Genomic DNA, 55,626 nt, shown 5'->3' with positions numbered 1-55,626 from the left:
TCGGCGCAGGTCAAGAGTGGACAAGTGTCGGCCTCGAGAACGCAAGGGTGATTCACATGCCCCCACCCGCCACGCATGATGGGTCTGCGGCCTTCGAGGTGACCCAGTAGAAGGCCGACCGGCGTGGTCGTGAGCCCTTCCGCACGCCGGTTCCCTCGGCACCTGACCCGAGGGGTGGGCCCAGCCGGGGACGGCATTCGGGGGGAGGCCGTCCCCGCAGCTGGGCCCAACACCTTTTTCCGGCCTTGTACCGCTTTTCCGGCCTTGCACCGCTTTCCGAGCGGCCTTCCCTGGCCTCGACCTTCGTCGGCCTCTGGGCTTTCCCAGCCTCTGGGGTTTCCCGGCCCTCTGAGCTTTCCCGGCGTTCCGGCTTCCCGCTCGCTCCTTGCCGGCGCTCCCCTGTGCCATGCGCTCCGCCTCGCGCGGGACGCCTCGACGCGACCAGCCCTCGCCAGGGCGCCCCCGAAGCAGCCCCGCCACTCCCCTGTCTCCCTGCGCGGCTCCCGCGAGAGGTCGCCAGGGAGGGCGGCCCTTCGGCCGGGAGGCCGCCCGCGGAAGGCCGTGCGGCCGCCCGCGCCGGCCCCGGCTCAGATGCGTCCACGCCCCCGGGGTACGCCTACGTCTTCTCCAGGTACTCGGCGCGTTCGTCGGCCAGCAGGCGGTCGATCTCCGCGCGCAGGGCCTCGTGCCGCGCCAGCTCCGGGTCGTCGGCCAGCAGCCGCGCCGCCTCCTCGCGGGCTGCCTCGATCACGTCCTCGTCGCGCAGGAGCTGGAGCAGCTTGAGCGACGAGCGCCGGCCCGACTGGGCGGCGCCGAGCACGTCGCCCTCCCGCCGCTGCTCCAGGTCGACCCGCGACAGCTCGAACCCGTCGAGCGTGGCGGCCACCGCGTCGAGCCGCGCCCGCGCGGGCGTGCCCTCCGGGAAGTCGGACACCAGCAGGCACAGCCCCGGCAGCCCGCCCCGGCCGACCCGCCCGCGGAGCTGGTGGAGCTGCGAGACCCCGAACCGGTCGGCGTCCATGATGATCATGACTGAGGAGTTGGGCACGTCGACGCCGACCTCGATCACCGTCGTCGCCACCAGCACGTCCAGCTCGCCCCGGCTGAACGCCCGCATGACCGCGTCCTTCTCCTCCGGCGGCAGCTTGCCGTGCAGCACGCTGAGCCGCAGGTCGTGGAACGGCCCCTCGGACAGCAGCTGCGCGACGTCGAGGACGGCCAGCGGCGGCCGGCGCTCCTCCCCCGCCGCCCCCTCGCCGGGCTCGTCCGCCTGGGCCTCCAGGTCGCCCTCGTCGCCCTCCAGGTCGCCGATGCGCGGGCAGACGATGTACGCCTGCCGGCCCAGGGCGACCTCCTCGCGGACCCGCTCCCACGTGCGCTCCAGGAAGTGGGGCTTCTCGGCGGCCGGCACCACGTGGGTGGTGATGGGGGCGCGCCCGGACGGGAGCTGCGACAGCGTGGAGACCTCCAGGTCGCCGAAGACCGTCATGGCGACCGTGCGGGGGATCGGGGTGGCGGTCATGACGAGCACGTGCGGGCGCCCGCCGCCCGCCTTCTCGCGCAGCGCGTCGCGCTGCTCCACGCCGAAGCGGTGCTGCTCGTCGACCACCACCAGCCCGAGGTCGGCGAACTGGACGTGCTCCTGGAGCAGGGCGTGGGTGCCCACGACGATGCCGGCCGTGCCCGAGGCCGCGTCGAGCAGCGCCGCGCGGCGGCCGGCGGCGCCCATGGAGCCGGTGAGCAGCGTGACCGCCGTGCCGCCGAACATGCCGCCCTGCGCGAGGTCGCCCAGCATCGCGCTGATCGAGCGGTGGTGCTGCTGGGCGAGCACCTCGGTGGGCGCGAGCAGCGCGGCCTGGCCGCCCGCGTCGACCACCTGGAGCATGGCCCGCAGGGCGACCACGGTCTTGCCCGCGCCGACCTCGCCCTGCAGCAGCCGGTGCATGGGGTGCTCGCGGGCCAGGTCGGCCGCGATCTCCTCGCCGACCGCGGCCTGCCCCTCGGTGAGCGCGAACGGCAGCCGCGCGTCGAAGTCGCGCAGGATGCCGTCGTCGCGGCGCGGGCGCGGCTTGGCGGGCCAGGCGGTCGCCGCCTGCCTGCGCTGGAGCAGCACGGCCTGGAGCACGAACGCCTCGTCGAACTTGAGCCGGTCGCGGGCCCGCTGCACGTCGCCGAAGTCCTTCGGCCGGTGCACCGCCTCCAGCGCCTCGGCCAGGTCGCGCAGGCCGTGGCGGGCGCGCAGCCCGTCGGGCAGCGGGTCGGCCAGCGGCCCCAGCGTGTCGAGCACGACGCCGACGGCGCGCCTGATCACCCACGGCGTCAGGTCCTTGCCCGCCGGGTAGATCGGCACCGGCGCCACCGAGAACTCCTCGGCGCTGGCCTCGTTCTCTTCGAACAGCTCGAACTCGGGGTGCGAGAGCTGCCAGCGCGGGTGGGTCCGCGAGCCGAACAGGCCGACCTTGCCGGCGAACATGCCGCGCCTGCCCGGCTTGAGCCGGGACTCGGCCACGTGGGAGCCCTTGCCGAAGAACGACAGGTAGATCTTGTTGCGGGCGGCGTCGACGACCTCGACCTCCAGCCAGGTGCCGCCGCGGTTGCGCATGGGCTTGCGCATGAGCCGACTCACCTCGCCGACCACGGTGACGTGCTCGTCGACCTCCAGCGCGTCGAGCGCCGTCAGCTCGCCGCGCTCGGCGTAGCGGCGGGGGTAGTGGCGCAGCAGGTCGCCGACCGTCTCCAGGCCGAGCACGCTGTGCAGCAGCTTGGCGGTCTTCGGGTCGAGCGCCTTGGTCAGGGGCTCGTCGAATCGGCTCACGGCACTATGTTCTACCGCCTGAGACCGACAGGAACGCATGCCGCGGCTCCTGGAGTCGCCGCCGGGTCACTCCACACCGATGAGGAGCGGGTAGCCGCCCTGCTCCCCCGCGTACACGACCAGGTCCACGTCGGGTCGGGTGGCGCGCAGGTGCCCGCCCACCTCGTCCGCCAGCCCCTCGGGCGCGTCCGCGCCCGTCACGAGCGTGACCATCTCGCCGCCGCCCGCCACCATCCGGTCCACGACCGCGACGGCCACCTCGCCCAGCTCCCGGCCGATCACCGCCACGTCGCCGTCGATCATCCCGAGCACGTCCCCCGGCCGGCACACGCCCACGCTCGTGACGCCCTCCCTGCGCGCGACCGCGAGGTGGCCGTGGCGGGTGTGCCCGGCCGCCCCGGTCATGGCCACGACGTCGTCGTCGAAGCGGCGCAGCGGGTCGTGGACGGCCAGCGCAGCCAGCCCCTGCACGGTCGCCCGGGTCGGCAGCACACTGACCACGACGCCGTCCTCCCGGGCGATCTCCGCGGCGGCCGTGGCGACCGCCTCGGCGCCCTCGTCGTTCGGCAGCACGGCGACCTCGCCGCCCGCCTGCCTGATCGCGGCCAGCATGGCGGGCAGCGACGGGCGCGTGCCCGGCTCCCGCCGTACCACCACCGCGCCGCACTCCTCGAACAGCGCCGCGATGCCGTCGCCCGCGGCGACGGCCACCACGCCCCGGCCCGCGTCGCCGCGGTGGGTCCGCTCGGCGAGATAGGTGATCTTGATCCGGTACGGCCGCCCCGCCCGCAGCGCCGCCTCCACCGCGGGACCCGCCTCGTCCACGTGGACGTGGACGTTCCACAGGCCGTCACCGCCGACGACCACCAGCGAGTCGCCCATCGCGTCGAGCTCCTCGCGCAGCTTGGCCACCGCGGCGTCGTCGGCGTCCAGCAGGTACATCACCTCGTACCCCGCGCCCACCTCGGTCATCGGCGAGACGCGCGACGTCGGCGCCGGAACCTCGTAACGCTCGCCGGAGGCGCCGGTCACCGCGGTCGCCAGCGACTCCAGGATGATCGCCAGACCGGCGCCGCCCGCGTCCACGACGCCGCTGCGGGCCAGCACGTCGAGCTGCTCGGGGGTGCGGCGGAGCGCGGCGCGGGCCTCGCGCGCGGCGCGCCGCGCGATCTCGGCCAGGTCGCCGTCCGTGTCCCGAACGGCCCCCGCCACCGCGCCGAGCACGCTCAGCACCGTGCCGTCCACGGGCCGCGCGACCGCCTCCCGGGCCAGCGAGGCGGCCCTGACCAGGCCGGCACGCAGGTCGGAGCCGTCCTTGAGCACCTCGGCCAGGCCGCGCAGGGCCTGGCTGACGATGACGCCGGAGTTGCCGCGCGCGCCGACGAGCGCCCCGTACGCGAGCGTCTGCCAGACCACCGCGCGGTCCACGTCGTCGGGCAGCGCCTCGACGGCCTCGGCCGCGGCCAGCATGGTGAGGTGGAGGTTCGTGCCGGTGTCGCCGTCGGCGACGGGGAAGACGTTGAGCGCGTCGATCTCCGCCCTCGACCTGCCCAGCGCGTCCGCGGCCAGACGGGCCCATCGGCGTACACGGGGCGGGTCGAGAACCTCCATACGCGACGCTCCGCCCTCTCGAGTGCGCTACGGTTAAAGAAGGAGGATATCGCCGCATCCGCCCCAGTCCAGTGGCTCGAGTCGCACCTGGTGGCGTGGATCGGATATCCTCGTCTGGCTGGCCGGTTGTCCCGGCATGCCCTCCGCCCGACATGCATCAGCGGACAGGGCTACATCGACTGTTTTAAGGAGCGATACCGTGGCTTCCGTCTGCGATGTTTGCCGCAAGGGGCCGATCTTCGGCAACAACGTGTCCCACTCGCACCGCCGTACCCGTCGTCGTTGGAACCCCAACATCCAGACGGTCCGCGCGGTCGTGGGCGGCACGCCGAAGAAGCTGAACGTGTGCACCTCGTGCATCAAGGCGGGCAAGGTCACCCGCTAGCTTCGACCTCCGCGACAAGCCCGCCGCTCCCGGCCGAGCGGCGGGCTTTCGTCATGCCCGGACCCGCCCATCGGTCCCGGGCAGCACGCATGTCGGCCCCGAGACCCCACCTCACGGCGCACGCGACATTCGCGAGGGCTCGCCGCCTCATGTGCGCCCGTCGCTGATACGCGACTCCGCATGCGGGTGGCCAGTGAGGCCGGGTGGCACAGGCGCGGAAGGCCGGGGGCGGGAGGCGGACGTCATGGGTGGGCCTGAGCGCGTGCCGGACCCGGATGTCATGCCCGCAAGCCGATGAGGCCGGTTGTCAGCGCCACTGCCAGGCGTGGTCGACGGGGCCGATGCCGTCGCCCAGGGGGAAGCCGCGCCGGATCGCGCCCGTGACGTACTCCTTCGCCTTGCCCACCGCGCCCGGCACGTCCTCGCCCGTCGCCAGGTGGGAGGCGATCGCCGAGGCGAGCGTGCAGCCGGTGCCGTGGGTGTGGCGGTTGTCGAGCCGCTCGGCGGTGAAGCGGTACTCGCGCGTGCCGTCGGTCAGCAGGTCCACCGGCTCGCCGGGCAGGTGGCCGCCCTTGATGAGCGCCCAGGCGGGTCCCAGCTCCAGGATCGCGTCGGCGGCCCGCCGCATCCCGCCTTCGTCCTCGACCTTGACCGAGGTGAGCTGCTCGACCTCCCACAGGTTGGGGGTGACGACGGTGGCGACGGGCAGCAGCCGCGTGCGCATCGTCTCGACGGCCTCGGGCGCGAGCAGCGAGTCGCCGTGCTTGGAGACGCCCACGGGATCGACCACGACCGGCGCCTCGTACGCGCCGAGCGTCACAGCCACGGTCTCGACCAGCTCGGGCGAGGCGAGCATGCCCGTCTTGACCGCCTGCGCGCCGATGTCGCCCAGCACGGAGTCGAGCTGGGCGCGTACGGCCTCGGCGGGCAGCTCCCAGTAGCCCTGGACGCCCAGGGAGTTCTGCGCCGTCACGGCGGCGATCACGCTCATGCCGTGGACGCCCAGGGCCAGCATGGTCTTGAGGTCGGCCTGGATGCCCGCCCCGCCACCGGAGTCGGATCCGGCGACGGTCAGCACGCGCGGAGGGGTCGTAGCGGTCATGACCCCATCCAACCATTTCGCTCATTCCACGCGGACGCCCTCCGCCTGGGCGGGCGCTGTGACGGGCGCCCGCCCCGGAGGCGTCAGTTGACGGCGCAGTCGCCGCCCACGAGGCCGCAGTTCTCCGGCTCGGCGGCGCGGCCCGTGGCGGTGAAGGTGATCTCGGTCGAGCCGCCCCCCGCCAGCGTCTCCGGCAGGTCGATGATCAGCAGATCGCCGTCCTGCGTCCACTCGGCGCCCGTCATGTTCAGCACGCGGCCCTTCACCGGCACCGACACGGTGAGGGACTTGAGCGCCTGCGGCGAGGAGTTGACCACGTCGAGGTGGGCCGTGTAGCCGGTGATCCGCTGGCTGACCACGTCGAAGCCGACGCTCACCGAGCCGCCGCTGGGCCCCGCCGTGTCGGTCGCGGTGGGGACGGGGTTGCTGGTCGCGTTGTCGGCGGGGTCGGTGACCGTGATCGTGCTGGGCTCCTCGGACGGAGTCTCCAGCCCGGTCTCCTCGAAGGTGGTCGGCAGCGGCTCCTGCGTGGGCTTGACCGGCTTCTTGCTCTTGGTCGGCTTCGGATCGGGCGAGGCGGACCGGCGCGGGGTGCGGGCGCCCGTCGTGGTCTGCGGGCCCGGCGTGCCGGCGGGCTGCGTCTTCGCGCCCGTGGGCTCGTCGGTCGGCGCCGACTCCTCGGTCTCGTCCTCCGCCGGCTCCTCGGTCTCGTCCCCGGCGGGCTGGGAGCCCTGCGGTCCCGGCTGGTTCGTCGCCTGTACGGCGGCACAGCCGTCGGCGGGGCAGCCGGACGGCTGCGACGAGCCGCTCATCAGCTTCACGCCCGCCACGGTGCCACCGAGCACGACGGCGACGGCGGCCACCGAGAGCAGCGCGAGACGGCCCCGGTTCCTGGCCGGCGGGTCGGCGTACGGGTCTGCGTCCCCGGACGGAGGCTTGCGGCGCCCGCGGCGGCGCGGCTCCGCGTCGTCCTCACGCCCGCCGTCCCGGTCGCCGCCGGGCTCGTCACCCGACCAGCCGGAGCCGAGGAAGCCGTTGTCGGCCCCCTCCGACCACGCGGGAGCCTGGACGTCCACCATGGTCGGGTTGCCGAACACCTTGACGTCGCCCGGCTCGGGCGGCCCCGCGGGGGGCTGGACGCGGGTCTGCTCGGAGGCGGCCTGGTCGTGGCCGAACACCTGCGTGGCGTCACCGCCGCGCCCCTGCGGCCCCTCACCGAACCCGTGGGTCTCGGCCGGTCCGAACGCCTGCGGCCTCTCGCCGAACACGTGGGTCTCGGCGGAGCCGAAGGGCCCCGAGGGCTCGTCGTCGCCGAAGCCCCGCGGGCCGGACGGCCCGTCGCCGCCGTACGCGTGGGGTCCCGAAGGGTCGTCGCTCACGAAGCCCGGCGTCGAGGAGGGCCTGCCGTCCTCGAACGCGCGGCGGATGGGCGCTCCCCTCCCGCTGAAGACGGGCGTGCCGGACGGCCGCTCGTCCCCGCCGAAGGCCCGCGGCCCCGAGGGCCCGTCCGTCCCGGACGCCGGCGGCCCCGAGGGCCCGTCAGCGCCGAACGCGTGCGGCCCGGCAGGCCGGTCACCGCCCGGGGGACGCGGACCGGAGGGCCCGAAGGCGTGCGGTCCCGAAGGCGCGTCGCCGCCGAGGTCCTGCGGCATGCCGAAGGTCTGCGTGCTCTCACCGACCTCGCCGGCCCGTCCGGGCTCGTCCCAGTGCGGGGGGCGCGCGAAGGCGCCCGTCGTCTCGAACGGCGGGTCGGCGGCCGGCCCTGAGCCGGCGCCGGCCCGCGAGGGCGGCGGCTGGAAGGCGCCGGTGGTCTCGAACGGGTCCTTCTCCGGACCGCGGACGGCGGCACCGGGGTCCCGCTTCGGCATCGGGGCCCACTGCCCCGTCACTCCCGCCTGGTCCGGCAGCTCCGGCCAGCCGGGCGGCTCGGCCTGCTGGTCATCGGTGTCCCAGAAGGAGCTCTTGGCGGTCGGATCCGGCGCGGCGGCCCACTGCGCGGCGCGGTCGGTGAGTCCGAATCCCTCGTCGTGAGAGTCGTCGGACGTGCCGTTCCCCCGTTCGCTCGCGTCGTCGGATCCACCTGTGTGGCGGCCCATGGCAGCCCTTTCTTGCCGGTGACGATGGCCGCCAATCTTCATAACACCTTCGCTACGACTTTGTCCCAGCAATCCCGTGAGTCACATGTCATGGTGGGAAATTTTCACGCAAATCGGGACATCTCATCACTGAAAGTGATCCCAGCCGCCGCGTATCACGTCACGGCCCCGTACGGTCACGCCTTCGCCCTCCACGACGGCCCCCACGACCTGCCAGGCGTCCCCCAGCGGCACGTCAGCGGGGAACACGGCCGCGAGCGCGTGGTCCTCACCCCCCGTGAGCACCCAGTCGACAGGATCGGCCCCGAGCTCCTTGGCGGCGGCGGCCACCGGATCGCCCACCACGAGGGCGCCCGGGTCCACCTCGATCCGCACGCCACCGGCCCGCGCGAGGTGTCCCAGGTCCTGCAGGAGCCCGTCGCTGACGTCGAGCATCGCGGTGGCGCCCAGCCGCGCCGCCTCCGGACCGCACGCGTACGGCGGGCACGGCCGGCGGTGCGCCTCCACCGCCTCGAACAGCGCCCCCGCGGCACGCGGGACGTCACGACCGGCCTCCAGGAGGGCCAGGCCCGCCGCGGCGTGGCCGAGCCGCCCCGCCACGGCCACCACCTGGCCGGGACGCGCCCCCGACCGGGTCACCGGAGGATGTCCGCCCAGGTCGCCGAGCGCGGTCACCCCGAGCACCACCAGGTCGCTGCGTGCCATGTCGCCGCCGGCCACGCTCGCCCCCACGACCGCGCACTCGTCGCGGAACCCGTCGGTCAGCGCGTCGAGCCAGTCGACCGGCAGATCCGCCGGAATGCCCAGCCCGACCACCAGGGACGTCGGAACGGCGCCCATGGCGGCCACGTCGGCGAGGTTCTGCGCCGCGGCCTTCCGGCCGACGTCGTAGCCGCTGGACCAATCGCGGCGAAAGTGCCTACCCTCAAGCAAGAGGTCCGTTGACACCACGACGCGCCCGTCCGGCGCACTCACCATGGCGGCATCGTCGCCCGGTCCGAGCAGAACACTGGCTCCTTGCGGCAGACGTCCGGAAATACGACTTACCGCTCCGAATTCGCCGAGATCTCCGACTCTGATGACACACCTCCTGACCCACACAGGGTACGGTGGCCCTTCGGCGTGATCCAATCGCCCGGGAGGACGTAATGGTGCAGGCCTACATCCTTATTCAGACCGAAGTCGGCAAGGCGGCGAGCGTGGCCGCGGAGATCTCCGGCATCCCCGGAGTCACGCAGGCCGAGGACGTGACGGGACCGTACGACGTGATCGTGCGGGCGGAGGCCCGTAACGTCGACGAACTGGGCAAACTCGTCGTGGCCCAGATCCAGGGCGTCGAGGGGATCACCCGGACCCTGACCTGCCCGATCGTGCACATCTGAGGTAGATCTTTCCGGGAGAACTCGCCGTCCATGCGTGTCGCCGCCGTATCGCTGCTGCTGCTCGCGCTCGCCGCGTGCGGCGCCGTCCAGGTCGAGCCGCCCGCCCCGCAGGGCGAGGCGGCCGCGGCCTGTCAGCGGCTGTCCGGGCTGCTGCCCCGCACGCTGGACGGCGCCGGACGCGGCACGTCCGTGCCCGAGTCGCCGTACGTGGCCGTCTGGGGCGACGGGGAGATCGCGCTGCGGTGCGGCGTGCCGCGGCCGGCCCGGATGGCGCCGACCGACCAGCTCCAGGAGATCGACGGGGTCGGCTGGTTCGCCGACCCCGACAAGCCCACGCTCTTCACCGCCGTCGCGGCCCCGCTGTACGTGGAGGCGACGATCGCCGGGACGCACGTGGCGCCCCAGGTGCTCGCCGACCTCTCGGGCCCGATCAGCCAGGTCACGCCGAAGTAGTCCTGATCCGCGCCGGTTCAGCGCAACCCGGCCGGCCGGTTCAGGGCGAGCTGCACGAGCCGGTCCACCAGCTCCGGATAGCTCGTCCCCGAGGCGGCCCAGAGCTGCGGCGCCACCGACAGCGACGTGAAGCCGGGCATCGTGTTGATCTCGTTGAAGACGATCTCGCCCTCGGGCGTGTAGAAGAAGTCCACCCGCGCGAGGCCCTCGCACTCGAGCGCCTCGAACGCCCGCACGGCCATCGCCCGCAGTTCCTCCGCCACCTCGCCCGGCAGGTCGGCGGGCACGGTCAGCGACATCTGGTCGGGGTAGTACTTGGCCTCGAAGTCGAAGAACTCCTGGCCGCCCTCGACCTTCACCTCGCCGGGCAGCGACGCCCGCGGCGGCTCGTCGCCGAGCGACTCGAGCACCGCGCACTCGACCTCGCGTCCCGTCACCGCCGCCTCGACCAGCACCTTCGGGTCGTGCCGCCGGGCCTCCTCGACCGCCTCGGCGAGGCTCGCCCGGTCGTGCGCCTTGGAGATGCCCTGGGAGGAGCCGGCCCGGGCCGGTTTGACGAACACCGGCCAGCCGAGCTGCTCCTCGGCCTCCTTCAGCACCCGCTCGCGGTCGAGTCGCCAGTCGCGGTCGCGCACCACCAGGTAGCGCCCGATCGGCAGCCCGGCCGCCGCCATGACGGTCTTCATGTACGCCTTGTCCATGCCGACGGCGCTGGCCAGCACCCCCGAGCCGACGTAGCGCACGCCGGCCATCTCCAGCAGGCCCTGGATGGTGCCGTCCTCGGCGAACGGCCCGTGCATCACCGGGAAAACCACGTCCACCGAGCCCAGCTCGACCGGGATGCTGCCCGGGTCGTAGGCCACGAGCGAGCCCTGCCCGGGCGGCAGCGCCAGCGCGGCTCCGGAGGTGTCGACGCTGGGCAGCTCGCCCTCCTCGATGGCGAACCGCTGGCCGGCCGCGGCGAGCACCCACCTGCCGTCCTGGGCGATCCCGATGGGGACCACCTCGTACTTGTCCTTGTCGATCGCCTCCAGCACGCTGCCCGCCCCCATGAGGGAGACGGCGTGCTCGGAATTGCGACCCCCGAAAACGACGGCGACGCGTGGCTTGCTCATGACGTCCGAATCTACCGGCGTGTCCGCACTACAGCGAGTCAAGCTCGCCGGTGATGTCCGCAATGGTCAGACCCCATACCGCTCAGGCTTGGGCGAACGGGACATCAACAGCATGCCGGCCTCACTGGGCGACATGCCGTCGTGGACGACGCCCACCACGACTTCGGTGATCGGCATCTCGACGTCGTGCTTCCTGGCCAGCTCCAGTACCGACTCGCACGACTTGACGCCCTCGGCGGTCTGTTTGGTGGCCGCGATGACCTCCTCCAGCGTCATGCCGCGGCCCAGCCGTTCGCCGAAGGTGCGGTTGCGTGACAGCGGCGAGGTGCAGGTCGCCACGAGGTCACCCATGCCGGCCAGCCCGGCGAACGTGTGCGGGTCGGCCCCGAGCGCGGCCCCCAGGCGCGAGATCTCCGCCAGCCCCCTGGTCATCAGCATGGCGCCCACGTTGTCGCCCATGCCCATACCCGCGGCGACGCCCACGGCCAGGGCGATGACGTTCTTGACCGCGCCGCCCAGCTCCACGCCCACCACGTCGTGGTTGGTGTACGGGCGGAACCAGGGCGGCAGGTGGCAGGCGTCCTGCAGCCGCGCGGCCACGCTCTCGTCGGAGCAGGCCACGACGGTCGCCGCCGGCTGGCGCTGGGCGATCTCCTTGGCCAGGTTGGGACCGGACACGACCGCGACCCGCTCCTCGGCCGCGCCCGCCACCTCGCAGATGACCTCACTCATCCGCTTGGTGGTCCCGAGCTCGATGCCCTTCATCAGGCTGACCAGGATCGCGTCCGGCGGGATGTGCTCGCGCCAGGCCGCCAGGTTGGTCCGCAGCGACTGCGACGGCACGGCGAGCACCACGAAGTCGGCCCCGTCCAGCGCCTCGGCCGGGTCGGTCGTCGCCCGCAGCGAGGTGGGCAGCGCCACGCCGGGCAGGTAGTCGAGGTTGGTGTGGGTGCGGTCGATCGCCTCGACCAGCTCCGGCCGGCGCCCCCACAGCGTCGTCTGGTTGCCGACCTCGGCCAGGATCATCGCGAACGTGGTGCCCCACGAACCGGTGCCGAACACCGCCGCCTTCGTCATCGTCGTCACCGTCCGGCCGGATCGTAGGGACTCTCGGGTGCCTTCTCACCGCGCAGCTCGGCGAGCTGCACGGTGATCGCCGCCATGATGTCGGCGGTCGCCTGGCGCAGCACCGGCCCCTGCGGCGGCTGACCGGCGTACCTGGACAGGTCGACCGGCGGTCCCACGGACACCCGGAACGTCTTGCGCGGGAACAGCCTGGGCTTCTTCTCCCCGTACGGCAGCAGCTCATGCGCGCCCCAGTGGGCCACCGGGATCACGAGGGCGCCGCTTTCCAGGGCGAGCCGGGCGGCTCCGGTCTTGCCGACCATCGGCCACAGGTCGGGGTCACGCGTGCAGGTGCCCTCCGGGTAGAAGAGGATCGCGCCGCCGTCGCGCAGCCGCTGCGCCGACACCTGCAGCGAGCGGGCCGCCTCGCTGCTGGCCCGCTCGACGGGGATGGCGCACAGCGAGCGCACGGCGTGGCCCAGCAGCGGCACCCGGAACAGCGCCGCCTTGGCCAGGATGACCGGCCAGCGCCCGTTGTCGTACAGGAAGTGGGACAGCAGCACGGGGTCGGTCCACGACAGGTGGTTGGCGGCGATGATCACCCCGCCCTGACGGGGGATCCGCTCCCCGTGGCGCCAGTCACGGTTGACCAGGAGCCACGACAGTGGCTTCACGATCACCACGGCCAGGGACTCCCAGAAACGCGACGGCCGCGTGAGGCGCCTCATGCTCTCCTCCAACCCGAACGTGGTGTGCGCCCCAAGTCTCCCGGTTGGCCGCGCGGGATGTCGAGGCGCGATGCTTAACCCTATGAGCAACCGCTGGTCACTGGTCATCCCGGTGAAGACACTGGTCGCCGCGAAGACCCGGATGGCCGCCGCGGCCGGTCCGCACCGCACACGGCTGGCCGTCGCCGTGGCCTGCGACACGGTGTCGGCGGCGCTGGAGTGCCCGGCCGTGGCGCGGGTCGTCGTCGTGACCGCCGACCCCGCCGCCGCGGGGCCGCTCGCCGCGCTCGGCGCGGACGTGGTGCACGACCCCGACCGCGGGCTCAACACCGCGCTGCGCACGGGCGCCGCCCACGCCGTACGACTGGCCCCCGGCGACCCCGTGGGGGCCCTGCAGGCCGACCTGCCCGCGTTGCGGCCCGCCGAGCTGGCCGCGGTGCTGGCCGCGGCGTCGGAGTTCGACCAGGCGTTCGTGCCCGACGCGCTCGACGTGGGCACCACCTTCTACGGGGTGCGCCCGGGGCTGCCGTTCACGCCCCGCTTCGGCGGGGAGTCGCGGGCCAAGCACCTGGCGGGCGGGGCCAAGGAGCTGTGCCTCGACGGCGTCGACTCGGTCCGCCGCGACGTCGACACCCCTGACGACCTGCGCGCCGCCGTCACGCTGGGTCTCGGCCGGCACACCGCGGCCGTGGTGGCGGAGCTGTGGCCGTCCTGATGCGGGGCGCGGTGACGACCGCCAGGTGGGAGAGGCCGAGCGCGGCGATGCCCACGGCGAACACCGCGTAGCCGCCCACCCGCTCTCCCAGCGCCCCGCCGAGCAGCCCGCCCAGCGGGAATGCGCCCCACATGAGGAAGCGCATGGCGGCGTTGACCCGGCCCAGGAGATGGCCGGGGGTGACGCGCTGCCGGTGGCTGAGCTGGGTGACGCCGAACACCGAGCTCGCCGCGCCGAACAGCGCGCCCGCCACCGGCAGGAACGCCAGGCGCCAGCCGGGGCCGGTGGCCAGCGCGGGCAGGTAGAGCACCGTGGCCAGCACCGCGGAGCCGTACAGGGTGGCGCCCGTGCCGAAGCGGGCGGTCAGCCGCGGCACGAGCGCCGCGCCGGCCAGCGCGCCGCAGGCGGAGCCCGACAGCAGCAGGCCGTACGCGCCGGGGCCGACGTCCAGCTCCTTGATCAGGTAGAGCGGGAAGCCGATTGCGCAGATGCTGTTGGCGGCCATGACCAGTGCCCCGCCGACGGCGACGCGGCGCAGCACGGGCTCCCGGACGACGAAGGCCAGGCCCTCGGCCATCTCCCGCCGCAGCCGCCGCTCACGCCGTGCCGGCCGCTCCCCGGCCCGCACGCCTTCCCCGGCCCGTACGCGCTCCTCGGCCCGTACGCGGGACAGGAGCAGCGCGGAGGCGAGATAGCTGACGGAGTCGGCGAGCAGGGCGACGGGCGCGGTGAGCAGGTTGACGAGCCAGCCGCCGACGCCCGGACCGGCGAGGAGGGAGACGTTACGGGTGACCTCCAGGGCGCCGTTGCCGCGTTCGAGCCGGTCCTCGGGCACGATGGCGGGCAGCAGGCTCATGTGGGCCACGTCGAAGAACACCGTGCCGAACCCCAGGAGCAGGGCCACAGCGTAGAGCTGCGGCAGGGTCAGCACGCCCGCCCAGGCCGCGAGCGGCACCGTGACGAGCGCCAGGCCGCGTACCAGGTCGGACCAGACGAGGACGGGCAGCCGGCGGACCCGGTCCACCCAGACGCCGGCGGGGAGCCCCACGAGCAGGAAGGCGGCCATCTGGGCGGCGGCGAGCAGGCCCAGCTCCAGCGCTCCGGCGTCCAGCGTGAGGACGGCGGCCAGGGGCAGCGCGACGGTGGTGACCTGCGTGCCCATCTGGGTCACGCCGTTCGCCCAGACGAAGCGCCGGAAGTCGGGGTTCGAGCGCACAAGTAGCGATGGTCCGCTGTTCCGCTCCCCGATGGCAAACGGATTAGGCTGGTGGGCGTGCAGGCCACGGTGCGCACCTTCGACGAGATCACCCGCTCCGGCACGGTCTTCCTGGACGACGGGACCGTGCTGCCCTTCGGCACGCACGCCTTCGACGCGGGCCCGCTGCGGCTGCTGCGCTCGGGGCAGCGGGTTCGGCTGGCAATGACGGACGGGGAGATCAGCTACGTGACGCTGTCCACGTTCCCCCTGCCGGAGTGATCCCCCGAGAACGCGGAACGCCCGGCCCCCGAGACGGGGACCGGGCGGTCGCGACGTCGTTACTTCTTCTTAGCGGCCTTCTTGCCGCCGGCGTTCACCAGCTCCTTGAAGTCCGATCCAGGCCGGAACTTCGGCCCCCAGCTCTCCTGGACCTTGATCTCGGCGCCGGTCGACGGGTTCCTGGCCGAGCGGGCCGGCTTGTGGACCATCTCGAAGGCACCGAAGCCGGTGATCGAGACCTTGTCGCCGCTGGCCACGGCCTTCTGGACGACGTCGATGATGGCGTTGACCGCTTCGGTCGCCGTCTTCCGGTCGCCGACGCGCTCTACGATGGCGTCAACGAGCTCTCGCTTGTTCATGTAAGTTGTGCTCCCCCCGTTACGGCTCGGGGTTCCAGCTAACGAAGTTCGACGTAGAAACCCCTTACTCTCCCGAAACTAGGCCGGATTGCGGGCGAACTCAATCACCCGGCGTGCTTTCGGGTGCGCGTGGCGTGTCGAGATCGCCGTCCAGAGAGGCCAGGAGAAGATCCAGACGGGCCGCTGCCCGTACCGGATCGTGCTTGGCGAGATCGCAGATCGTCACGTATCGCCGCGCCAGCCGCTCTTTCTCGTCGTCGGGAAGGCCGGTGAGCACGGCGCTGACGCGGCGGTGCGCCTCGCGCAGCCGCCGCGCCAGCTCGTCGTCGTCTAGACGGTCGTCGGCAGCCATGGCTGCCGCTCATTCTCGTACGCCGCCACGTCCTCGGCGTGCCGCAGGGTCAGGCCGATGTCGTCGAGCCCCTCCATGAGCCGCCAGCGGGTGTAGTCGTCGATCTCGAAGCCGACGGCCTCGCCGGCCCACCGGACCTCGCGGCCCTCCAGGTCGACCGTCACCTGGAGCGACGGGTCGGCCTCGACGGCGGCCTGGAGCGCCTCCACCTTCTCGCCCGGCAGGACGACCGGCAGCAGGCCCATCTTGGTGGAGTTGTTGCGGAAGATGTCGCCGAACCGGGCGGCGATCACGGCGCGGAAGCCGTACTGCTGCAGCGCCCAGACGGCGTGCTCGCGCGAGGAGCCGGTGCCGAAGTCGGGTCCGGAGACGAGGATCGAGGCGCCCTGGTAGGCCGGGTCGTTGAGGACGAAGCCGGGGTCCTCGCGCCACGCGGCGAACAGGCCGTTCTCGAAGCCGGTGCGGCTGACCTGCTTGAGCCAGACGGCCGGGATGATCTGGTCGGTGTCGACGTTGCTGCGGCGCAGCGGCACCGCCGTACCGGTGTGGGTGGTGAACGCGTCCATGGTCGGGATCTCCTAGAGGTCGGCATCTGGGAAGCGCGTCGGTCAGGCGGCCTGGCCGCCTGACCGTGACCGCGCTAGAGGTCCGCGGGAGCGGTGAGGCGGCCGCTGACGGCGGTCGCGGCGGCGACCTGCGGCGACACCAGATGGGTGCGGCCACCCTTGCCCTGCCGGCCCTCGAAGTTGCGGTTGGAGGTGGAGGCGCTGCGCTCGCCCGGCTTGAGCGTGTCGGGGTTCATGCCGAGGCACATGGAGCAGCCGGCCTCGCGCCACTCGGCGCCGGCGGCCTTGAACACCTCGTGCAGCCCCTCCTGCTCGGCCTGCAGCTTGACCAGCATCGAGCCGGGCACGATGAGCGTGCGCGTCTTCACCTGCCGGCCGCGCAGGATCTCGGCGGCCGAGCGGAGGTCCTCGATGCGGCCGTTGGTGCAGGAGCCGACGAAGACGGTGTCGACCTCGATGTCGCGCAGCGGGGTGCCGGCGCTCAGCCCCATGTACTCCAGGGCGCGCTCGGCGGCGGAGCGCTCGATGGGGTCGGCGAAGCTCGCCGGGTCGGGCACCGACGCGCCCAGCGGCAGGCCCTGGCCGGGGTTCGTGCCCCAGGTGACGTACGGGGTGAGCGTGGAGGCGTCGATCTCGACGACCTTGTCGAAGACGGCGTCGTCGTCGGTGCGCAGCGACTTCCAGTACTCGACCGCCTGGTCCCACAGCTCGCCGGAGGGCGCGTGCGGGCGGCCCTGGAGGTAGGCGAACGTGGTCTCGTCGGGGGCGATCAGGCCCGCCCGGGCGCCGGCCTCGATCGACATGTTGCACACCGTCATCCGGCCCTCCATGGAGAGCTTGCGGATGGCCTCGCCGCGGTACTCGACGATGTAGCCCTGGCCGCCGCCGGTGCCGATCTTGGCGATGATGGCCAGGATGAGGTCCTTGGCGGTGACGCCCACGGGCAGCTCGCCCGAGACCTCGATGGCCATGGTCTTCGGCCGGTAGGCGGGCAGGGTCTGCGTGGCCAGCACGTGCTCGACCTCGGAGGTGCCGATGCCGAACGCGATGCCGCCGAACGCGCCGTGCGTGGAGGTGTGGGAGTCGCCGCAGACGATGGTCATGCCCGGCTGGGTCAGGCCGAACTGCGGGCCGATGATGTGCACCACGCCCTGGCCGGCGTCGCCCATCGGGTGCAGCCGGATGCCGAACTCGGCGGCGTTCTTGCGCAGCGTCTCGACCTGGGTCTTGGAGACGGGGTCGGCGATGGGGCCGAGCACGGTCGGGACGTTGTGGTCCTCGGTCGCGATGGTGAGGTCGGGCCTGCGCACCTCGCGCCCGGCGAGCCGGAGCCCGTCGAACGCCTGCGGGCTGGTCACCTCGTGGATGAGGTGCAGGTCGATGTAGAGCAGGTCGGGCTCGCCGTCGGCGCGGCGCACGACGTGCTGCTCCCAGACCTTCTCCGCCAGTGTGCGGCCCATGATCTCCTCCTGCGTTCTCGCGACTGCTCCGTCGCAGCCCCGCCTTCCAGCCTGCCTCCGACTTGCTTTCTCATATGTCGAGACGGCAGTATCGGCCTATGGACAACTCTAGCGGAGTCGGAGTACTCGACAAGGCCGTTCTGGTGCTCAATGCCCTCGAAGCCGGCCCCGCCTCGCTCGCCCAGCTCGTTCAGGCCACCGGATTGGCCCGCCCCACCGCCCATCGGCTCGCGGTCGCCCTCGAGCACCACCGCATTGTGAGCCGTGACACACAAGGCAGGTTCGTCCTGGGCCCGCGGCTCTCCGAGTTGTCCACGGCCGCCGGCGAGGACCGGCTGCTCGCGGTGGCCGCGCCGGTGTTGATGCAGTTGCGCGACCTGACGGGCGAGAGCGCGCAGCTCTACCGCCGCCAGGGTGACGAGCGCGTGTGCGTGGCCGCGGCCGAACGCGCGAGCGGTCTGCGTGACACCGTGCCCGTGGGATCGGCGCTGCCCATGACGGCGGGTTCGGCGGCGCAGATCCTGCTGGCCTGGGAGGAGCCCGACCGGCTGCACCGCGGGTTGCGCGGCGCCAAGTTCACCGCCGCGACGCTCGCGTCGGTGCGCCGCCGCGGCTGGGCCCACAGCGTGGGCGAGCGGGAGCAGGGCGTGGCGAGCGTGTCTGCGCCCATACGGGGCAGCGGGGGCAAGGTGATCGCCGCGGTGTCGGTGTCGGGCCCCATCGAGCGGCTGACGCGGGCGCCCGGACGCCTGCACGCCGTACCGGTGATGGCCGCCGCCGAGCGGATCACCGAATCGATGCGCCGCACGTCATGATCAGCAAAAGCACGGATTTGGGGGGCCGAGTGCGCCGTCGGCGCACTAGCCTGAGTGGGTGACAGATCGCATCGAGGTAGCCGCCACTGAGCTGCGACCCCTGCTCGAAGAGTTCATCATGTGGGCGCGCGTCAACGCGCCCGACAGCGACCCCGAACTCGTCGGGCCCGCCGCCCTGTGGCACCGTCTCGCCTTCTCCAGCGACCTCGGCACGTGGAAGCGTGCCGACCTGCGCAACCTGCTCCTGGACCGCATGCCGAAGGTCGTGGAGGACCCCGACTCCGCCGCCGACGGCATGCTGCCGGCCGTGGACGCGTACCTCACCTTCCTCTCCCAGACCGGGAGGCTGACCCAGGGCTCCGACTCCCTGGAGGGCCTGCGGGAGGAGCTCGACGACGTCGAGGACGAGTTCGTCGAGCTGATGGAGGAGCTTCTCGACGACGCCGAGGGCGACGACGCGGACGAGGAGGAGACCGGCGATCTGGGAGACTTCGAGCCGTTCGCCGACGAGCTCGCCGACCTGCCCACGATCCGGCTGCGGCCTGACTCCGAGCTGGCCGCCGCCGCCCGCGAGGTTCCGCTGGTCGCCAAGGCCCGCGACCTGGCCGTGTGGGTCGGCTCCGGCCGCCGCGTCGGGGAGGACACCCTGCTGTCCGACGCCGAGGTCGAGGAGGCGCTGGCCGCCGTCGGCCTGCCGAGGCCGGAGACCGACGGCTCCCTCGCCGAGGCCGTGCCCCAGCTCTGGAACATCTGGAACCTGGCCGTCGACCTGGAGTTCCTGGAGCCGGGCGAGGGCAACACGGTGGCCGTGCAGGACGACACGTCCGAGTGGCCGTTCGACGACGACGAGGACGTGCTCGACGCCTGGATGCTCGGCCTCCACTCGGTCGACTACGGCGACCCCGAGCTGCCCGACGACGACCTGACCATGGCCCTCGCGGGGCTCACCCGAGGCGTGCTGGTGCGGCTGCTGCTGGCCGGCGGCTCACGCGAGCTCGACGGCCTGCGCCAGGAGCTCGCCGAGGCCGCCGCCGAGATCGACGAGCTGGGCTCCGACGCGTGGGAGGCCGCGGGCGACCCGCTGGCCCCGGCCGTCGACTGGCTGACCGGCTACGGCATGGTCACCCTCGACGCGTCGCAGGGGGCCGGCGGGACACTCAGCCTGACGGCGCTCGGCACCGAGGGCGTCATCCACCTCGTGGACGACTCCGACATCGAGATCGACGCGCGGCCCGCCATCGAGTCGATGAGCGCCCACGAGCTGCTCGCCCTCAGCGCCGAGCTGCCCGAGGAGGAGGCCGACGCCGAGTTCGCCGCCTGGATGCGGCTGCGCGAGCCGGGCCGGGCGGCCGAGGAGCTGCTGGAGGCGGCGGCCGAGGACGAGAGCGACGCGCTCATCCGCGTCCAGGCCGCCAGCGTGGTGGGCACGCTCGGCGAGGAGGCGATCCCCGCCTGGCAGGCGGCGCTGAAGGAGCCGTCGCTGCGCCCGTACGCCGCCACGCACCTGAGCCAGCTCGGGGTTGAGGGGGCGCCCGAGCCGACCCAGGACGACACCCACTGGCTGATCCTGGACATGTGGACCATCTCCGCCGGGCTGGGACGCTCGGAGTTCGTCAGCAGCCTGCAGGACATCGGCCCGGACCTGCTCAACAACCTGCTGGAGGTGATCTGGAAGATCCCGCACGCTCACGTGGAGGAGCTGCTGGATCTGATCTCCCAGGTGCACCCGGACAAGCAGGTCGCCAAGGCGGCCCGCCGGGCGCTGTTCAAGGCCCGCTCGAACCAGTAGCCGCTCATGCAGACGCTGTGCCCCGGGACCACCTTTCGCGGTCCCGGGGCACGGTGGTTTTCGTCTGTCAGGTGAGGACGTCGTCGAGGGAGTCGGCGGTGACGGCCCGGCGGATCCACTCCTGGACCTGGGTGAGATCGGTGCAGGCGGCGATGCGCAGCCTGGCCTGGTCGGTCACGGTGAGACCGCGCGCCTCCAGAACGGTTATCAGTGCCTCGATCTCCCCTTCGACCTTTCCTTCGACCTTTCCTTCGGCCTTGCCCCTGCCGAAGTGCTCGCGGGCGAACGGGCTGTAGACCGGCCACGCCGTTGACGACATGATCTCCTCCAGGTTCTGCTTCGCGCCCTCAGAGGCGAGGTCATAAGCGTATTCATAGTACTGCGGAGCGTGTTCGCCGCCGACTTTCGCCAACGCGGCGACGAACGCCTCGACGACGGGACGGCTCTGGCCGTGGAGCATCACGGACACCGTGGCCAGTTCCATGCATGCCACGGCTTCGACGGGGTCGGTGATGGCCGGCACCTGGTCCGGCCCCATGACGAGGGGCGTCAACGAGTACTCAGGGAGATTCGTGACGATCGGCCCGGCGGCCCAGGCCGCCACCTTGTCTGTCGCGCACACCACGAGCACCACGACGGGGCAGTCGAGCCGCAGCCACAGGGCGGCCGCGTAACGGGCCCAGGCGAGACGTTTCTCCTCGGTGACGTTGAGCTGGACCTCGACGACGATCCCCAGCTCCGGGCTCTTCGGGGGTCCCAGGGTGATCACCGTGTCGGCGTAGAAGTCACGCGAGTGCCGGTCGTTGAACTCCCCGGAGGTGACCTCGACGTAGGTGTCCGTCGAAAGGTGGGGGTCGTAGATCCGCTGAAGGATCTCCACAGCGAACGCCGGGCGGCCTCTGAAGAGCGCGTTCAGCGTGTCGTGAATGATGGAAGGCACATCGCCGTACGTTATCAGTCGAGTACGGATTGTGACGGAAAATCGTCAAGCCGTATCGAACGTGAACGCGAAAAAGCCCCGGCGCGGAGGAGCGCACCGGGGCGTTGAGAGAGAACGTAGTCCCGACCGGATTCGAACCGGCGCTACCGCCTTGAGAGGGCGGCGTCCTGGGCCACTAGACGACGGGACCTTCGGTTGACTTGTGTGACTGTGGTAGTCCCGACCGGATTCGAACCGGCGCTACCGCCTTGAGAGGGCGGCGTCCTGGGCCACTAGACGACGGGACCGCGTCCCACAAGCAATCCGCCGGGCTTCCCCGGCGACGGACGTAACTCTACCGCACCCCGGAGACCACAACCAAACCGCGATCAGGCGCGTGGATCAGGGCGGTAGATCGTGGCGCGGCGGTGACGCCCGGCCGCGCATCCGCTCGGTTGGAGGGCTAGTCGGTCAGCAGACCGCGGCGGTACGCCTCCGCGACCGCGGCCGCACGGTCGCGGACGTCGAGCTTGGCGTAGACGTGCAGGAGGTGGGTCTTGACGCTGGCCTGGCTGATGAACAGCCGCGCGGCGGCCTCCCGGTTGGTCGCCCCGCCCGCCACCAGCCGGAGCACCTCCAGCTCCCGCCGGCTCAGCGCGCCCCGCGCGGGCTTGCGCACCTGCTCGGCCAGGCGTCCCACGACGGCGGGCGCGAGGACCGTCTCGCCGCGGCCGGCGGCGCGGACGGCGCGCACCAGTTCGTGCGCCGGGGCGTCCTTCAGCAGGTAGCCCGCCGCGCCCGCCTCCAGGGCGGTCAGCACGTCCGTGTCGAAAGTGGTGAGCACCAGCACCCGCGGCGCCGCCGGGCCGAGCGCCCGCAGCTCCCGGAGGGCGGTGACGCCGTCCATGCCGGGCATGCGCAGGTCCAGGAGGACGAGGTCCGGGGCCAGCTCGCCCGCCAGCCTGACCGCCTCGGCCCCGCCGGACGCCTCCCCCACGACCTCCAGGTCCGGCTCGCCGTCCAGCGCCGCCCGCAGGCCGTCGCGCACGATCGGGTGATCGTCCACCAGGAGCAGCCTCATGACTCGTCCCACGCCTTCCCTGGTGCGTCCGCGGGCAGGGCCGGGACGGTCACCGCGACGGCCGTCCCTCCCCCTGGCTCCGACTCGATCTCCATGGTGCCGCCCACCCCTCGTACCCGCCGCCTCATCCCGTCCAGCCCGAAGCCGTCAGTGGGCGCCTGCGGGTCGAAACCGGCTCCGTCGTCTCGGATGTCCAGCAGGACCGTGTCGTCCTCGTACGAGAGCGTGAGGACCGCTCTGGTGGCCTCGGCGTGCTTGGCGACGTTGGCGAGGGCCTCCTGCGCCACGCGCAGCAGCGTGTCCTCCACACCGGGAGCCAGCGCGATCGGCGTCCCGGTCACCTCGAACGTCAGCCCGGCGCGCGCGGCGCGGGACCAGTCGTCCTTCATGCGGCCGATCGCGTCGGGCAGCCGGGAGTCCTCCAGCGGCCCAGGGCGCAGCGCGCTCACCGCCCGGCGCGTCTCCGTCAGACCGCGCCGGGCCAGCTCCGACGCGTGGGCGAGCCGGCGCCGGCGGTCGCCGTCATGACCGGCGAGGTCGGCGCGGCCGGCGGCGTCGAGCTGGCCGATGAGCGCGACGAGGTCCTGGGCGACCGTGTCGTGGATCTCGCCGGCGACCCGGTGCCGCTCGTCGAGCACGCCCGCGTGCCTGGCCTGGCCGAGCAGCCGGGCGTGCAGGTCGGCGTTCTCGGCCATGGCGGCACGCAGCTCGCCGATGAGGCGCCGGCGCCGGTCGCTCTCGGCGCTGACGTACCAGCCGGCGGCCACCAGCGGGACGGCGATGCCGGCGATCACGGTGAGCAGCCCGGCAGGGTCGCGCGCACCGGCCTGGGCGGCGACGATGACCGCGGCCGTGAGCGTCATCCCCGCGATGACCATCCGGGTGGGCAGCAGCGCGACGGCCAGCGGATAGCCGGCGGAGGCGAGCAGGGTGAAGGCAGGATGGCGCGCGGCCAGGACCCCGGCGAGGACGAGGAACCCGGCGTAGTGCACGGCGGCGAGCCCCGGCAGGTCGTCGCGGCGCGCGTGCGACCACGGGAGCGGCGCCAGCCAGGCGACCGTCAGGCCCGCCACCACCGGCCAGGGCACCGAGGCGAGCCAGGGCGCGACCGCGAGCACGACGTTCCCGGAGCCGTCCCCCGCGCCGCCGGAGCCGCCCGCGCCCGCCGCGTGATCCGCGGTCGCGGCGCCTCCGGTGACCGCGGCGACGGCCGCGGACAGGACGAGCAGGCCGTACGCGAGCGCCACGTGCACGAGACGCTCGCGCCCCTCCGGCCCTGTCACGGGAGCGGCCGAGCTCACGGAGCGGCCCGCCTCGCGCGCTGGAACGGCTCGCCTCATGAGGCCGGGCCGCGGTCGCGCGTCAACCGATCGGTGGATGCCCGGGATCCACCGGACGACGAGCCGTCCGGGCGATGCGCTCCCCCTCCGGCCCGGAGGAGCATCGTCCCATGACCGAACACATGCGCACCGAGACCGCCCGGCCCCGCCGGGTCACCACGTTCGTCTTCGTGACGGGCGCGAACGGGACCGCCTCGCAGGACGCCGAACTGACCCTGCGCGGCCACCGGACGGTCGGCGTGAGCCTTCCCGGCCACGGCGCCGCCGAGCAGTTCCACCGCGCCTACCAGTCGCCCCAGGACCTGGCGGAGCTGGCCACCCTGCCCTCCCCCGTGTCGGGCGTGACGCTGGACGACCACGTCGAGGCCACCGTGACCGTCGTGCGCCGCGCCGCGTCGCACGGGCCGGTGATCCTCGTGGGCGGAAGCCTCGGCGGCGCGACCATCACCAGGGCCGCCGACGCGGTCCCCGACCTGATCGACCGGCTCGTGTACGACGCCGCGTTCTGCTGCACGATCCTGCGTTCGCCGTCGGAGTACCTGGAGACGCCCGAGGCGAAGGGGAGCCTGGCCTCCAGCGTGCTGGGCGGGCTCGTCGGCGACCCGCGGGTGATCGGCGCGATCCGGGTCAACTGGCGCTCGGCCGACCGGGCGTTCCTGGACGCGGTCAAGGAGGCGTACATGGCGGACGCGAGCGACGGCGAGTTCCTCGCGATGGTGAACGGGCTGCTGCCCGACGAGAGCCTGCTGGTGTCGAGCGGTGACGCGCGCGGAAGCGAGGAGGCGTGGGGACGGGTGCCGCGCACCTACATCAGGCACGCGCGCGACCGGACGATCCCGCCGGCGCTGCAGGACAGGATGATCAGGGAGGCCGACGCGGCGACCCCGGGCAATCCGTTCGACGTGCACACGGTGGAGGCTACCCACGCGCCGACGGCGGCGGCTTACCGGCAGATCACCGACATCCTGGATCGGCTGGTGAAATGAAAAACGGACGCCTCGGTTTCCGAGACATCCGCTGCTCACTGCTGGGGTACCAGGACTCGAACCTAGACTAACTGAACCAGAATCAGTCGTGCTGCCAATTACACCATACCCCACCGCTCCGAACCCCGTGGGGCGCGTTCGGCGACGTCCGAAAGAATAGCCCAGCTTGAGGCGAAGACCAAAACGATTGCCCCGAGCCGCCCGGCGGGCTCCTCACCGTGCCAAGCTGAGAGGGACAAAACACCATGTGGAGGAGCCCGAGCGTTGGCCGAGAACCCCTTGTTCGCCCCTAGTTCCCTGCCGTACCAGCTGCCGCCTTTCGCGGACATCCGCGAGGAGCACTACCTGCCCGCGTTCGAGCGGGGCATGGCTGAGCAGCTGGCCGAGGTCGACGCTATCGCCGGAAGCGCCGAGCCGCCGACGTTCGACAACACGATCGCCGCGCTCGAACGCTCCGGGCGGCTGCTCGCCCGGACGGCCACGGCGTTCTACAGCGTCGCCGCGTCCGCCTCGACCGACGGGATCATGGAGATCGAGAAGCGGATCTCCCCAGAGCTGACGAAGCACAGCGACGCCATCCGCCTCAACCGCCCCCTGTGGGCCCGCGTCAAGCAGGTCTCCACCGAGGACCCCGAGGAGGCGTGGCTGCTGGAGAAGTACCGCGAGGACTTCGTCCGGGCCGGCGCCGACCTGTCCGAGACCGAGCAGGAGCGGCTCAGGCAGCTCAACGAGGAGCTGTCGCGGCTGTCCACCGAGTTCGCCCAGAACCTCATGCGCGCCTCCACCGAGTCCGCGCTCGTGGTGGACGACCCCAAGGAGCTCGACGGGTTCGACGAGGACCGGATCTCGTCGCTGCGCCGCGACGACAAGTACGTCCTGCCGCTGCTGAACTTCACCAACCAGCCGGGCCTGGTCCAGCTCACCGACCGGGACGTGGGCCGCCGGCTCTACACGCTGAGCGTCGAGCGGGCGCCGCAGAACTTCGGCCTGGCGATCCGCATGGCGACGCTGCGCGCCGAGCGGGCCCGGCTGCTGGGCTTCCCGAACCACGCCGCGTACTCGGTGGCCGACCAGACCGCCAAGACCGTCGAGGCGGTCGAGGAGATGCTCGGGCAGCTCGTCGGCCCGGCCGTGCGCAACGCCCGCAAGGAGGCCGAGACGCTGGCCGGGCAGGCCGGGTTCCCGATCGAGCCGTGGGACTGGTCCTTCTACTCGGAGAAGGTGCGCCAGGCCCGCTACGACTTCGACGCGAGCGCGATGCGGCCGTACTTCGAGCTCGACCGCGTCTACCGCGACGGCGTCTTCCACGCGGCGACCCTGCTGTACGGCATCACGTTCACCGAGCGCCCCGACCTGCGCGGCTACCACGAGGACGTGCGGATCTTCGAGGTGTTCAACGAGGACGGCAGCGTCCTCGGCCTGTTCGCGCTCGACCCGTACGCCCGCGAGGGCAAGCGCGGCGGCGCCTGGATGAACAACCTGGTCGACCAGTCGCTGCTGTTCGGCGAGAAGCCGGTCGTGGTCAACAACCTCAACGTCACCAAGCCCGCCGCGGGCCCGACGCTGCTGACCTACGACGAGGTCAACACGGCCTTCCACGAGTTCGGGCACGCCCTGCACGGGCTGTTCTCGGAGGTGCGCTTCCCGCGCGTCTCCGGCACGAGCGTGCCGCGCGACTTCGTCGAGTACCCGTCGCAGGTCAACGAGATGTGGATCACCTGGCCGGAGGTGCTGGCCAACTACGCGCGGCACCACGAGACGGGCGAGCCGATGCCGGCCGAGCTGGTCGAGAAGATGAAGGCGGCCGAGCAGTTCAACCAGGGCTTCATGACCGTGGAGTACCTCGCGGCCACGCTGCTCGACTGGGCCTGGCACAAGCTGGAGCCGGGTCAGGAGGTGGCGGACGCCGAGGCGTTCGAGCAGGCGGCCCTGGAGGCGGCCGGGATCGCCTTCCCGCCGGTCCGGCCGCGTTACCGGACCAACTACTTCGCGCACATCTTCGCGGGCGGCTACAGCGCCGGCTACTACTCCTACATCTGGAGCGAGGTGCTCGACGCGGAGAGCGTCGAGTGGTTCAAGGAGAACGGCGGGCTCAAGCGCGAGAACGGCGACCACTTCCGGCGCACGCTGCTGTCGAGGGGCGGCGCCACCGACCCGCTGACGGCCTTCCGCGAGTTCCGTGGCCGTGAGGCGTCCATCGAGCCGCTGCTGAAGCGCCGCGGCCTCACCTGACCGTCACCGGGCCTCCGTGCCCGGGCCGCCCTTGCCTCCGTCGTGGCGGGCGGCCGGCGCGGACGTTCCCGAGCCGTTGACCGCCCGTCCAGGCGCCGCCAGGGAGCGGGGACGACGTGTGGAGGCGTACGACCCTCCCGGCGTGAGGCACGATGATCCCGTGATACGTACCTCTTCCCTGGCCGCCGGCGCGGCGGCGGTGTTCGTGGTGATCGCCTTCGTCGTGTCCACGCCGGGGCTCGTGGCGTTCTTCTGCGTCCTGGCGCTGCTCTGCCTGGGCGCGTGGTTCTTCCTGCAGCGCCGGGGGTCGTAGGCGGGACCCGGGCACCTGCCGACGGCTGTGGAGGTGACCGGTCAGCGCGCGCCGGCGGGGAGTCCCGCGAGCTGCTCGCGCAGCCACTCCTTCTCCGCGCGGCTCATGGCCCGCGCGATCAGCAGCATCCCCTTCCGGTACGGGTCCGCCTCGTCCTCCGCGCGCGTCGGCCGCCCGCCCTCGTAGAAGAAGCTCGCCGGTGCCTCCAGGAAGTCGAGGCGCCGCCGGAGCACCGCGGCGCGGTCGGCCGGGTCCGGCAGGGCCGACAGGAACGTCAGCAGGACGAAGAAGCGCGCCTGGTCGCTGATCTGGAGGTCGGCGGGGCGGCGGAGGCGGTCGAGGAGTTCCTCGCGGCCGGCCGGGGTGAGGGTGAGCACGTGCCGCCGCGCCGCCGCCGCACCCGCCTCCTCGTGCCGCTCAACCAAGGCCGCCGATTCGAGCCGTGAGATGGCCGGGTAGAGGGCGCCGTCGCTGACCGGGCGCAGATGGCCGGAGAGCGCCGCGATGCGCGCCTTGAGCTCGTAGCCGTGCATCGGCCGCTCGTTGAGGAAGCCCAGGATCGTCAGGGCCAGGTCGCCTCCGCTTGCCATGGACCGCATCGTACCGCTATACCTCTAACCGATATATAGCGAATCGAGGTAGCGATGTTCCGGCTGGCGATCCCCGTGTACGTGGAGCTGCTGACGGCGGTCGTGGCGGTGGGGCTGATCGACCTGCTCTGGGTGTCCGGGCTGGGCGAGTCCGCGGTCGCCGCGGTGACCCTGGGCACCACCGTCGAGTACCTGGCCTACGGCCTCTTCCTGGCCGTCCCGACGGGCGTCACGGTGCTGGTCGGCCGCCGTGACGGACAGGCGCCCGTGGCGCCGGTCATCCGCGCCGGCTGGGCGCTGTGGGCGGTCCTGTCGGTCGCGATCGCCGTGCCGGGCGTGCTGCTGCGCGAGCCGCTGGCCGCGCTGTTCACGGACGAGTGGCGGCTCACGGCCGGCTTCTTCCTGATCTCGCTCGGCGGCCTGCCCGTGTTCTTCGCCCAGACTGTCGTGGACGGGATCCTCAAGGGCCGGGGGGACACCCGGCGGCCGATGCGGCACGCGATCCTCTGCAACGTGCTGGTGGTCGCGCTCGACCCGCTGTTCATCTACGGGCTCGACCTGGGGGTGCAGGGGGCGGCGCTGGCGACCGTGGCGGCCCGGCTGCTGACCCTGGGCGTCTCGCTGGCGACCTCGCGCAACCTCACCCGGCCGCCGTCCACGGGCGGGAACACGGGCGGGAACACGGGCGGGACGGGAGCGGTCGCGTGGGACGTGGTGAGGACCGGGCTGCCCATGTCCGGCGACTTCCTCGCCCGCTCGGCCGTGGGCATGGCGCTGGTGGACCTGGTGGCCGGGTTCGGCACGCGGGAGCTGGCCGGCTACGGCATCGGGCAGAAGATCATGCTCGCCGGAGTCATGGTGTTCTACGCGCTGCGGCAGGCCGCGATGATCCGCACCGCGCGCTCCGAGCCGGCCGGCTCGCCGCTCCTGCTCGGCCTGGGCGCCGGCGCGGTCGTGGCGCTCGCGGTGAACATCGCGGCGGCGCCCGTCGCCGCGCTCTTCACGGCGGACCCGGAGCCCGCGGTGAGCTTCCTGCGCTGGATGACGCTCTACCTGGTGCCCTTCGGGGGGCTCATCGCCGTCGGCGGGGTGCTCCAGGCGAGCGGCCGTGGCGGCCGGCTGCTGGCCGCCACCCTGGCCGGGTTCGCCGTGCAGGTGCCGCTGGCGTACGTGCTGAGCGCGTACGCCGGCGTCACCGGGGTGTGGCTGGCGATGGCCGCCGGCGCGGCGGTCAGTCTCGCAGGCGCGCTAGCGCCGCGCGCAGCCGGTCCTGGGTCCGCTCGCGGCCGAGCACCTCGATCGACTCGAACAGCGGCAGACCGACCGTCCGGCCCGTGACCGCGACGCGGACGGGGGCCTGCGCCTTGCCCAGCTTGAGGCCGTGGGCGGCGCCCACCTCCTCCAGCGCCTCCTTCAGCGACTCGGGGTCCCAGCTCACGCTGTCGACGCGCTCCAGGTAGCCGGTGAGGATCTCGACCGGGGCGTTCTTCATCGCCTTGTCCCAGGATGCCTGGTCGAACACCGGCTCGTCGAGGAAGAGGAAGTCGACGTTCTGCCGGATCTCCGACAGCACCGTGATGCGCGTCTGGGCGAGCGCCGCGACCTTGCTGAAGGTCTCGCGGTCCCAGTCGGAGTCGAGGTACGGCGAGCAGCGCTCCTCGAACACGTGGATCGGCAGCGCCCGGATGTACTCGCCGTTGAAGGCGCGCAGCTTCTTCTCGTCGAAGAACGCGCTGGAGCTGTTGACGTCCTCCAGCCGGAACAGCGGCACCATCTCCGACCACGGCATGATCTCGCGGTCGTCGCCGGGGCCCCAGCCGAGCAGCATGAGGTAGTTGACCATGGCCTCGGCCAGGTAACCCTCCTCGCGGTAGTCCTCCAGCGCCACCTTGTCGCGCCGCTTGGACAGCTTCTTGCGCTGCTCGTTGACGATGACCGGCAGGTGCGCCCACACCGGCGCCGTCGCGCCGAGCGCGGGCCACAGGAGCTCCTGCTTGGCCGCGTTGCCCAGGTGCTCCTCGCCGCGCACCACGTGGGTGATGGCCTGGGTGATGTCGTCGACCGCGTTGGCCAGCACATAGAGGGGCGAGCCGTCGGTGCGGGCGATGACGAAGTCCTCCTGGGCGTCGTTGGGGAACTCCACCCGGCCGCGGATCACGTCGTCGACCACGGTGACGCCCTCGTCGGGGGTGCGGAAGCGGACCGCGCCCTCGGTCAGGCCGCGCTCACGGCAGTGGCCGTCGTAGCCGCGGTGCTCGGAGCCGGTGCGGGCGACGAGCTGCTCGCGGGTGCAGTCGCAGTAGTACGCCTTGCCGTCGGCCAGCAGCTTGGCCACGGCCTCGCGGTGCTGCGGCTCGTACGCCGACTGGAAGTAGGGCCCCTCGAACGCCGGGTTGGTGCCGTTGATGCCGATCCAGTCGAGCGCCGAGATGATGCCCTCGGTCCACTCGGGCCGGTTGCGCGTGGCGTCGGTGTCCTCGACGCGCAGCACGAACCGGCCGCCGGCCTGCTCGGCCAGCGCCCAGTTGAACAGCGCCGTGCGGGCGCCGCCCACGTGGAACATGCCGGTGGGGGACGGCGCGAACCGCACCCGTAGATCAGTCACGAGCGACCACCTTGTTCGTCAGAGTGCCGATGCCTTCGATGCCGACGCTGACCTCGTCGCCGACCTCGACCGGGCCGACGCCGGCCGGCGTGCCGGTGAGGATCACGTCGCCCGGGATCAGGGTCATGACCGCGCTGACGTAGGCGACGAGCGCGGGGATGTCGTGGACGAGCTGGCTGGTGCGGCCGCTCTGGCGCACCTCGCCGTTGACCGTCGTGGTGAGCGCGAGGTCGCTCGGGTCGAGGTCGGTGCGGATCCACGGGCCGAGCGGGCAGAACGTGTCGAAGCTCTTGGCACGGGTGAACTGCACGTCGCGCTTCTGCAGGTCGCGGGCCGTCACGTCGTTGGCGCAGGTGTAGCCGAAGATGACGTCCTTGACCCGCTCGACCGGCACCTCGCGGCACAGCCGCCCGATGACCACGGCCAGCTCGCCCTCGTAGTCGACCCGGTGGGACAGCGAGGTGGGGTAGGCGATGGCCTCGCCGTGGCCGATGACGGAGGTGGACGGCTTCATGAAGATCAGCGGCTCGTCGGGCACCTCGTTGCCCAGCTCGCGGGCGTGCTCCGCGTAGTTGCGGCCGATGGCGACCACCTTGCTCGGCAGCATGGGGGCCAGCAGCTTCACCTGGGACAGCGGGTGCCGCTCGCCGGTGAACTGGACCTCGCCGAACGGGTGTCCGGTGATGGTGGAGACGAACTCCTCGCCCGGTCCGCCCTCGACCACGCCGAACGTGACGCCTTCGCCTGTGGAGAACCTCGCTATACGCACCCGACAAGGCTATCGCCGCCGCCGAGCCGGTCCGCCCCTGGAGGTGGGGCGGGTTAGCCTGGCAGACGGCACCGGTCGCGACGGGGCGCTCGGTGCGGTGAGACTGCCGCGAGAGGGGTCGCGTTGTCCGTCGTGAAGATCAATGTGCTGACGGTTCCCGCAGAGATGCGGGAGGAGCTGGAGCGCCGGTTCTCCAACCGGGCCGGGATGGTGGAGTCGTCCGACGGGTTCGAGTGGTTCGAGCTGCTGCGGCCGGTGGAGGGCACCGACCGCTACCTCGTCTACACGCGCTGGCGCAGCGAGGACGACTTCCAGAACTGGCAGAAGGGGATGGCCTTCCAGCGCGGCCACGCCCAGGCCGCCGCCGACGCCGGCCGCGCCGAGGGCCAGGGGCAGGGGCAGGGGCACGGCCATGGGCAGGGGCCGGCCGCCACGGGCTCGGAGGTGTGGTCCTTCGAGGTGGTGCAGAGCGCCGGCCCCAAGTCGTAGCCGGGGCCGGAGCCGTCAGGCGTCGAGGGGGTTGCGGGCGACGCGCTCGGCGATCCCCGACCGGACGAACCCGCCCGCCAGGCTGGACGGCTTGCGCTCGCCCTGCTCGGTGACGCAGGCGGCGAACTCCTTGGCGATGTCCAGGCGCGGGTGGCGGGCCAGGACCTCCTCCCGCAGGCCGGGCGGGATCTCCTCGGTGCGCCGGCCCGAGATGTCCATGCCCGTGGACAGCTCCAGCAGGTGTCCCTCGGGGTCGTCCTCCACGGGGACCTCGTCCCACATGTGCCGGACGATCACCTCCAGGGCGCGCTGCCTGCGCTCGGGGGACCAGCCGGCGCCGGCGCAGAACGCCCAGGCCACGTGCCCGCCCGCCTCCTCGAACGGCACGGTGTGGCTGTCGAACTCGGCGGTCAGCCCGAGGTCGTGGAGCATGGCCGACACGTAGAGCAGCTCCGCGTCGAAGGCGATGCCGTGCGTCCTGGCGTAGGCGGCGGCCCACAGGTAGGCCCGGACGGAGTGGTTCAGCAGCGAGGGCGTGTGGTATCTGGCCGCCACCTCCAGCGCGCCGCGGCAGGCGGCGGTGTCGGGGATCACCAGGTCGTTCAGCTTCATGGGGTCATCATGGCTCACCGGGTCCGGCCGGCGGGCTGGGCGGTGCCCTCGCGGGACGGCGCGGCGTCCGCCTCCTCCCCTCGTGGGGTACGGCGGGCGACCGCCAGGCCCGCCGCGAGGCAGGCGAGCGGCACGGCGGGCAGCACGTACCGGTGGTCGAAGGCGGCGATGAGCACCGGCAGCAGGAGCAGCGTCACCGAGGCCGCCCACGGCAGCAGCACGTCGCCGCCCAGCGAGCGCCACCTGACCACGACCCCGGCCAGGCCCACCAGCAGGAGCGCCCCGAGCAGCGGCCCCCGCAGGAAGCCCCAGCTCTGGTAGCCGCGGATCCAGCCCGCGTACGGCTCGACGACCGCGGTCTGGCCCGAGGCGCCCTGGTAGTCGGTGGTGATCTCGGCGGCGGTGCGGTCCTTGGAGGCGGGCACGTCCTTGAACGGCGGGATCCGCTCGGGGAAGGAGTATGCGCTCTGCGCTCCGTCCACCGGGTACACCCAGCGCTCCCAGGTGAAGATGTGGGCCGCGTCGGCGAGCCCGGCGGCGAGGAAGTCGAGCGGCTGGGCGAGGATCGCCTGCCGGGCGAAGCGCCCGGCGGCCTCGTCGCGCGCGGCGTTGCCGCCCTTGATCGTGGTGATCGGCGAGTCGGCGTCCCAGATGTACTCGGGTGGCTGCCGGCGCTGCCCGAGCGGCTCCTTCGGGCACAGCCGCGGCAGGTCCGGCTGGATGCGCGCGCAGTCGGCGAAGGTCAGCGTGCGCGCCCACAGGAACGTGTTGCCGCGGCTCAGCTGGTACGTGCCGTGGACGGAGGCGAACCACGAGGCGTAACCGGCGAGCGGGATCGCCGCGGCCACGGCGAGCGCGGCGACGGAGCGCCAGCCGGCGCGGCGCAGCAGCAGCGCGACCGCGACGACGGCGATCAGCGGGAGCCCGATCGTCCGGGTGACCGTGGCGGCGGCCAGCAGGACCCCGGCCGCGGCGGCGGCGCCCGCCGAGGGCCGGGGCCGCCGCAGGAGCAGCGTCACCGCGGCCATGACGAGGAACACGAACAGCAGATCAGCCATGATCATGTGTTCGAGCTGGATCTGGTAGGCGTCGACGAGGACCGGCACGGCGAACAGGGCCGCGGCCCAGCCGGGCAGGCGGCGCCGCAGCAGCGCGTACACCATGACGCCGATGCCGAGCCCGAGCAGGTGCTGGACGACCACGACCGCCTCGATGCTCGACAGCGGCCGCAGCGCCCACAGGAAGAACGAGTAGCCGGACGTGCGCGACTCCAGCGGGCGCGGGTCGAGCGCGGCGTTGAGGTAGGCGAAGGAGTCGGCCCAGAACCAGATGGCGGGCCGGTAGCCGAGGAGGGCAAGGCCGCGCAGCACGATTCCGGCGAGCAGGGCAAGGAGGATCGCCCCGTGCGCGCGTATCAACGACATCAGCGGCCTCCTCAGCCTCCAGGCGAGCAAACAGGATACAAAGGGCGAATACCTATCGGGCCGCTAACGATCTGACACCCGGCCAGTCGCCCGACTTGACCGGTTGATCGCAATTCGGACAGCATGTTCCGCCCCCACTTCACGGCCCGGAAGGAAACCGGCGTGCGCCGCCTCGCTCTCCCCCTCGCCTCCCTGCTTCTCCTGTGCGGGCTGGCGGGCTCAGCGCATGCCGACACCCCCACGGGGGCGGAGAAGGTCAAGCGCACCGCGCAGTGCCAGGGCGACTGGCTGCCCGCCACGCCGACGGCCGACGAGGTCATGCGCGGCGAGATCTCCCTGGTCGGCCTGCCGCCGTACAAGCTCGGCAGCAAGATCAACTGGGCCGCCAGCCCGTACAGGAACCGTTCGTGGGAGTTCGTCTTCCAGTCGCTGCGCTGGATGGGCACCCTCGTCGTGGCCTACGAGAACAGCGGCGAGCAGCGCTACCTCGACCGGGCCAAGGAGATCACCAAGGACTGGGTGGCGAGCAACCGGCGCGGCGCCCGCGGCACCCCGTCGTACGCCTGGAAGGACCACCCCGTCTCCCTGCGCTCGCAGGCGCTCGTCTGCCTGAGCATGCACGTCAAGGACGCCTGGCTGAAGGACAGCCTGGCCGACCACGCCCGGCTGCTGGCCGACCCGAGGCTCTACAAGAAGGGCCACAACCACGGGATGGACCAGGACATCGCGCTCATGGGGATCGGCTGCCGCTACGGCCGCTCCGACTGGGCGGGGCTGGCCTCCAAGCGCCTGACCGGCACCGTCAAGCTCGACGTGGACTCCCAGGGCGCGCTCATGGAGCAGGCCCCGCGCTACGCCGTCTACGTGTACGGCCGGCTCCAGGTGGCCATCGCCAACATGAAGGACTGCGGGCGCAAGGTGCCCGGCGAGATCTCCAGGCGGGCCGACGCCCTGAAGGACTTCATCGCCCACTCCACCATGCCCAACGGCTACATGGTGCCCCTCGGCGACGGCAGCGCCGAGACCGAACCGGAGGTGGACACCGGCACGCCCAAGCAGAAGGTCAAGGTCTACCGGGCCGGTTACGTCTACGGCCGGACCGCCTGGAACAAGCCGGAGTCCGCGTACTACTCGATCAGGTTCGGACCCGGCCTGAAGTTCCACGGCCACGAGGACCACCTGGGCGTGACGTACTACGCGCACGGCCGCGACATCCTCATGGACGCCGGCTTCCACTCCTACGAGAAGAGCGCCTACCGCTACTGGACGCTCTCCCCCGAGGCGCACAACGTCCCCACGGTCGTCGGGGCGCGGTTCCGGCCCCGCACGGCCAGCAAGCTGACCAAGTCGGTGATCGGCGACGACCGGCAGGCGTTCCGCCTGACCGACAAGGCGTACGGGACGGCCCGCACCCGGTCGGTGCTCGTCAACCACGGCGACGACCTGATGGCGGTGCTCGACACGGCGGCCGGCGGCAAGAAGGTGCGCAACCTGTGGCGGTTCGCCCCGTCGCTCAAGGTCGTCTCGAACGAGGGTGGCCGGGTCGTGCTCGGCGACGGCAAGTTCCGGGTCACGCTGCTCCAGTTCGGCTCCTCCTGCCGCCCGGTCGGCGGCCAGAAGGTGGAGCGCGGCGGGAAGCTCGGCTGGGTGTCGCCCACCTACCTGTCCAAGCAGCCGGCCGCCGTCGTCGTCTCCCCCGCCGCCGCGTCGCTGCTGACGGTGATCCTGCCGGGCACGGACAACCCGAAGGTGTCGTGCTCGGGCGGCAAGGTCAAGGTCGAGGGCACGTCCTTCTCCACGCGCCTGCTCTGAGCGGGTGTCCCTGATCGTGTCCGACGAACCGCCGGCCGGGCAGCGGCGATAGGGCGCCGCGAGCGCGATTGCGTGGCTTCGCCGACCGCCGAATCGAATGGCGCCGAGCAGGGCGATCCGGGACTCAGCCGATTACTCATGCCCAGGCGGCCGAGTCACCAAGTCACCGTGGACTTTCTCCCCAGCTCACTCCATGCTTCCGACCACCCCCGGACAGCTCGGCGCGATCGGGCCTACGACCGGGGGCCTGGGGGTCGGAAGACCCCCAGCTGGGGGTGTGGGGGCTTGCCCCCACAGAGCGCTGCCTGAAGCCCCATGGCGCGAAGCGCCCCCCTGCGGAGGACCATGCCCCTTGTCCCCCGAAGCCCCGAGGGCTCCTGCGGTTCTTCCCGTCTCAGCCGGTCTCGCGGCCCGCGCGGAGCAGGCCGTAGGTGACCGCCTGCTCCAGCGCCTGCCAGGAGGCGTCGATGATGTTCTCGGCGACGCCGACCGTGGCCCACTCGGCCTTGTCGTCGCTGGAGGTGATGAGCACGCGGATGACCGCGCCCGTGCCGTGCGCCCCCTCCAGGATGCGCACCTTGTAGTCGATGAGCTCCAGCTTGGCCAGCTCGGGGTAGAGCTTCTCCAGCCCGAGACGCACCGCCTTGTCGAGGGCGTTGACGGGGCCGTTGCCCTCGCCCGTGGCGACGATGCGCTCGCCCTTGGCGTGCAGCTTGACGGTGGCCTCGCTGACCAGCTCGCCGCCCTTGGTGCGCTCGACGATCACCCGCCACGACTCCACCTCGAAGTGGCGGCGCCGCTCGCCGTGGACGGTGTCGCGCAGCAGCAGCTCGAAGGAGGCGTCGGCCGCCTCGAACGTGAAGCCCTGGGACTCCAGGTCCTTGACCCGCTCGACCAGGGTCTTCGTGTGCTCGGGGGTCAGCTCGTAGCCCAGCTCGCGGCCCTTCAGCTCGACCGAGGCGCGGCCCGCCATGTCGGAGACCAGCATGCGCATGTCGTTGCCCACCTGGGCGGGGTCGATGTGCTGGTAGAGGTTGGGGTCGACCTTGATGGCGCTGGCGTGCAGGCCGGCCTTGTGGGCGAACGCGGACGCGCCGACGTACGGGGCGTGGGAGTTGGGCGTGACATTGGTGACCTCGGTGATCGCGTGGGCGATACGGGTCATGTCGGCCAGCGCCTGCGGCGGCACGAGGTCGAAGCCGCGCTTGAGCTGGAGGTTGGCGACCACGGTGAACAGGTTGGCGTTGCCGGAGCGCTCGCCGTAGCCGTTGGCGCAGCCCTGCACGTGGGTGGCGCCCGCCTTGACCGCGGCCAGGGTGTTGGCGACCGCGCAGCCGGTGTCGTCGTGGCAGTGGATGCCGACGCGGGCCCCGGTCTGGGCTGCCGCGTGAACCACGTCGGCCAGTTCGTCGGGGAGCATGCCGCCGTTCGTGTCGCACAGGGCGACGACGTCGGCGCCCGCCTCGGCGGCGGTCCTGAGGACCTCCAGCGCGTAGGCTGGGTTGGACTTGTAGCCGTCGAAGAAGTGTTCGGCGTCCAGGAAGACTCGCTGGCCCTCCGCGCGAAGGTGGGAGACCGTGTCGCGGATCATCGCGAGGTTCTCCTCGAGGGTCGTGCGGAGGGCCAGCTCCACGTGCCGGTCGTGGCTCTTGGCGACAAGAGTCACGACCGGCGCGCCGGATTCGCGCAGAGCGGCCACCAAGGGGTCGTCGGCTGCCTTCACACCGGCCCGGCGGGTCGCGCCGAACGCGGCGAGCCGCGCGTGCTTCAGGTCGAGCTCGGTCCGAGCCCGCCGGAAGAACTCTGTGTCCTTGGGGTTGGCGCCGGGCCAGCCCCCTTCGATGAAACCGACACCCAGCCCGTCCAGATGGCGCGCCACAGCGAGCTTGTCGGCGACGGTGAGGTTGAGCCCCTCCTGCTGTGCGCCGTCACGCAGCGTCGTGTCATAGACGTGGAACCGGTCGTCGGCCATGGTGTCCTCTCCCTGGAAAACAAAAAGACCCCTCACGGACGTGAGAGGTCTGCGCGCTGGCTATGTCCCTGTTTCAGCCAGCGCGCCTGCCGATAATGAGCAGACCGTAGAACATGGTGCTCAGCAGTCTGCCATACCGACTCACTATTCGGCACATCAGTCTCAGGTTCTGGACACCGGGTGTCACACCGTGACGCCGGAGCCCCCGGTGATGGCCGTTTCCAGGGCCTTCGGGTCGAACGCCTCGTCGCCGAGCAGCTGCCCGTCGAGCACGACCGTGGGGGTGCCTTCGAGGCGGATCCTGGCGCTCTGCTTCAGGTGGTCCTCGGCGTAGGTCTGGGAGGTGACGCACTGGTCGACCGACGCGCCCGCCTGGCGGGCCGCCCTGGCCAGCTCCTCCAGCGTGAAGCCGGAGGCCGTGCCGTGGGGGGCGGGCTGCATGCCGTACAGCTCGTCGCGGAAGGCCAGCCAGTTGTCCTCGGGGACGCAGCGGGCCGCGGCGGCGGCGCGGACGGAGTTGGAGCGCATCGGCTCGTCCTGGAAGATCGTGACCGGGTGGAAGACGACCTTGACCTTGCCCTCCGCGGCCAGGCGGCGGATCGTGGCGTCCACCCGCGTGTGCAGCTCCTTGCAGACCGGGCAGTCGAAGTCCTCGTACAGGTCCAGCACCGGCGCGCCGGCACCGGTGTCGGCGAGCACCATGCTGCCGTCGGGCTGCCGCAGCAGCCGCACGCCTCGCGACGGCCCGTCGCCGCCCACGGTCTGCAACACCACGAGCGCGGCCAGCACCGCCAAGGCGGCCAGCACGGCCGCCACCCTCTTCGTCATTCGCCCCGTCCCTCGATCCGGTCGCCGCGACCTTATCGGAACCACCTGAGAAAGCCCTGAATCGGGCACCACGGGGCACTCCATGGCGGTGCGGCCCCCCGGAGGGCGGGCCGCGTTCGCGCCGGCGCGGCTAGAGGACCTTGTGGATCCAGCCGCGCGGGTCGGGGCGGGAGCCGTACTGGATGCCGAGCAGTTCCTCGCGCACCCGCATGGTGACCGGGCCCGGCGTGCCGTCGGCGACCGTCCAGGACCGGTCGGCGCCCTTGACCGAGCCGACCGGGGTGACCACGGCGGCCGTGCCGCAGGCGAAGACCTCGGTGATCTCGCCCGACTCGCAGCCGTCCGCCCACTCCTCGACGCTCACCAGGCGCTCCTCGGTCTCCAGGCCGAGGTCTCCGGCCAGCGCGAGGATCGAGTCGCGGGTGATGCCCGGCAGAAGTGTGCCGGTCAGGGCGGGGGTGACGAGCTTGCCGCCGATGACGAAGAACAGGTTCATCCCGCCCATCTCCTCGACGTACGCGTGCTGGGCCGCGTCGAGCCACACCACCTGGTCGCAGCCGTTCTCGACGGCCTGGCGCTGGGCGACGAAGGCGGCGGCGTAGTTGCCGCCGCACTTGGCGAAGCCCGTGCCGCCGGGCGCGGCGCGGGTGTACTCGGTGGACAGCCACACCGAGACGGGCTTGACGCCACCGGTGAAGTACGAGGCCGCCGGCGAGGCGATCACCATGTACGTGTAGGTGCGCGACGGGTAGTTCACGCCCAGCCCCACCTGCGTGGCGATCATGAACGGCCGCAGGTAGAGGCTGTGCCCCTCGGTGGTGGGCACCCAGTCGCGGTCGGCCTGGACGAGGTGCTCCAGCGACTCGACGAACACCTCCTCGGGCAGCTCCGGCATCGCCATGCGCGCCGCCGACTGGTTGAAGCGGGCGGCGTTGGCGTACGGGCGGAACGTGACGACCGAGCCGTTGATCTGCCGGTACGCCTTCAGCCCCTCGAACAGCTCCTGCGCGTAGTGGAAGACCGCCGTGGCGGGGTCGAGGGTGAGCGGCTCGTACGGCTTGAGCCGCGCGTCGTGCCAGCCCTGACCCTCGGTGTAGTCGATGGAGACCAGGTGGTCGGTGAAGGTCTGGCCGAAGCCGGGATTCGCCAGTACCTGCTCGCGCTCCGCCGCGGTGCGCGCATGGTCGGACAGCTGCACGTCGAAGCTGAGCTTCGGAGCGATGGTCATGACGATGGTCCTTCTCTCTACGACTGGGCGATGCCGGCGGCACTGCGCGACGGCAGTCCGTACTTCCTATTGTCTCGCTATTTGGGATGGCAAGGGGGCAGCAGGGTGGTTATGCCGCTGAACATGCGAAAAGCGCCTGGCGGGTCCCGTTCGGACCGCCAGGCGCTGGTGGAGCTAGGGCGGCCCTAGCTCGATACTCGCGCGGTGATGTCGTCACCGATCTCGTGGGTCGTCCGGCTCGCCCAGCCGCTCAGGCGCTCGACGATGTCCTCGGCGACGGCCTGCTCGATCTTGGCGGCCTCGGCGTGCCGGCCGAGGTGGTCGAGGAGCATGGCGGTGGACAGGATCGTGGCGGTCGGGTCGGCCTTGCCCTGGCCCGCGATGTCGGGCGCGCTGCCGTGGACGGGCTCGAACATGCTGGGCGCGGTGCGGTCGGGGTTGATGTTGCCGCTCGCGGCCAGGCCGATGCCGCCCGCGATGGCCGCGCCGAGGTCGGTGATGATGTCACCGAAGAGGTTGTCGGTGACGATCACGTCGAAGCGCTCGGGCTGGCTGACGAAGTACATCGACGCCGCGTCGATGTGCGCGTAGTCGGTGGTGACCTCGGGGAACTCCTCGGCCACCCGGTTGACCGTGCGCTGCCAGAGGTCTCCGGCGTAGGTCAGCACGTTGGTCTTGTGGATGAGGGTGAGCTTCTTGCGCGGCCTTGACTGGGCCTTGGCGAAGGCGTAACGCACCACGCGCTCGACGCCGTGGGCGGTGTTGAGCGACTCCTGCGTGGCGATCTCGTGCGGGGTGCCGCCGCGCATGACGCCGCCTGTGCCCGCGTAGAGGCCCTCGGTGCCCTCGCGGATCACGATCATGTCGATGTCCTCGGGGCGGGTGTCGGCCAGCGGCGTCGCGACGCCCGGGTAGAGCTTGACCGGGCGCAGGTTGACGTAGTGGTCGAAGGTGAAGCGCAGGCGCAGCAGCAGGTCGCGCTCCAGGATGCCCGGCGGGACGCTGGGGTCGCCGACCGCGCCGAGCAGGATCGCGTCGTAGCCGCGCAGCTCCTCCAGGACGGAGTCGGGCAGGGTCTCGCCGGTGCGGTGGTAGCGGGCGGCGCCGAGATCGTAGTGGGTGGCCTCGATCTTCGTGCCGACGGCTTCGAGCACCTTGAGCGCCTCTGCCACGACCTCGGTGCCGATGCCGTCACCGGGGATCACTGCCAGGCGAATGTCGCGCGAATCCATGGCCGGTACCTTACCGGGTCGTCTCGGCTGACGAACACACCATCTCACCCAACGGACATCCGTTTTGAGGGGGATTGCGTCTTTTTGACCGTTTCGTTAGAGTCCTCGAGCCGAATCCGCGCAGCAGCTGCGTGGAGCCGGGGACCCATTCCCCTTTTGGGGCGAATCGGCATGTCACCTGCCGTAGGGCCACTTCCAGGCCCGAGCCCGTCAGCTAACCCGGTAGGCCGTATGGAAGGACCTTCGTGTCTCGCTTCGCCATGCTCGCCGCCGTCGCCACCGCCGGGATCGCCGTCGCCGCCCCGGCCGGAGTCTCCCTCGCCTCCTCCACGCGACACAGCGCCCCCCAGCCCCCCGTCACTGGAACGTTCCAGAACTCCTCCTCCTCGATTCCGGGAAGCTCGCAGGAGGAGACCGCCACCGCCCGCCTCACCTCGCCGATCGTCACACTGACCGGGGCGGACGTCGCAGCCGCCCGCGAGAAGAAGACCCCGCTCCCCGCCTGGAAAAAGGCACTCAGGTACGCCCTCGACAAGCGCGGCACCCCGTACGTCTGGGGCGGCGCCTCCCGCAAGGGCTACGACTGCTCCGGCCTGATGCTGCGCGCCTACCAGCACGCCGGCATCCAGCTCCCCCGCACCGCGGCGCAGCAGTACAACGCGTTCTCCCGGAAGATCTCCTGGAAGAACCTCAAGCCCGGTGACCTCGTCTTCTTCCACGGCCTCGGCCACGTCGGGATGATCTCCAAGCGTGGCTACATGGTCCACTCCCCGCGCACGGGTGACGTGGTCAAGGTGGAGAAGCTGTCGTCCTGGCGCCGTGCCTCCTTCGTCGGCGCCGTCCGCCCCGACCGGAAGGGCGTCAAGGCCTGGGCCGCCAGGAAGGCCGCGAGCCAGGCTCCCGCCCCGGCCATGCCCACGGCCACGATCCTCTGACCGCCGCTCCGGTGGGCCGGTCGCCTCTCGGACCCGCCCGGCCCACCGGCGCCCTCTCTCCCGGCGCCGTCTGACCCACCGGCCCTCTCTTCCGGCACCGCGTGATCCCACCGCGCTCTCTCACGGCGCCGCGTGAGCTCACCGGCCCGCGCTCACGGCGCCGCGGACGTAGCGTGATCCGTATGGCTGCCGAGAAGGTGCATCTGAGCGAGGAGAAGGCGACCCTCCTCGCCACCCTGTACGGCAGGGCGCTGGACGCCCGCTCGCCCCGGCCGATCCTCGGCGACACCATGGCCGCCGAGACCGTCTCCAGGATCGACCACGACTTCCGCCGGGTCGGCGTGGGCCCGCGCACGGCCGTGTCCATCGCCCTGCGGGCTCGCCTGATCGACGACTGGGCGCGCGAGTTCCTCGCCGCGACGCCCGAGGCCACCGTGCTGCACCTCGGGTGCGGCCTCGACACCCGCGTCCACCGGCTCGGGCCGCCCGCGGGCGTGCGGTGGTACGACGTCGACTATCCCGACGTCGTCGAGCTGCGCCGGCGGCTCTACCCCGAGCCGCCCGGCTGCACGACGATCGGCACGTCCGTGACCGACCTCGCCTGGCTGGAGCGGGTCCCGCGCGACCGTCCGGTGCTGGTCGTGGCCGAGGGGCTGGTCTACTACCTCGGCCGGGAGGAGGGCCGCGCGCTCGTGCGGGCCGTCGCCGAGGGCTTCCCCTCCGGCCAGCTGATCTTCGACGCCCTCAACCGTGGCGGTATCAGGCTCCAGGTGATCAACCGGCCGGTGCGGAAGGCCGGCGCGACGATGCACTGGGGCATCGAGGGGCCCGGGGACCTGCTGTCGATCAGTCCCCGGCTCCGATGCGTGACCGCGCTCAGCGCGTTCGACATGGAGGGCTTCGCCGAGCTGTCACTGTCGCACCGGCTGTCGGTGGCGCTGGCCAGGGTGTCGCGCACCCTGCGGACCATGGCCGTCTTCTACCGGCTGGCCTTCTGACGGGTCAGTTGAGGTCGGCGGCCTGCGGGGCGCCGCCGTTGTCGCGGCGGTCCAGCGCGGTCTGCAGGGCCTCGGTCGCCTCGTCGTCGCGCTCTTCGGCGCCGTTCCAGGCGTACATCTCATACATGTGGTTCATCTCATTTCGCGGGGCGTCGTACGGACGGAAGTCGGACCCCGGTCGCGAACCCGACCGGGCCTGTGGCGCGCGGTCCGGATCACGGACCGGGCGATGGGACTGACGGCCGACGCGACGCCACGCACCGCGGCGGGTCGCCGGCCTGCCCTAACAGGCCCCGCCGCGGCAGGTAATGAGTACGAGAACCTGGCGCATTGACAGCCAATGTACCTTCCAGTCACCGGGCTGTCTCCTTGGACGTCCTAATATCTCGCATCGTGAGACGAAAAACGGCCGCCGCTGGACACTTGAGGTCCGGCGGCGGCCGTCGGGATCGTGCGGGACGTCAGCCGTCGAGGTCGACCGAGCGGCCGCTGTCGGCGCCGATCTCGGCGATGATCTGCTCGACCACGTCGGCCGGGATGGCCGAGTCGACGGTCAGCGCGATGAGCGCCTTGCCGCCCTTGACGTCCCGGGCCACCTGCATCGAGGCGATGTTGATGCCGTGCTCGCCGAGGAGGCGGCCGACGACGCCGACGACGCCGGGCCGGTCGGTGTAGGTGAAGAACGACAGGTGCTCGGTCGGCTCGATCTCCATCTCGTAGCCGTTGACCTCGACGATCTTCGTGATCTGCCGCGGGCCGGACAGCGTGCCGGACACGGAGACCTGCCGGCCGTCGGCCAGCACGCCGCGCACGGTCACCACGTTGCGCCAGTCAGGGCTGTCGGCGCTGGTCACCAGCTCGACCGTGATGCCGCGGTCCTTGGCCAGCAGCGGCGCGTTGACGTACGTCACGGAGTCCTCGACCACGTCGGTGAAGACGCCCTTGAGCGCGGCCAGCTCCAGCACCCGCACGTCCTGGGCGGCGATCTCGCCGCGCACCTCGACGTCGAGCTTGGTGGCCACCTCGCCGGCCAGCGCGGTGAAGACCCGGCCGAGCTTCTCGGCGAGCGGCAGGCCCGGCTTGACCTCCTCGGCGACCGCGCCGCCCTGGACGTTGACCGCGTCGGGCACGAACTCGCCCGCCAGCGCCAGCTTCACGCTGCGCGCCACCTGGGTGCCCGCCTTCTCCTGGGCCTCGTGCGTGGAGGCGCCGAGGTGCGGCGTCACGACGACCTGGTCCAGCTCGAACAGGGGGCTGTCGGTGCACGGCTCCTTGGCGAAGACGTCGAGGCCGGCGCCCGCGACGCGCCCCTCCTTGATCGCGGAGTACAGCGCCGCCTCGTCGACGATGCCGCCGCGGGCCACGTTGACGATCCGCACCGACGGCTTGACCTCGTGCAGCTCCTTGTCGCCGATGAGGCCGAGGGTCTCCTTGGACTTGGGCAGGTGCACCGTGATGAAGTCGGCCTGCTTGATGACCTCGTCCAGGCTGACCAGCTTGACGCCCATCTGCGCGGCGCGGGCCGGCGGCAGGTACGGGTCGTAGGCGATCAGCTCGACGCCGAACGGCTGGAGCCGCTGCGCCACGAGCTGGCCGATCTTGCCGAGGCCGAGGATGCCGACGACCTTCTCGTCGAGCTCGACGCCGGTGTACTTGGACCGCTTCCACTCGCCGTTCTTCAGCGCGGCGTGGGCCTGGGCCGTGTTGCGGGCACTGGCCAGGATGAGGGCGACGGTCTGCTCGGCGGCGCTGGTGATGTTGGAGGTCGGCGCGTTGACGACCATCACGCCGGCCTTGGTGGCCGCCTCGACGTCGACGTTGTCGAGGCCCACTCCGGCGCGGGCCACCACGCGCAGCTTGGGCGCGGCGGCGATCGCCTCGGCGTCCACCTGCGTGGCGGAGCGGACGATCAGCGCGTCCACGTCCGCGAGCGCGGGCAGCAGCTGCGAGCGGTCGGCGCCGTCGGTGTGACGGACCTCGAAATCAGCGCCGAGCACGGCGAGGCCGGCCTCGGACAACTCCTCTGCGACCAGGACGACGGGCTTTGTCACGGGTGGATCCTTACGGCGAGCGGCGGGCTGGAGGGGCACGTCGGCGAGCCCCTCGGAGTCCCACAGAGTCTATCCGCGCTTGTGAACGCGTTCACGAGGGACCCGGAATATGAGACGGACGCCGCCCTACCCGCCCACCGCCAAGGTCATCCACCTCGCGTCCATCTTTGTCTTGCTCGGGGGATTTCTTCGCCATTAGCCTGATAAGCCGTGGCCCACTACCTATGGTTCGTCATATGAGCATCGGGAATCCTGCGCTTGCCGACGTGCTCGCCCAGCACGGTGCCCCGCACCGACTGCTCGCGTCCCTGGCCGACGGCGGAGTACTGGTGGCCGTGCGACCCGACCGGTCCGTCGTCCTGGGCACCACGCAGGCCGGCGACCGGGTCCTGCTCGGCTACACCGGGCCGGGCACCTACGCCAGGCACCGCGGCGCCCATTCCCTGTCGGCCTGTGACGCCGACACCATTCTCGACATCCAGCGCGTCACGGGCGTGCGTGAGATCGTCATCGACGCGGCCGGCCCCGCCGCGGCCGCCGTGCCGATCGACGACCTGCAACGGTTCCTGACCTCGACGCGCAGCGGGCCGACGCCCGTCCTGTCGGGCGCCGCCCCCGCCGCCTACGCGACCGGCGCCATGGCCACGGTGTCGCGCGGGGCTCCCGCGCTCGCCCAGGTGGCCCCGCCCACCCCGGAGTCGCCGCCGATGCCGTGGATCCCCGCGCCGCGCCCGCACCTGTCGGGCCCGATGCAGCAGGTCGATCCGGGCTACCGGCGCTGCGCGCACCCGATCCTGCCCGCGCTGCGACGGGCCATCGCGCACCTGCTGGCGGACTTCCCGCTGGTCCACCACGTCTGGATCTCCGAGGCCCGCACCGCCTCGGGCGTCCCCGGCATCATGCTGCACGTCAAGGTGCACATGTCGGCGGCCGAGGACGTGGTGCGCGACCTGCACCGCGGGGTGCGCGCGCGGCTGCCGCAGTTCGCGGCCAGCGGCGCGCCGATCCTCATGGCGCGGGTGGCCGACGCGCGCAGCGAGCGCCGCATGATCGAGATCGGCGCGCACGTGGTGTGCGCGAACGTCATCGACTAGACGTACGCGGGAGGCGGGCCCCGCCGAGGCGACGCGCGGGCCCGCCGACGCGCAGGCCCGCCGCACGGGTCCCGCCGGGGGAAGCGCGCGGGGCCGCCAGGGAAAGTGGGCCCTACCGAACAAGCCCTCGCTCGGGTTGGATGAGGGCATGATCGCAACGCCCCCTGGCCTCCCCACCGTGTCCAGGGGCGTGCGCCTCGGTTACGGCGTCGGGTCTTTCTGCACGGCCACGTTCAACGCCGTGCCCGGCCTGCTGCTGCTGTACTACATGACGAACTTCCTGGCCGTGCCCGCGTGGCTGGCCGGTGCCGTGGTCGCCGCCCCCAAGGTGTGGGACCTGGTGATCAACCCCCTCGTCGGCCGCTGGTCGGACCGCACCACCTCGCGGCTCGGCCCCCGGCGGCCCTGGCTGCTGGCCGGGGCCTGCACGTTGCCGGTCGCGTTCGTCCTGGTCTTCGCCGGGCCGCCGCTGACCGGCGTGCCGGCCGCGCTGTACGTCGGGGCCTGCTTCATGGCCGCCGCCACCGGGTACGCGCTGTTCGAGGTGCCGTACAAGGCGATGCCCGCCGAGATGACCGGCGACTACCACGAGCGGACCTCGCTGCTGCAGTGGCGGATGGTCTTCATCGGGGCGGCCACCGTGATCAGCGGCATCGTCGCGCCGGCGATCGTCAACAGCGAGGGCCACGCCGGCACCCTGGGCAGCTACCGGCTGATGGGGGTGACCGTCGCGGCGGTGCTGCTGGCCGCGATGCTCGGCTCGTTCTTCGGCACCGCCCGCGCCCCCATGACCGGCGCGCCGGACCCCGACTCGGGGAGCCTGCGCGAGCAGTTCGCCGCGGCCCGGGGCAACTCGGCGTTCGTCTGGCTGCTGGCGCTGAGCTGCCTGCAGATGATGGCGGTCAGCATGCTGCTGGCCGGGGCGCCGTACTTCGCCGCGTACATCCTGGACGACCCGAAGGCGACGAGCACGCTGTTCGCGGTGTTCGTGGGACCGATGTTGCTGGCCATGCCGGTCTGGGTGCGGCTGGCCAAGCGCTACGACAAGCGCGGGGCGATGATCCTGGCCGGGCTGCTGTTCGGCGGCGGCACGCTGGCGACCCTCGCCACGCCGCTGTTCGGCTCCTGGTACGCGCACACGACGCTGCTGGTCGTCGGCCTGGGCTACGCGGGCGTCCAGCTCCTGGAGTTCTCGATGCTGGCCGACGTGATCGCCGTGGACGCCGAGACGACGGGCAAGCGGCGGGCCGGGGTGTTCACGGGGCTGTGGACGGCGATCGAGAGCGGGGTCAGCTCGTTCGGGGCGCTGATCTTCGGTGCCGTGCTGACGCTGGGCGGTTTCGTGGAGTCGGACGCCAGCCGGCCGGTCGAGCAGCCGGACAGCGCCGTGACCGCGATCCTCGTCGGGGAGACCGCGGTCCCGGCGCTGGTGCTGTTCCTGGCGGTGCTGATGACGCTGAAGTACCGGCTCAGGCCAGGCGGCGTGCCGGCGCCCAGCGCGTCCGGGTGAACACGCCCGCCACCAGAGCCGCCAGCAGCGGCAGCCCGAGCACGATCGCGGCGACGGGGAGCCACGGGACGTCGAGGACGGCGGGCTCGACCGAGCTCGTGCCGCCGAAGCCGATCGTGCGGGCCATGGGGAAGGTCAGCGCGACGCCGGTGGTCAGCCCGCCGACCAGCCCCACGAGCGCGCCCGCGCCCGCGACGAACCCCGCCTGGGCCGCCACGACGAGCCGGCGGGTCCGCCGGGCGGCGCCGACGGCCGAGAGCGTGTCGAGGTCACGGCGCATGTCGGCGGCAGCGAGCCCGGTGGCGGCGAGGGTGCCGCCGAGGCCGAGGACGAGCGCCAGGCCGAAGGCCGCCAGGACCATCGCGTCGTCGCCGTCGCCGGGGCCGATCTCGGTCATGGTCGTCGTCCTGCTGTCGATCGCGTTGAGGTCGCGTTCGAACCGGTCCCGGTCGGCGGGGCGATAGGCAAGGTACAGCTCCTGCTCGGCCGCCTTGAAGCCCTCGCGGGTGAACACCGCGGGCGAGACGACCGCGCCGACCTGGTTGCGGTCGGCGCCCTGAGCCGCCACGGCGGGGACGCGGAACCGGCGACGGTCCTCTCCCTCGCTGGTCACGTCCACCACGAGCGTGTCCCCGCGCAGGAGGTCGCGGTCGAAGACGACGGCCTTGCCCTGCGCCAGAGCCGCCGCGGCGCCGTCGTCACGCCGGCCCTGCAGGAAGGCGAGCAGGCGAGCGTCACCGATCATGATCTGCCCGCTGCCGCACCCGTCGGGGCACTCATGCCGGAAGGTCACGAACGCCGGTGTGACGTCCTTACCCTTGGCGTCGCGAATCCGCTGGCCGGCGACCATGTCCACACCCGGGATGCGTTTGCGGACGGCGTCCCGGACCCTGGCCCAGGCCGCGTCGTCGATCGGGTCCATCGCCATCACCACGGTGGAGCCGACGGGCAGGTGCGGCCGGTAGCGCTCCACACGGGTCGCCTGCGAGCTGGCCGTGCCGACGCCCATCGCGACCGCCGCCATCGTGGCGGCCATGACCGCCGCCGCGGCCGAGGCCGTACGGACACGGTGCCGGACGGCGTCGCGCACGGACAGCCGGGCCGGCAGGGGCAGGCGGGGGGCGAGCCGCCCCAGGGTCCGGACCAGCAACGGCATCAGCGCCACCAGCCCGAGCACGACCAGGACCGAGGCCATCACGACGGGCAGCGTGTCGTTGCGGCCGAGGCGCACTGTCGCAGCCGTGGCCCCCAGGCCGAGCAGCACCAGGACGAGCCCGAGGACGGGCCGGCCACCGCGGGCGCGGATCTCCCCGACCTCGCCCTCCCGCCCCGCCAGCACCTGGGCGGGACTCTGCCGGGCGGCCTGCACCGCCGGCACCACGGCCGCCACGAGACCGCTGACCAGGCCGAGCGCGGCCACGCCGAGCACCTGTCCCCACGGCACGTCCAGCGGTCCGAGCGGCGCTCCCCACCGCGCGACGAAGGGGGCCGCCAGCCACGCGCCGCCGATGCCGAGGGGGACGCCGAGCAGGATGGCGGCGCCGCCGAGCACGAGGCCGTCGGCCAGCACGATCATCTTGAGCTGGGCGGCCGACGCGCCCTGGGCCGCGATCATCGCCAGTTCACGTCTGCGCCGCCGCAGGCCCACGGCGAAGGCCGGCCCGGCCAGCAGAACGGTCTCCATGACGACGAGGACCACGATGGTGGCGATCCAGAGCAGCGAGTCGCTCGCCAGCCGGTCGTGCCGGAGGATGGAGTCCCCGGGTGGTTCGGAGGCCTCGATGACGGCGCGGGACGACACCCGCAGGCCCACGTCGTTCAACCTGCGCACGTCGTCCCACTGGAGAGGCGCGGTCGTGTCGGCGAGCCAGGAGGGGTTGAGGGTCTCGTCCTTCAGGATCGAGCCGGGCATGGCGATCATCTCCATGTCGCCCGGCTCGTTCGGGTTCTCGGCGATGCCCACGACCTTCCGGGCGCGGTCCCACCGGGTGACCTTGAGGGTGTCCCCCATCCGCACGCCCGCGTCCGCGAGCGGCGGCGTGATGGCGATCTCGTCCTGCGTGGCGGCGAACCTGCCCTGCGTGAGCCGGCGGAGCCCGCGGGCGATCGGATCGCGCAGGTCGCCCTCCAGCAGGCGCACCCGCTCGTAGCCGCCGGCCAGGCGGGCCTCCACCTCGCTGCTCCGCAGGGAGATCAGCCGGCCGCCGCCGAGGAAGTCGCGGAGCGTCTCCGCCGTCCACCGGCGCGGCTCGCGGTCGTCCTCCCCCCGTCCGTCGACGACCGTCCAGGCGTCGCCCGCGACGTCCTGCTTGATGGGGTGGCCCGACGCCGTCACGGAAATCCGCGCGTCGGCCGCGCCGAGCCGGGTCGTCAGACCTTCGAGCGGGCTCACCTCCAGCGTGCGGTAGCCGGTGAACAGGGCGGTGAAGACGAGCACCGGTAAGCCGATCATCACCATGATCAGGGCGCTTCGCCCCTTGAAGCGTCGCGCGTCCCTGCGGGAGACGCGCAGCGCGGCGGTGAACGCGCTCATCGGGCCGACTCCAGGCGTACGGCGGCGGCGTCCGCGACCTCGCCGTCGCGCAGGTACACCACCCGGTCGGCCCAGGCCGCGTACCGGGGCTCGTGGGTGACGAGCAGCACCGCCGCGCCCGCGTCGCAGCGATCGCGCAGCAGCCGCATGATCTCGTCGCCGGTCGCCGTGTCGAGCGCGCCGGTCGGCTCGTCGGCCAGCAGCAGCCCGCGCTCCCCCGCGAGGGCCCGCGCGATGGCGACCCGCTGCCGCTGTCCCCCGGACAGCTCCTCGGGGAACCGGTCGGCGACCTCCCGCACCCCGACCTCGGTGAGGGCCTCCAGCGCCTCGGTCCGCGCCCGGCCCGCGCGCACCCCGTCGAGCTCCCGGGGCAGCATCACGTTCTCGGCCGCCGTGAGCGACGGGATGAGGTTGAGGTCCTGGAAGACGTAGCCGACCTCGCGGCGGCGCAGCGCGGCCAGGTCCTTGACGGCGGCCAGGTCCGTGTCGCCGATGGTCACGCTGCCGGAGGTGGGGCGGTCGAGCCCGCCCGCCACGTTGAGCAGCGTCGACTTGCCCGAGCCGGACGGTCCCATCACGGCGACCAGTTCGCCGCGTGAGATGTCGAGGCTCACCCCCTTCAGGGCGTGCACGTCGCGGTGGACGCGTGTCACGTCCCGCAGCTTCACCACAGTCATGAGTGCTTCTCCCTCAGAACGGCCTCGCAGTGGTCCAGCCAGCGCTGTTCCGCCTCGGCCTTGAAGATCAACGAATCGAGGACGAGCCGTTCGGCGAGCCCGCCCGAGGCGGCCCGCTTGGCCCGTGTGAGGTCCTGGAGCGTCCGCATGGCGGCCATGCGCTGGGCCAGGATGACGGCCTGGACGTCCACATCTCCCGTGGCGACGGCCATGGCCAGCTTGATGGCCAGCTCGTCCCGGGGCCGGCCGGCCTGGTCGACGGGGGTGCTGAACCATCGCCCCAGTTCCTCCCGGCCGGCCTCGGTGATCGTGTAGACGGCCCGGCCCTGGTCGTCGGTGCCGCCAGGGGCCACCAGGCCGTCGCGCTCCATCCGGGAGAGCGTCGTGTAGACCTGGCCGATGTTGAGCGGCCAGGTCGCCCCCGTCGACGCCTCGAATTCCACCCGGAGCTGATAGCCGTACCGCGGCCCCTTGCTCAGCAGTGCGAGGAGCCCGTGTCTGATCGACATGGATACTGAGTATGCATACCGAGTATGCCCGGCGCAAGCCGAACGTCCCGAACGGCCGGGGAATGCGGGGTTTCTGGACAGAGAACGCGCCCTGGGCCGATACTCGGGGCATGAGCTCGACGCATCCTCCGTTTCGCGCCTCCGACGGAGAACGTGATCGTGCGATCGGCGAGCTCCGCGACCGGGCCGTGGAGGGCCGCATCTCCCACGACACCTTCATCGGCCGGGTGGACCAGGCCCTGCGCGCCCGCAATCGCGACGAGCTCGACCGCCTGGTGGCCGACCTGCCGCGGCGCAGGACGTTCCGGCAGCGGGTGACCGACGTGGTGGCCTCGGCCTCCGACTTCACCACCGGCCTGCGCGCCGCCTGGCGCCGGCCGCGCCTGCCCCGGCTGGCCCTGCCCGACGACGACCGCGCCCGCTACGTGGTGGGCCGGGGCGCCGCGTGCGACCTCGTCCTGTCCGACCTCACCGTCTCGCGCGTCCACGCCGAGCTGCGGCGCGAGGAGGACGGCGGCTGGATGCTGGTCGACCTCGGCTCGCTCAACGGCACCCGGCTCAACGGCTGGCGGCTCGTCGGACCGGCCCGGGTCAAGTCCGGCGACGAGATCTCGTTCGGCGACTGCGGTTTCCTGGTGAGCCCCGGGCAACCCTCCACCTGAGCCGTCTCCCTCCGGCGTTCACCTCACTCGTGGGACGCCCCCTCCGGCGTTCACCTCACTCGGCGGCGCCATACAGACGGCGCTGTCGCGCTCGGACGCGTAGCGGGCGCGTCCATGTGGCCGGGCGGGCCGGTCTCGCCGGCGTCACAACGCGAAAGATACGGATATTTGCGGATTACACCGTGCGCGTGCTGCCCGATGATCCAGGGCGAGACCCCCAGCCCTTTGGAGACTCCATGCGGCGCACCTCAGCCTCCCTCGTCGCGGGCGCGCTCGTCGCGGCCGTCGCGTGGGCGTCCAGCCCCTCCCCGTCCGCGATCGCGCTCGAACCGTCGTCCGGCGTGGCCGACCTGGCCCAGGACATCAACAAGATCCTCTCCGACTCCCGGCTCACCATCGCCCGGGCCGGCGTGGTCGTCAAGAGCGCCGCCACCGGCGAGGAGCTCTACTCGACCGACGCCGGCAAGCAGATGATCCCGGCCTCCAACACCAAGCTCTTCACCTCGGCCGCCGCCGCCGAGACGCTCGGTCTCGACTACCGCTTCCCCACCACGGTGCTGTCCGCCGGCCGCAAGCTCGGCTCGGCGCTGACCGGCGACCTGGTGCTGCGCGGCACCGGTGACCCGACCATGCTGGCCGAGGACTACGACGCGCTGGCCGCCAAGGTCGCCGGGGCGGGCATCAAGCTCGTCACGGGCAGGCTGGTCGCCGACGACACCTGGTTCGACTCCACGCGGCTCGGCAGCGACTGGGCGTGGGACGACGAGACGGCCTACTACGCGGCGCCGATCTCGGCGCTGACCGCCGCGCCCGACCGCGACTACGACGCCGGATCGGTGATCGTCTCGGTGGCGGCCGACGGCGGCAAGGTCAAGGTCTCGACCACCCCCGAGACCGACTACCTGAAGATCGTCAACAAGGCGACGGCCGGCTCGTCCACCGACGTGCTCATCGAGCGCCAGCACAACAGCCGGACCGTCGTCATCACCGGCACCGTGGCCGACCCCTACCAGGAGTGGGTCGCCGTGGACGACGCGACCGCCTACGCCTCCTCGCTGTTCCGCAAGGCGCTGGACAAGCACGGCGTGCGCGTGCTCGGCCCGACCGTCACCGGCGCCACCCCGTCGGGCGCGGCCGAGCTGGCCAAGCACGAATCGATGCCGCTGAGCGAGCTGCTGGTGCCGTTCATGAAGCTGAGCAACAACATCCACGCCGAGATCCTCACCAAGGCGATGGGCCGCAAGGTCTCCGGCCAGGGCACCTGGGCGGCCGGCCTCAAGGTCGCCACGGACTTCGCCAAGGCGAACGGCGTCCAGGTGATCAACATGCGGGACGGCTCGGGCCTGTCGCGCCGCGACGGCTTCTCGCCGGGCTCGATCGCGCAGCTCCTGACCGCCGTGCGCGGCAAGCCGTGGTTCAAGACCTGGTACGAGGCCCTGCCCATCGCGGGCAACGCCGAGCGCTTCGTCGGTGGCACGCTGCGCAGCCGGATGCGCAACACCCCGGCCGCCGGCAACGTCCACGCCAAGACGGGTTCGCTGACCGGCGTGACCTCCCTGTCGGGATACGTCACCAGCGCCGAGGGCGAGCCGCTGATCTTCTCGATCATGCTGAACCAGTACCTGTCGGGCTCCCCGAAGGACATCGAGGACAAGATCGCCATCCGTCTCGCCCAGTTCTCCCGCACCGCCCCGGTGGACGCCACCGCGCAGCTCCGCCAGGCCGCGACGGACGCCCCGGACCTCGAGTGCTCCTGGCTCAAGCCCGCCGAGTGCTGACCCGGCCCGGTCCGTAGTCAACGCCCAGCCCGAGAGTCACCCGCTCAGCCCGAGCCCTCCCACGAGACGGGGGCTCGGGCTGAGGCGTTCACTGACGGTCACCACGATTGATCGTTACGAGGCGCCGTCAGTCGGCTTCCAGGACGAAGAACAGGAAGCCCAGGAACCTCGTGCCGGTGATCTCGCGGAACTCCTCGGGGAACAGTTCGCGGGCTTCCGGCACGAACGGCGGTTCGCTGATGACGCTGATGCGAAAGCCGGCCGTGGTGAAGGCTTCGGTCATCGCGTGCAGCGGCCGGTCCCAGAAGCTCATCTGGGCGGTCTGCCCACCCATGGTCCATTCTTCGATCCGGTTACGGATTCCGAAATAGCTGGGCTTCTCCCCCGCCATGTGACGCATGAGGGTGAGGACGAAAGGATGGTCGACCGAGACGAGGAGCCGGCCGCCGGGCCTCAGCACGCGTCGCAGCTCGGCCAGCGTCGGTCCCCAGTCTTTCAGGTAGTGCAGCACCAGGGACGCGGTGACGTCGTCGAACGCGTCGTCGGGAAAGGGCAGCGGGCCCGGCCGGTCACGTCCCCGGCGAGCTCCAGCATCGCGGGCCGCTCGTAGTACGCGTTCGGGAGGCTCGTCTCGTTCTCGGCCGCGTACCCCTCGGCGATCATGTCGTAGGCGTTGAGCGAGGAGGAGTGTGCGGTCCCAACGTGATCTTCGGGCATGGTAGGCATGCGGGCCATCTCGGCCCAGTAGTCCCGGCGACACAGGCCTACGGCTCGTTCGCCGTGATTGAGCGCTTCGATCGGCGGTCACGTGACCTTGGCGAGCTCGTAGGCCGAGATGGGCCGGAAAGTGGACAGCGGCGTGTCCGCCCAGATGAGGGCCGTGGGGATGCCCGTCACCAGCCCGATGAGGGCTGCACGCCCCAGAACAGCCTTGGTCGATAGATCCTTCATGTCCCTATCGTCGCGGCGGACCACGCCGGAGCGAGGTCAGAACAACTCAATCGGGCATTGAGTACGGCGGCCCGGAGCCCACCGGCTCAAGTGCTCGGTCACAATCTGTTGCGGAGGTTCACCGAGGTCGCACAGGTTTCGATCACGTTTGGGACACCTGGAGCTCCAGATATAGCCTCGCTTTTCCTGACATGCCCGATGCGCACCCACCAGAATGCGGGTTCGACGCAGTGTCTAACCCCCCATCGGAGGACATCGTGCGCAGACCACTCCAGGCGCTCGCCTGCCTCGGGAGTCTGGCGGCATTGAGCTTCCCCGTCCCCGCCATGGCCGACGCCGCCACCACCGCCACCACCGCCACCACCGCCGGCGCCACCGGCGCCTCCGCTGAGGCCGCCTGCCGCGTCGTCGCCGCCAAGCCGCTCGTCGACACCAGGGGCACGATCCGCGGCACGGCCACCCGGTCCGGCTGCGGCGACCGCGTCCGCCTCCGGGTACGGATCGCCAAGGTCACGCCCGGCCCCGACCGCGTCGTCAAGAGCGGCTCGCGCGTCCTCGCCAACGGCAGGATCGTGGCCGGCCTGCGCTGCGTCCGCACCCCCGCCCGCTACTACGTGCTCGCCATCGAGGCAGGCGGCCGGACCAGCCGCTCCGGTACGGTCACCCTGTCCTGCGCCCGCGTCACCCCGCCGCCCACCGGCGGCGGCGCCTCCACCGTCGAGCAGGAGGTGGTCGCGCTGACCAACAAGGCCAGGGCCGGGAACGGCTGCCGCCCCCTCACCCACGACCCCAAGCTTCACCTCGCCGCCGGGCGCCACTCGGCCGACATGGCCACCCGGGGGTTCTTCGACCACACCGCCCCGGACGGGAGCGACCCCGGCGACCGCATCCGGGCGGCCGGTTTCGCGCCGATCCGGACGTGGGGCGAGAACATCGCCATGGGACAGCGAACCGCCGCCCAGGTCGTTCAGGGCTGGCTCGACAGCCCCGGGCACCGGGCCAACATCATGAACTGCTCGTTCACCCACATCGGCGTCGGGCACGCCGCCAAGGGCCCGTACTGGACCCAGGACTTCGCCGCCCACTGACGCCCCTCCCCCGCTCCCGCCGAGCCAGGGAGCGCCTGGCCTCCACCGAGCGCGCCACCGCGCCGGTTCCCACCGCCCGCCACGGCGCTCCCCTCCTGGCGGGCCCGGCCGCGACTCCCCCCG

51 protein-coding genes, 3 tRNA genes, 1 pseudogene and 1 riboswitch are annotated in these 55,626 nt (G+C 72.1%); of the genes and pseudogenes, 20 read left to right on the top strand and 35 right to left on the bottom strand.

What is annotated here, in order from left to right:
• Nucleotides 1–616 precede the first annotated feature (616 nt).
• Both recG and AB0H81_RS12570 read right to left on the bottom strand, forming a co-directional pair.
• Nucleotides 617–2,815, bottom strand: a complete 2,199-nt coding sequence (recG, locus tag AB0H81_RS12575) for an ATP-dependent DNA helicase RecG (RefSeq protein ID WP_358373089.1) — start codon at nt 2,813–2,815, stop codon at nt 617–619.
• A 66-nt stretch (nt 2,816–2,881) separates the two neighbouring features.
• Nucleotides 2,882–4,426: a DAK2 domain-containing protein gene (locus AB0H81_RS12570; RefSeq protein WP_358373086.1), complete on the bottom strand. Its 1,545-nt coding sequence runs from the start codon at nt 4,424–4,426 to the stop codon at nt 2,882–2,884.
• Between the two features lie 199 nt (nt 4,427–4,625).
• On the opposite strand from AB0H81_RS12570, the gene rpmB reads away from it, so the two are divergent.
• Nucleotides 4,626–4,811 (top strand): 50S ribosomal protein L28, encoded by a 186-nt coding sequence (rpmB, locus tag AB0H81_RS12565; RefSeq protein ID WP_253772968.1) that lies wholly within the window; start codon nt 4,626–4,628, stop codon nt 4,809–4,811.
• Nucleotides 4,812–5,118: 307 nt separating this feature from the next.
• Here the strand turns inward: rpmB and thiD are convergent, their stop codons facing one another.
• The 3 genes from thiD to AB0H81_RS12550 all read right to left on the bottom strand — a co-directional run bounded on the left by thiD (nt 5,119) and on the right by AB0H81_RS12550 (nt 9,089).
• Nucleotides 5,119–5,913 carry a bifunctional hydroxymethylpyrimidine kinase/phosphomethylpyrimidine kinase gene (thiD, locus tag AB0H81_RS12560; protein ID WP_358373084.1) on the bottom strand — a complete coding sequence of 265 codons (795 nt, stop codon included), beginning with the start codon at nt 5,911–5,913 and terminating at the stop codon, nt 5,119–5,121.
• Nucleotides 5,914–5,996: 83 nt separating this feature from the next.
• Nucleotides 5,997–8,009 (bottom strand): hypothetical protein, encoded by a 2,013-nt coding sequence (locus AB0H81_RS12555; RefSeq protein ID WP_358373081.1) that lies wholly within the window; start codon nt 8,007–8,009, stop codon nt 5,997–5,999.
• Between the two features lie 126 nt (nt 8,010–8,135).
• The gene (locus tag AB0H81_RS12550) at nt 8,136–9,089 is read right to left on the bottom strand and encodes a thiamine-phosphate kinase (protein WP_358373135.1); all 954 of its coding nucleotides are present in this window, start codon (nt 9,087–9,089) and stop codon (nt 8,136–8,138) included.
• 68 nt (nt 9,090–9,157) lie between these two features.
• Between AB0H81_RS12550 and AB0H81_RS12545 the strand changes: the two genes are divergently transcribed.
• Together AB0H81_RS12545 and AB0H81_RS12540 are read left to right on the top strand one after the other, a co-directional pair.
• Nucleotides 9,158–9,391 carry an Lrp/AsnC ligand binding domain-containing protein gene (locus tag AB0H81_RS12545; RefSeq protein ID WP_175592335.1) on the top strand — a complete coding sequence of 78 codons (234 nt, stop codon included), beginning with the start codon at nt 9,158–9,160 and terminating at the stop codon, nt 9,389–9,391.
• Nucleotides 9,392–9,421: 30 nt separating this feature from the next.
• Nucleotides 9,422–9,844, top strand: a complete 423-nt coding sequence (locus AB0H81_RS12540; protein WP_358373078.1) for a DUF3515 domain-containing protein — start codon at nt 9,422–9,424, stop codon at nt 9,842–9,844.
• A 17-nt stretch (nt 9,845–9,861) separates the two neighbouring features.
• Here the strand turns inward: AB0H81_RS12540 and AB0H81_RS12535 are convergent, their stop codons facing one another.
• The 3 genes from AB0H81_RS12535 to AB0H81_RS12525 all read right to left on the bottom strand — a co-directional run bounded on the left by AB0H81_RS12535 (nt 9,862) and on the right by AB0H81_RS12525 (nt 12,752).
• Nucleotides 9,862–10,959, bottom strand: coding sequence for a D-alanine--D-alanine ligase family protein (locus AB0H81_RS12535; protein WP_358373075.1), 1,098 nt, complete (start codon nt 10,957–10,959; stop codon nt 9,862–9,864).
• Between the two features lie 66 nt (nt 10,960–11,025).
• Nucleotides 11,026–12,036, bottom strand: coding sequence for an NAD(P)H-dependent glycerol-3-phosphate dehydrogenase (locus AB0H81_RS12530; RefSeq protein ID WP_358373073.1), 1,011 nt, complete (start codon nt 12,034–12,036; stop codon nt 11,026–11,028).
• Between the two features lie 5 nt (nt 12,037–12,041).
• Complete coding sequence (locus AB0H81_RS12525) at nt 12,042–12,752, bottom strand: lysophospholipid acyltransferase family protein (RefSeq protein WP_358373071.1); 711 nt, start codon at nt 12,750–12,752, stop codon at nt 12,042–12,044.
• An 82-nt stretch (nt 12,753–12,834) separates the two neighbouring features.
• Between AB0H81_RS12525 and cofC the strand changes: the two genes are divergently transcribed.
• Nucleotides 12,835–13,467, top strand: a complete 633-nt coding sequence (cofC, locus tag AB0H81_RS12520; RefSeq protein WP_358373068.1) for a 2-phospho-L-lactate guanylyltransferase — start codon at nt 12,835–12,837, stop codon at nt 13,465–13,467.
• Here the strand turns inward: cofC and AB0H81_RS12515 are convergent.
• Nucleotides 13,409–14,683 (bottom strand): MFS transporter, encoded by a 1,275-nt coding sequence (locus AB0H81_RS12515; RefSeq protein WP_358373066.1) that lies wholly within the window; start codon nt 14,681–14,683, stop codon nt 13,409–13,411. The two genes, cofC and AB0H81_RS12515, sit on opposite strands and share 59 nt — an antisense overlap.
• A gap of 57 nt (nt 14,684–14,740) precedes the next feature.
• Between AB0H81_RS12515 and AB0H81_RS12510 the strand changes: the two genes are divergently transcribed.
• On the top strand, nt 14,741–14,944 hold the full coding sequence (locus AB0H81_RS12510; RefSeq protein WP_358373064.1) for a hypothetical protein: 204 nt from the start codon (nt 14,741–14,743) through the stop codon (nt 14,942–14,944).
• Between the two features lie 59 nt (nt 14,945–15,003).
• Here the strand turns inward: AB0H81_RS12510 and AB0H81_RS12505 are convergent, their stop codons facing one another.
• The 4 genes from AB0H81_RS12505 to leuC all read right to left on the bottom strand — a co-directional run bounded on the left by AB0H81_RS12505 (nt 15,004) and on the right by leuC (nt 17,681).
• Nucleotides 15,004–15,303, bottom strand: a complete 300-nt coding sequence (locus AB0H81_RS12505) for an HU family DNA-binding protein (protein WP_358373061.1) — start codon at nt 15,301–15,303, stop codon at nt 15,004–15,006.
• Nucleotides 15,304–15,403: 100 nt separating this feature from the next.
• Nucleotides 15,404–15,655, bottom strand: a complete 252-nt coding sequence (locus AB0H81_RS12500; protein ID WP_358373059.1) for a hypothetical protein — start codon at nt 15,653–15,655, stop codon at nt 15,404–15,406.
• Nucleotides 15,634–16,221, bottom strand: a complete 588-nt coding sequence (leuD, locus tag AB0H81_RS12495; protein WP_358373057.1) for a 3-isopropylmalate dehydratase small subunit — start codon at nt 16,219–16,221, stop codon at nt 15,634–15,636. Before leuD ends, AB0H81_RS12500 begins: the two co-directional genes overlap by 22 nt.
• Before the next feature lie 74 nt (nt 16,222–16,295).
• Nucleotides 16,296–17,681, bottom strand: a complete 1,386-nt coding sequence (gene leuC / locus AB0H81_RS12490; protein ID WP_358373054.1) for a 3-isopropylmalate dehydratase large subunit — start codon at nt 17,679–17,681, stop codon at nt 16,296–16,298.
• Nucleotides 17,682–17,779: 98 nt separating this feature from the next.
• Between leuC and AB0H81_RS12485 the strand changes: the two genes are divergently transcribed.
• Both AB0H81_RS12485 and AB0H81_RS12480 read left to right on the top strand, forming a co-directional pair.
• Complete coding sequence (locus AB0H81_RS12485; protein ID WP_175604777.1) at nt 17,780–18,496, top strand: IclR family transcriptional regulator; 717 nt, start codon at nt 17,780–17,782, stop codon at nt 18,494–18,496.
• A gap of 58 nt (nt 18,497–18,554) precedes the next feature.
• Nucleotides 18,555–20,285, top strand: coding sequence for a hypothetical protein (locus AB0H81_RS12480; RefSeq protein WP_358373050.1), 1,731 nt, complete (start codon nt 18,555–18,557; stop codon nt 20,283–20,285).
• Nucleotides 20,286–20,352: 67 nt separating this feature from the next.
• Here AB0H81_RS12480 and AB0H81_RS12475 read toward each other — a convergent pair whose 3' ends face one another.
• From AB0H81_RS12475 to AB0H81_RS12455, 5 genes are all read right to left on the bottom strand, one after another.
• Nucleotides 20,353–21,225: a hypothetical protein gene (locus AB0H81_RS12475; protein WP_358373047.1), complete on the bottom strand. Its 873-nt coding sequence runs from the start codon at nt 21,223–21,225 to the stop codon at nt 20,353–20,355.
• Between the two features lie 117 nt (nt 21,226–21,342).
• Nucleotides 21,343–21,415 (bottom strand) — tRNA-Glu (locus AB0H81_RS12470).
• 21 nt (nt 21,416–21,436) lie between these two features.
• Nucleotides 21,437–21,512: transfer RNA gene (locus AB0H81_RS12465), tRNA-Glu, on the bottom strand.
• A gap of 155 nt (nt 21,513–21,667) precedes the next feature.
• Nucleotides 21,668–22,285 (bottom strand): response regulator transcription factor, encoded by a 618-nt coding sequence (locus AB0H81_RS12460; protein WP_358373044.1) that lies wholly within the window; start codon nt 22,283–22,285, stop codon nt 21,668–21,670.
• A complete protein-coding gene (locus AB0H81_RS12455; RefSeq protein ID WP_358373041.1) occupies nt 22,282–23,568 on the bottom strand; it encodes a sensor histidine kinase in 1,287 nt (428 codons plus the stop codon). Before AB0H81_RS12455 ends, AB0H81_RS12460 begins: the two co-directional genes overlap by 4 nt.
• 167 nt (nt 23,569–23,735) lie before the next feature.
• On the opposite strand from AB0H81_RS12455, the gene AB0H81_RS12450 reads away from it, so the two are divergent.
• The gene (locus tag AB0H81_RS12450) at nt 23,736–24,611 is read left to right on the top strand and encodes an alpha/beta fold hydrolase (RefSeq protein WP_358373038.1); all 876 of its coding nucleotides are present in this window, start codon (nt 23,736–23,738) and stop codon (nt 24,609–24,611) included.
• 41 nt (nt 24,612–24,652) lie between these two features.
• On the opposite strand, the gene AB0H81_RS12445 is transcribed toward AB0H81_RS12450, so the two are convergent.
• Nucleotides 24,653–24,724 (bottom strand) — tRNA-Gln (locus AB0H81_RS12445).
• Nucleotides 24,725–24,875: 151 nt separating this feature from the next.
• On the opposite strand from AB0H81_RS12445, the gene AB0H81_RS12440 reads away from it, so the two are divergent.
• Both AB0H81_RS12440 and AB0H81_RS12435 read left to right on the top strand, forming a co-directional pair.
• A complete protein-coding gene (locus tag AB0H81_RS12440; protein ID WP_358373035.1) occupies nt 24,876–26,843 on the top strand; it encodes a M3 family metallopeptidase in 1,968 nt (655 codons plus the stop codon).
• Nucleotides 26,844–27,003: 160 nt separating this feature from the next.
• On the top strand, nt 27,004–27,156 hold the full coding sequence (locus AB0H81_RS12435; protein WP_358373033.1) for a hypothetical protein: 153 nt from the start codon (nt 27,004–27,006) through the stop codon (nt 27,154–27,156).
• Between the two features lie 41 nt (nt 27,157–27,197).
• Here AB0H81_RS12435 and AB0H81_RS12430 read toward each other — a convergent pair whose 3' ends face one another.
• Nucleotides 27,198–27,746 carry a PadR family transcriptional regulator gene (locus tag AB0H81_RS12430; protein ID WP_358373030.1) on the bottom strand — a complete coding sequence of 183 codons (549 nt, stop codon included), beginning with the start codon at nt 27,744–27,746 and terminating at the stop codon, nt 27,198–27,200.
• 54 nt (nt 27,747–27,800) lie between these two features.
• On the opposite strand from AB0H81_RS12430, the gene AB0H81_RS12425 reads away from it, so the two are divergent.
• Nucleotides 27,801–29,084, top strand: a complete 1,284-nt coding sequence (locus tag AB0H81_RS12425; protein WP_358373027.1) for an MATE family efflux transporter — start codon at nt 27,801–27,803, stop codon at nt 29,082–29,084.
• Here the strand turns inward: AB0H81_RS12425 and gltX are convergent.
• Nucleotides 28,978–30,351 (bottom strand): glutamate--tRNA ligase, encoded by a 1,374-nt coding sequence (gene gltX, locus AB0H81_RS12420; protein WP_358373024.1) that lies wholly within the window; start codon nt 30,349–30,351, stop codon nt 28,978–28,980. The genes AB0H81_RS12425 and gltX overlap by 107 nt on opposite strands.
• Nucleotides 30,344–31,120, bottom strand: a complete 777-nt coding sequence (locus AB0H81_RS12415; RefSeq protein ID WP_358373021.1) for a fumarylacetoacetate hydrolase family protein — start codon at nt 31,118–31,120, stop codon at nt 30,344–30,346. The genes gltX and AB0H81_RS12415 overlap by 8 nt, the downstream gene beginning before the upstream one ends.
• Before the next feature lie 123 nt (nt 31,121–31,243).
• Here AB0H81_RS12415 and AB0H81_RS12410 point away from each other — a divergent pair, with 123 nt between their 5' ends.
• On the top strand, nt 31,244–31,609 hold the full coding sequence (locus tag AB0H81_RS12410; RefSeq protein WP_358373018.1) for an antibiotic biosynthesis monooxygenase: 366 nt from the start codon (nt 31,244–31,246) through the stop codon (nt 31,607–31,609).
• A gap of 15 nt (nt 31,610–31,624) precedes the next feature.
• Here the strand turns inward: AB0H81_RS12410 and AB0H81_RS12405 are convergent, their stop codons facing one another.
• Together AB0H81_RS12405 and AB0H81_RS12400 are read right to left on the bottom strand one after the other, a co-directional pair.
• A complete protein-coding gene (locus tag AB0H81_RS12405) occupies nt 31,625–32,221 on the bottom strand; it encodes an HD domain-containing protein (RefSeq protein WP_358373015.1) in 597 nt (198 codons plus the stop codon).
• Nucleotides 32,222–32,235: 14 nt separating this feature from the next.
• A complete protein-coding gene (locus AB0H81_RS12400) occupies nt 32,236–33,645 on the bottom strand; it encodes a hypothetical protein (protein ID WP_358373012.1) in 1,410 nt (469 codons plus the stop codon).
• A 162-nt stretch (nt 33,646–33,807) separates the two neighbouring features.
• Here AB0H81_RS12400 and AB0H81_RS12395 point away from each other — a divergent pair, with 162 nt between their 5' ends.
• Nucleotides 33,808–35,457, top strand: coding sequence for a heparinase II/III family protein (locus tag AB0H81_RS12395; protein ID WP_358373010.1), 1,650 nt, complete (start codon nt 33,808–33,810; stop codon nt 35,455–35,457).
• Between the two features lie 394 nt (nt 35,458–35,851).
• Here the strand turns inward: AB0H81_RS12395 and cimA are convergent, their stop codons facing one another.
• The 4 genes from cimA to AB0H81_RS12375 all read right to left on the bottom strand — a co-directional run bounded on the left by cimA (nt 35,852) and on the right by AB0H81_RS12375 (nt 40,717).
• Nucleotides 35,852–37,429 carry a citramalate synthase gene (cimA, locus tag AB0H81_RS12390; protein ID WP_358373008.1) on the bottom strand — a complete coding sequence of 526 codons (1,578 nt, stop codon included), beginning with the start codon at nt 37,427–37,429 and terminating at the stop codon, nt 35,852–35,854.
• Between the two features lie 183 nt (nt 37,430–37,612).
• On the bottom strand, nt 37,613–38,257 hold the full coding sequence (locus tag AB0H81_RS12385; RefSeq protein ID WP_358373006.1) for a thioredoxin domain-containing protein: 645 nt from the start codon (nt 38,255–38,257) through the stop codon (nt 37,613–37,615).
• 130 nt (nt 38,258–38,387) lie between these two features.
• Nucleotides 38,388–39,485: a branched-chain amino acid aminotransferase gene (locus tag AB0H81_RS12380; RefSeq protein ID WP_358373004.1), complete on the bottom strand. Its 1,098-nt coding sequence runs from the start codon at nt 39,483–39,485 to the stop codon at nt 38,388–38,390.
• 185 nt (nt 39,486–39,670) lie between these two features.
• Entirely contained in the window at nt 39,671–40,717 is a 1,047-nt protein-coding gene (locus AB0H81_RS12375) for a 3-isopropylmalate dehydrogenase (RefSeq protein WP_358373002.1), read from the bottom strand.
• 98 nt (nt 40,718–40,815) lie between these two features.
• A riboswitch (cyclic di-AMP (ydaO/yuaA leader) is annotated at nt 40,816–40,961 on the top strand.
• Nucleotide 40,962: 1 nt separating this feature from the next.
• Between AB0H81_RS12375 and AB0H81_RS12370 the strand changes: the two genes are divergently transcribed.
• Nucleotides 40,963–41,652 carry a C40 family peptidase gene (locus tag AB0H81_RS12370; protein ID WP_358373001.1) on the top strand — a complete coding sequence of 230 codons (690 nt, stop codon included), beginning with the start codon at nt 40,963–40,965 and terminating at the stop codon, nt 41,650–41,652.
• A gap of 182 nt (nt 41,653–41,834) precedes the next feature.
• Nucleotides 41,835–42,650 carry a class I SAM-dependent methyltransferase gene (locus tag AB0H81_RS12365; protein WP_358372998.1) on the top strand — a complete coding sequence of 272 codons (816 nt, stop codon included), beginning with the start codon at nt 41,835–41,837 and terminating at the stop codon, nt 42,648–42,650.
• Between the two features lie 4 nt (nt 42,651–42,654).
• On the opposite strand, the gene AB0H81_RS12360 is transcribed toward AB0H81_RS12365, so the two are convergent.
• The gene (locus tag AB0H81_RS12360; RefSeq protein ID WP_358372995.1) at nt 42,655–42,786 is read right to left on the bottom strand and encodes a hypothetical protein; all 132 of its coding nucleotides are present in this window, start codon (nt 42,784–42,786) and stop codon (nt 42,655–42,657) included.
• A 325-nt stretch (nt 42,787–43,111) separates the two neighbouring features.
• Nucleotides 43,112–44,701, bottom strand: coding sequence for a phosphoglycerate dehydrogenase (gene serA, locus AB0H81_RS12355; RefSeq protein ID WP_358372993.1), 1,590 nt, complete (start codon nt 44,699–44,701; stop codon nt 43,112–43,114).
• Between the two features lie 236 nt (nt 44,702–44,937).
• Here serA and AB0H81_RS12350 point away from each other — a divergent pair, with 236 nt between their 5' ends.
• Both AB0H81_RS12350 and AB0H81_RS12345 read left to right on the top strand, forming a co-directional pair.
• The gene (locus tag AB0H81_RS12350) at nt 44,938–45,795 is read left to right on the top strand and encodes a hypothetical protein (RefSeq protein ID WP_358372991.1); all 858 of its coding nucleotides are present in this window, start codon (nt 44,938–44,940) and stop codon (nt 45,793–45,795) included.
• Nucleotides 45,796–45,943: 148 nt separating this feature from the next.
• On the top strand, nt 45,944–47,305 hold the full coding sequence (locus tag AB0H81_RS12345; protein WP_358372988.1) for an MFS transporter: 1,362 nt from the start codon (nt 45,944–45,946) through the stop codon (nt 47,303–47,305).
• Here the strand turns inward: AB0H81_RS12345 and AB0H81_RS12340 are convergent.
• The 3 genes from AB0H81_RS12340 to AB0H81_RS12330 are packed head-to-tail and all read right to left on the bottom strand — an operon-like array spanning nt 47,265 to nt 51,024.
• The gene (locus AB0H81_RS12340) at nt 47,265–49,838 is read right to left on the bottom strand and encodes an FtsX-like permease family protein (protein ID WP_358372985.1); all 2,574 of its coding nucleotides are present in this window, start codon (nt 49,836–49,838) and stop codon (nt 47,265–47,267) included. The genes AB0H81_RS12345 and AB0H81_RS12340 overlap by 41 nt on opposite strands.
• Complete coding sequence (locus AB0H81_RS12335; protein ID WP_358372982.1) at nt 49,835–50,515, bottom strand: ABC transporter ATP-binding protein; 681 nt, start codon at nt 50,513–50,515, stop codon at nt 49,835–49,837. The genes AB0H81_RS12340 and AB0H81_RS12335 overlap by 4 nt, the downstream gene beginning before the upstream one ends.
• Complete coding sequence (locus AB0H81_RS12330; protein WP_358372979.1) at nt 50,512–51,024, bottom strand: PadR family transcriptional regulator; 513 nt, start codon at nt 51,022–51,024, stop codon at nt 50,512–50,514. Before AB0H81_RS12330 ends, AB0H81_RS12335 begins: the two co-directional genes overlap by 4 nt.
• A 110-nt stretch (nt 51,025–51,134) precedes the next feature.
• Here AB0H81_RS12330 and AB0H81_RS12325 point away from each other — a divergent pair, with 110 nt between their 5' ends.
• Entirely contained in the window at nt 51,135–51,686 is a 552-nt protein-coding gene (locus AB0H81_RS12325; RefSeq protein WP_358372976.1) for a DUF1707 and FHA domain-containing protein, read from the top strand.
• A gap of 236 nt (nt 51,687–51,922) precedes the next feature.
• Entirely contained in the window at nt 51,923–53,464 is a 1,542-nt protein-coding gene (gene dacB, locus AB0H81_RS12320; protein WP_358372973.1) for a D-alanyl-D-alanine carboxypeptidase/D-alanyl-D-alanine-endopeptidase, read from the top strand.
• Nucleotides 53,465–53,591: 127 nt separating this feature from the next.
• On the opposite strand, the pseudogene AB0H81_RS12315 reads toward dacB, so the two are convergent.
• Both AB0H81_RS12315 and AB0H81_RS12310 read right to left on the bottom strand, forming a co-directional pair.
• Nucleotides 53,592–54,127 (bottom strand): annotated as a pseudogene (locus AB0H81_RS12315) (class I SAM-dependent methyltransferase).
• A 141-nt stretch (nt 54,128–54,268) separates the two neighbouring features.
• Entirely contained in the window at nt 54,269–54,415 is a 147-nt protein-coding gene (locus tag AB0H81_RS12310) for a hypothetical protein (RefSeq protein WP_358372970.1), read from the bottom strand.
• A gap of 257 nt (nt 54,416–54,672) precedes the next feature.
• Between AB0H81_RS12310 and AB0H81_RS12305 the strand changes: the two genes are divergently transcribed.
• On the top strand, nt 54,673–55,503 hold the full coding sequence (locus AB0H81_RS12305) for a CAP domain-containing protein (protein ID WP_358372967.1): 831 nt from the start codon (nt 54,673–54,675) through the stop codon (nt 55,501–55,503).
• Nucleotides 55,504–55,626 lie beyond the last annotated feature (123 nt).

This window comes from Nonomuraea sp. NPDC050691, from assembly GCF_040654455.1.
GTDB lineage: Bacteria > Actinomycetota > Actinomycetes > Streptosporangiales > Streptosporangiaceae > Nonomuraea.
This window is presented reverse-complemented; position numbering and strand designations above follow the sequence as displayed.

Coding starts and splice junctions, on each gene's coding strand:
- AB0H81_RS12570 (WP_358373086.1), bottom strand. CDS start 4,426: ATGGAGGTTCTCGACCCGCCCCGTGTACGCCGATGGGCCCGTCTGGCC.
- thiD (WP_358373084.1), bottom strand. CDS start 5,913: ATGACCGCTACGACCCCTCCGCGCGTGCTGACCGTCGCCGGATCCGAC.
- AB0H81_RS12555 (WP_358373081.1), bottom strand. CDS start 8,009: ATGGGCCGCCACACAGGTGGATCCGACGACGCGAGCGAACGGGGGAAC.
- AB0H81_RS12545 (WP_175592335.1), top strand. CDS start 9,158: ATGGTGCAGGCCTACATCCTTATTCAGACCGAAGTCGGCAAGGCGGCG.
- AB0H81_RS12540 (WP_358373078.1), top strand. CDS start 9,422: ATGCGTGTCGCCGCCGTATCGCTGCTGCTGCTCGCGCTCGCCGCGTGC.
- AB0H81_RS12535 (WP_358373075.1), bottom strand. CDS start 10,959: ATGAGCAAGCCACGCGTCGCCGTCGTTTTCGGGGGTCGCAATTCCGAG.
- AB0H81_RS12530 (WP_358373073.1), bottom strand. CDS start 12,036: ATGACGAAGGCGGCGGTGTTCGGCACCGGTTCGTGGGGCACCACGTTC.
- AB0H81_RS12525 (WP_358373071.1), bottom strand. CDS start 12,752: ATGAGGCGCCTCACGCGGCCGTCGCGTTTCTGGGAGTCCCTGGCCGTG.
- cofC (WP_358373068.1), top strand. CDS start 12,835: ATGAGCAACCGCTGGTCACTGGTCATCCCGGTGAAGACACTGGTCGCC.
- AB0H81_RS12505 (WP_358373061.1), bottom strand. CDS start 15,303: ATGAACAAGCGAGAGCTCGTTGACGCCATCGTAGAGCGCGTCGGCGAC.
- AB0H81_RS12500 (WP_358373059.1), bottom strand. CDS start 15,655: ATGGCTGCCGACGACCGTCTAGACGACGACGAGCTGGCGCGGCGGCTG.
- leuD (WP_358373057.1), bottom strand. CDS start 16,221: ATGGACGCGTTCACCACCCACACCGGTACGGCGGTGCCGCTGCGCCGC.
- leuC (WP_358373054.1), bottom strand. CDS start 17,681: ATGGGCCGCACACTGGCGGAGAAGGTCTGGGAGCAGCACGTCGTGCGC.
- AB0H81_RS12485 (WP_175604777.1), top strand. CDS start 17,780: ATGGACAACTCTAGCGGAGTCGGAGTACTCGACAAGGCCGTTCTGGTG.
- AB0H81_RS12460 (WP_358373044.1), bottom strand. CDS start 22,285: ATGAGGCTGCTCCTGGTGGACGATCACCCGATCGTGCGCGACGGCCTG.
- AB0H81_RS12450 (WP_358373038.1), top strand. CDS start 23,736: ATGACCGAACACATGCGCACCGAGACCGCCCGGCCCCGCCGGGTCACC.
- AB0H81_RS12430 (WP_358373030.1), bottom strand. CDS start 27,746: ATGGCAAGCGGAGGCGACCTGGCCCTGACGATCCTGGGCTTCCTCAAC.
- AB0H81_RS12425 (WP_358373027.1), top strand. CDS start 27,801: ATGTTCCGGCTGGCGATCCCCGTGTACGTGGAGCTGCTGACGGCGGTC.
- AB0H81_RS12405 (WP_358373015.1), bottom strand. CDS start 32,221: ATGAAGCTGAACGACCTGGTGATCCCCGACACCGCCGCCTGCCGCGGC.
- AB0H81_RS12400 (WP_358373012.1), bottom strand. CDS start 33,645: ATGTCGTTGATACGCGCGCACGGGGCGATCCTCCTTGCCCTGCTCGCC.
- cimA (WP_358373008.1), bottom strand. CDS start 37,429: ATGGCCGACGACCGGTTCCACGTCTATGACACGACGCTGCGTGACGGC.
- AB0H81_RS12385 (WP_358373006.1), bottom strand. CDS start 38,257: ATGACGAAGAGGGTGGCGGCCGTGCTGGCCGCCTTGGCGGTGCTGGCC.
- AB0H81_RS12380 (WP_358373004.1), bottom strand. CDS start 39,485: ATGACCATCGCTCCGAAGCTCAGCTTCGACGTGCAGCTGTCCGACCAT.
- AB0H81_RS12375 (WP_358373002.1), bottom strand. CDS start 40,717: ATGGATTCGCGCGACATTCGCCTGGCAGTGATCCCCGGTGACGGCATC.
- AB0H81_RS12365 (WP_358372998.1), top strand. CDS start 41,835: ATGGCTGCCGAGAAGGTGCATCTGAGCGAGGAGAAGGCGACCCTCCTC.
- AB0H81_RS12360 (WP_358372995.1), bottom strand. CDS start 42,786: ATGAACCACATGTATGAGATGTACGCCTGGAACGGCGCCGAAGAGCGC.
- AB0H81_RS12350 (WP_358372991.1), top strand. CDS start 44,938: ATGAGCATCGGGAATCCTGCGCTTGCCGACGTGCTCGCCCAGCACGGT.
- AB0H81_RS12345 (WP_358372988.1), top strand. CDS start 45,944: ATGATCGCAACGCCCCCTGGCCTCCCCACCGTGTCCAGGGGCGTGCGC.
- AB0H81_RS12340 (WP_358372985.1), bottom strand. CDS start 49,838: ATGAGCGCGTTCACCGCCGCGCTGCGCGTCTCCCGCAGGGACGCGCGA.
- AB0H81_RS12335 (WP_358372982.1), bottom strand. CDS start 50,515: ATGACTGTGGTGAAGCTGCGGGACGTGACACGCGTCCACCGCGACGTG.
- AB0H81_RS12330 (WP_358372979.1), bottom strand. CDS start 51,024: ATGTCGATCAGACACGGGCTCCTCGCACTGCTGAGCAAGGGGCCGCGG.
- AB0H81_RS12325 (WP_358372976.1), top strand. CDS start 51,135: ATGAGCTCGACGCATCCTCCGTTTCGCGCCTCCGACGGAGAACGTGAT.
- dacB (WP_358372973.1), top strand. CDS start 51,923: ATGCGGCGCACCTCAGCCTCCCTCGTCGCGGGCGCGCTCGTCGCGGCC.
- AB0H81_RS12310 (WP_358372970.1), bottom strand. CDS start 54,415: ATGAAGGATCTATCGACCAAGGCTGTTCTGGGGCGTGCAGCCCTCATC.